This is a genomic window from Achromobacter sp. KK8 (assembly GCF_054188005.1).
This window is the reverse complement of record NZ_CM135178.1, coordinates 5,840,241-5,894,742: the sequence shown is the minus strand read 5'-3', so window position 1 is coordinate 5,894,742 and position 54,502 is coordinate 5,840,241. Positions and strand designations below refer to the sequence as shown.

The following is a 54,502-nucleotide window of genomic DNA, read 5'->3' as shown; positions in this document are numbered from 1 at the left end:
ACCGGCATGAATCGCTCGCGGTGCTCAATGCGCAGGTGCGGGTTGGTCCCGAGGCGCGGCTGGATCCGGCCTGCGCGGCAATGGCGCGCAGTCCCTTGCCGCCGCTGGCCGGCGTCGGGCCGGAGCTGGTCGGCTTCATGGCTGGCGCCTGCGTCATGCGGGTCGACGCCTTCCGGCGCGCGGGCGGCTACTGGCCGCGTTTCTTCATCGGCGGCGAGGAAGCGCTGCTGGCGCTGGACATCCGTGCCGAGGGTGGGCGCATTGCCTACGCGCCGGCCGTGCAGACCCACCATTGGCCGTCCGCGCAGCGCGATGTGCCGCAACGGCGCCGCCTGCTGGCGCGCAACGCCCTGTGGACGGCATGGCTGCGCCTGCCCATCGGCCTGGCGCTGGCCCGCAGCTGGGCGGTGCTGCGCGCCTTGCCCGGCTGGCGGTCCCGCGCCCGCGCCTGCGCCGACGCGCTGGCGCAATGGCGCTGGGTCCGGCGTCATCGCCGCCCGGTGCCGCCCGAGCTGTGCCACGCGTTGCGGCGCGTCTGGCGCGACGACGCCCGTCATTGAAGGTCCATTCATCGACAAGGAGAACACCATGAAATCCCTGCCCCTGGCCGCTTATTGGGAACGCGATGCGGCCGCCCAGGCCGTGCGGCTGGCCCTGCCCATGCTGGAGGCCGCGCGCGCCGACACCCGCGTCGGCGAAAGCGGCTTTCTGCACGTGGTCGTCATGAATCCGCTGGCCAGGCCGGGCGAATGCGATTTTCCCAGCGCCATCCTGTACGAGGAAAGCGTGGGCGATCCACAGCGCTGGGATGCCGACTATGGCGCGTTCGCCCGCGGCAAGGCGCGCCTGAGCTGGCGCACCGGCCTGTCCAGCCACGAGGTCATCGTGGCGCGCCCGCACCTGCTGCAGGCCAAGGATTCCACGGTATGGGGCAGCGTCTGCATCGACGGCATCGTGGTGGCGGTGAGCGGCGCCAATCCCTGGTTCGACGAGGCCTTCGCGGCCGCGGTGGCGCATCTGTTCAAGGCCGTCGTGCGCGGACGGCGGGAAGCCGCCCTGCGCGGCTGACATCCTGGGCCGCGCGCCGCCCGTCCTGGGCGGCACGCGGACGGGCCAGGTCGGCGCGCGCAGGCCGGGCGCCGCCGGCGCGGAACGCGGGTTGCTGGCCACGCCCGCTCACCGGCGAGGAGGCCTGGCCATGAACGGATCCGACACGAAAAACGCCCGCGAAGCGCGCAACGCGGTGACGCGCACGATTCTGCAAGCCCTGTGGAAGTACCGGGGACGCACGGCCGCCGCGCTGGCGCTGCTGGTCGCCGCCAAGCTGCTGATGGTGCTGGTGCCCGTGCTGCTCAAGCACATCGTCGACACCTTGAGCGCGCCCGGCCTGCTGACGCTGCCGGTATTCCTGCTGCTGGGGTATGCCCTGGTGCGCTTTGGCGGCAGCGTATTCACGGAACTGCGCGACGTGGTGTTCTCCCAGGTCGTGCAGCGGACGGTCGCCGATTTCACCGTGTCGGTCTTTTCCCGGCTGCAAAGGCTGGGGTCGCGCTTTCATGGCGCGCGCCAGACCGGCGCGCTGGCGCGGGACGTCGAGCGCGGCACCACCGGTGTTGGTTTCCTGCTGGGAACCGGCCTGTTCACGCTGTTGCCGACCTTGGTGGAGATCGTGTCGGTGGTGCTGATCCTAGTGATGGGCTACAGCGCCTGGTTCGCGCTCATCGTGCTGGTCACCTTCACGGCCTATTCCGCCTACACCCGCGTGCTGGTGCGCAAGCGCATGGCCTATCAGCGGCGTCTGAACGAACTGGACTCCAAGGCCAGCGGCCGCATGGTCGACAGCCTGCTGAATTACGAGGCGGTCAAGCTCAATGCCAATGAAGGGCTGGAGGCCGAGCGCTTGGGCGGCGTGCTGGGCGACTGGGCCCAGGTGGGCGTGCGCAACCAGCGCTCGCTGTCGCGGCTGCACGTAGGGCAGAGCGGCATCATCGCCTGCGGCGTGGCGGCGGTGATGGTGCTGGCCGGCCAACAGGTGGTGGGCGGCCAGATGACGGTCGGCGACCTGGTGCTGGTCAATGCCTACATCATCCAGATCTGCCTGCCCTTGAACACGCTCGGCCTGGTCTTTCGCCAGGCCAAGGAGGCGTTCGTCAATGCGGAGCGCGTCTGCGACCTGCTGCGCCAGCCGGTCGAGACCGGCGATGATCCGGCCTTGCCGTCCCTGGAACCCGGGGGCGGGGACATTCGTTTCGAAAACGTCGGCTTCGGCTACGAGCCGGGCCGGCAGATCCTGTGGAACATCGATTTCTCGGTGCCCGCCGGCACCACGCTGGCGGTGGTGGGGGGCAGCGGCTCGGGCAAGTCGACCCTGGCGCGCCTGTTGTTCCGCTTCTATGACGTGGACAGCGGCCGCGTGTCGATCAACGGCCAGGACCTGCGCGCGGTCAATGTGCGCAGCATCCGCCGCGCGTTGGGAATCGTGCCGCAGGATACGTTGTTGTTCAACGAAACGATCGCCTACAACATTGCCTACAGCAAGCCCGGCGCCACGTCCGACCAGGTGGTCCAGGCGGCGCGGGGCGCGCGCGTGCACGAATTCATCGAAAGCCTGCCGGCCGGCTACGACACGCCGGTGGGCGAACGCGGCGTCAAGCTGTCGGGCGGCGAACGCCAGCGCATCGCCATCGCGCGGGCCATCCTGAAGAATCCGGCGATCATGGTATTTGACGAAGCCACCTCGGCGCTGGATACGCGCACCGAGCGCGCGATCCAGGCGGAACTGCAGCGCATCTCCACGGGCCGCACCACGCTGATCATCGCGCACCGCCTGTCGACCATCGTGCACGCGCACAACATCCTGGTGCTGGATCACGGCCGCATCGTCGAGCAGGGCAGGCACGAGGAGCTGTTGGCCAGGCAGGGCATGTACGCGCAGATGTGGGCCTTGCAGCGCCAGCAATCGGCCCTGGAGGAAGCGCAGGGGCGTTCGACGCGGCAGCCGGTCAATCTGGTCGCCGTGGTCGCCGGCGTGTTGGACGCCTCGCGCGAGGCCGCGCAGGAAAAAGGCGTCAACCTGTACACGCAGATCGGCGGCGAGGCCGCGCGCATCACCGGCGATCCCAGCGAGCTGCAGCAACTGGTGTGGAGCCTGTGCCTGCACGCCATCGCGGTCACGCCGCCGGGCGGGCGCGTGGGCATCCGCCTGCACCGCGAAGGGCCGCTGACCCGCTTGACGGTGACGGACGGGCGCGGCGAACCGGGCCGCGACCCGGCGCTGTCCGATGCTGACTTTCACCTGAATCCAACCGACGCGCTGCGGGCGGCGGTGGCGATCGATCCGGCGCAGTTGGCGGCGCAGGCGCAACGCCAGGGCGGCGCGTTCCACGGCGCGCCCGCGAACGACGGCGGCCAGGCGTATTCGGTGGATTTCCCGGTGCGCGCGGTGGAGCCGGCCGCGTTGCGCACCGACATGAACCTGCCCGATCTGCACGGCGTGGCGGTGGTGCTTGTCGACGACCAGCCCGAAGCGCGCGAGATGGTCGCCGAGATCCTGCGCGAGCAGGGCGCGCGCGTCGCGCAGTACGCCGACGGCCAGCAGGTGCTGGCCGCGCTCGAAGCCCTGCCGGCGGCGCGCTGGCCACAGGTGCTGATCTGCGACCTGTCGCTCGGCGATATCGATGGCTATGAAGTGATCGACCGCATTCGCGCGCTCGAAGCCGAGCGCGGCGCGGCGCTGGCGCATCGCCTGCCCGCCATCGCGCTGTCCGGCCACGCCAGTCCCGATTACCGGTTGCGCAGCCTGCTGGCGGGATTCCAGGTCCACCTGGCCAAGCCGGTCGATCCCAACGAGCTGCTGGCCACCGTCGGGACCTTGTTGCCGCCGTCGCCCGCCCGCGGCGCTTCCGCGGCCTGAGCGGCCCGGCACTTCTTACACGGCATAGTAAGAAGTACCGGATCGCGTCCGCCCGGCGCCACGGACGCCGCGCCGGTATGGCGTTCGCCGCAGCTCATCATGTCGTCCCCACTCGCCGCGCCCGGCATCGCGGTTCGGCACAGCACTTGCGATATCGGTGCATCCACGCGGGACCCGTACCCGCGGTTTTTCTCGAATCGCAACAGGAGAGCCGACATGAATCGTCGACCCGGACAGCCGCCTCGCCAATACCAGGACGATCCCGACCGCGAGCCATGGCGGGACCCGGCCCCGTCCTATGGCTACCAGGGCCAGGGCACCCGTGCCGCGCCCGGCGCCCGCGGCACGCATGCCGGCGTGCGCAGCCGCAGCGCGGATCCGGGCCAGAGCAGCTACGGCGGCTTCAGCAATGAGGATCCTTCCTATCAGCGCCAGCAGGTGTACGGCCGCGAGCCGTCCCGCCGCGCCGCGCCGTCAGGCCCCGACTCGTACGGCAGCGAGGACGGCGGCTTCTACGGCAACCGGCCGCCGTGGCGCGACGATGCCGAGATGATGTCGTTCGCCACCGCCGAACGCGGCGAACCGCTGGGCGGCATGACCTCATGGCGCGAGCGCCAGGCCGGACGCACCGACCCCAAGGGCTATGTGCGGTCGGACGAGCGCGTGCGCGAGATTGTGTGCGAATACCTGGCGCACAGCGGCCTGGACGTGAGCGACGTGTCGGTGGACGTGGCCGATGGCTGCGTCACCCTGACCGGCACCGTGCCGGACCGCCGCACCAAGCATCGCATCGAAGACTGCACCGACAGTTGCGCTGGCGTGCAGGACGTGGACAACCGCATCCGCATCGCCGGGGCGCCCGTCCGAACCGGAGCGGAACAATGAAAAAGATCGCCATCATCAGTGAACACGCTTCGCCGCTGGCGGTTGCCGGCGGCGTCGACAGTGGCGGACAGAACGTCTACGTCGCGCACGTGGCGCGCGAACTGGCGCGCGCCGGCCTGCAGGTCGACGTCTTCACCCGCAAGGACAATCGGGAACTGGAACCGGAACACGCCTGGATGCCCGGGGTCAAGGTGGTGCACGTGCCGGCCGGGCCGGAAGTCTATCTGCCCAAGGAGCAGATGCTGCCCTACATGGATGATTTCTCGCGCTACCTGCTGCGCCATGCCGCCAGGCAGGACAAGGCCTATGACGTCATCCACGCCAATTTCTTCATGTCGGCCTGGGCCGCGCTGCCGCTCGCGCAGCGCTACGGCATCCCGCTGGCCGTGACGTTCCACGCGCTCGGCAAGGTGCGTCGCCAGCACCAGCAGGAGGCCGACCTGTTCCCGGACAGCCGCTTCGATATCGAAACCGAGATCGTGCGCCGCGCCGACCGCATCATCGCCGAGTGCCCGCAGGACCGGCGCGACCTGATGGCGTTGTACGACGCCGACCCGCGCCGGATCGACATCGTGCCCTGCGGCTACGACGCCGCCGAGATGGCGCCCCGGCCCATGACGCGGGCGCGGCAGGCGCTGGGCTGGGACCATCAGGATTTCACCCTGCTGCAGCTGGGCCGCATGGTGCCGCGCAAGGGCGTGGACAACGTGATCCGCGCGCTCGGGCGCCTGCGCCATCGCCACGGCATCAACGCCAGGCTGTGCGTGGTGGGCGGAAATTCGGACGACGCCGATGCCACCGCCACGCCCGAGATCGCGCGGCTGCGCCAGATTGCGCAGGACGAGGGCGTGGCGCCGTGGGTGGAGTTCACCGGCCGCCGTCATCGGGATGACCTGGCGACCTACTACGGCGCCTGCGATGTGTTCGTGACCACGCCGTGGTACGAGCCCTTCGGCATCACGCCGGTCGAGGCCATGGCCTGCGGCCGGCCGGTGGTGGGTTCGGATACCGGCGGCATCCGCAGCACGGTGGTGCATGGCAAGACCGGCTTCCTGGTGCCGCCGCGCGACCCGGACAGCCTGGCCGAGCGGCTGGCCCAACTGGCCGCCGATCCCGCCCTGCGCGCCCGCATGGGCGAGGCCGGACGCCTGCGGGCGCGCCGACTCTACACCTGGAAGCGCGTCGGGCTGGACTTGCTGGCGGTGTATCGGCAGATGGCGGCGCAGGCGGCCCGGCCGGATCGGCACGCGCCGCGCATGGCGGCTTGAGATCAGGAGCGAAAGATGCAGGAATCCGATAGTTTGAAAGGGCGGGTGGTGCTGGTGACCGGCGGCGGCAGCGGCCTGGGACAGGCGCTTTGCAGCATGCTGGCGGGCGAGGGCGCGCGCGTGGCGGTGGCCGATATCGACGAGCGCCGCGCACGGCAGCTGGCCGAGCGGCTCCAGGCAGAAGGCGGGGACGTCATGGGCTGCGTCATGGATGTGGGCGTGGCGCGTGATGTGCAGGACGGGCTGGATGCCGTGGTGCGCCGCTTTGGCCGGCTCGATGCCGTTGTCAACAGTGCCGGCATCGACGTCACCGCGCCCATCGGCAAGCTCGACGCCGATGTCTGGGAGCGCGTGCTGCGCACCAATCTGACCGGCCCCTTCCTCATGGCCAAGCTGGCCAAGGACCTTCTCAGCCCGGGCGGCCACATCGTCAACGTGGCCTCGACGGCGGCGCGGCGCGCCTGGCCCAATGCCAGCGCCTACCATGCCAGCAAGTGGGGCCTGATGGGGCTATCACATGCCCTGCATGCCGAACTGCGGGCTGAAGGCCTGAAAGTGAGCGCGGTGATCGCCGGCGGCATGCGCACCCCGTTTCTGCTGGACCGCTTTCCCGACATCGACGTGGATACGCTGCAGGACCCGGCCAATGTCGCCCGCGCCGTGCGCTTCGTGCTGACGCAACCGGCCGAGACGGTGGTGCCCGAGATCATGGTGCTGCCCATGCGGGAAACGTCATGGCCTTGAGGCCGGCGGTGTTCCTCGACAAGGACGGCACCGTGCTGGTCGACGTCCCGTTCAATGTCGACCCGGGGCGGATGGCGTATGCGCCCATGGCCCATGCCGGCCTGAACCGCCTGGGCGCCGCCGGCGTGGCGCTGGTGGTCATCAGCAATCAATCCGGGGTGGCGCGGGGCCTGTTCCCGCTGGCGGCGCTGGAGGCGGTGCGGACCCGGCTGGCGGCAATGTTCCGCGCCGCCGGGGCGCGCCTGGATGGTTTCTACTGTTGCCCGCACCATCCGCAGGGCCGCGTCGCCGGCTACGCCGTCGAGTGCGCTTGCCGCAAGCCCAGGCCGGGCCTGCTGTTGCAGGCCGCCGCGGAGCTTGGCCTGGACCTGTCCGCGTCCTGGTTCATCGGCGACATCCTCGACGACGTCGAGGCCGGCCACCGCGCCGGCTGCCGCAGCCTGTTGCTGGACGTGGGCAACGAGACCGAATGGCGCGAGGGGCCGCTGCGGATTCCGGATGCGCGCGCGCCCGACCTGGATGCCGCGGCGCGCCGGGTGCTGGCGGCGAGCGGGCGCGCAGACAAGACGCAAGCGCTGGCGCCGTCCGGGCAGGCGGGAGGCGGATGATGGCGCCGCGGTGGCAGGATTGCGCCCATGTGCTCGGCGTGCGCCTGGACAACATGGGCGACGTGCTGATGTGCACGCCCGCGTTGCGGGCGTTGCGCCAGTCCGGCGCCACCCGCCTGTCCTTGCTGACTTCGACCTCCGGGGCGCGGCTGGCGCCGTTCGTGCCGGAGCTGGACACCGTCCTGGCCTACGACGCCGCGTGGATCAAGAATGAGTCGCGGGGAAACGCCGATGACGTGGACGCCATCGGGCGGCTGCGCGCCTTGCGGCCGGACGCGGCGGTGGTGTTCACCGCCTACAGCCAGAGCGCGCTGCCCGCGGCACTGCTGTGCCACCTGGCCGGCATTCCGCGCGTGTTGGCTTACTGCCGGGAGAATCCCTACCGCCTCATCACCGACTGGGTGCGCGAGACGGAGCCCGCCGACGGCATCCGCCACGAGGTGCAACGGCAACTGGACTTGGTGGCCGAAGTGGGGGCGCGCGCCGACCATGCCGGCCTGTCGTTCCAGGTGCGGCAGCAGGACCGGGTGTCGCTGGCCTGGAAGCTGCACCGCCAGGGCGTGACCGAGACGGGCGGCTGGATTTGCGCGCATGCCGGCGCCACCGCCCCTTCGCGGCGCTATCCGGCGGAACTGATGGTGCGGGCGCTGACCGCACTGCGCGGCGACGGTCGCCGCATCCTGCTGCTGGGCGGCCATGAGGACCCGGCGCTGGCGCCGGCCCTGGCCGCCGCGCGGCCGCTGCTGCCGGGCCTGATCGACCTGTCGGGCGAACTCAGCCTGGGCGAGCTGGGCGCGGTGCTGGAGGCGGCCGACGTTCTCATCTGCAACAACAGCGGGCCGGCGCACATCGCCGCCGCGCTCGGGCGGCCGGTGGTGGATCTGTACGCACTGACCAATCCCCAGCACACCCCCTGGATGACCGCCGCGCGCGTGCTGAACCAGGACGTTCCCTGCCGATACTGCTATCGCAGCGTGTGCCCGCAGGGCCATCACGCTTGCCTGGCCGGTGTCGATCCCGAGCGCGTCGCGGCCGCGGCGCGGGAATTGCTTGGCGGCGGGCGGGCCGATGCCCGCGCCGCCAGGAAGGAGATGCCATGTTTACCCTAGGAATCAACGCAGCCTATCATGATTGTTCGGCCACCCTGGTGCGCGACGGCGCCGTGGTCGCGGCGGCCGAGGAGGAGCGCTTCACGCGCGTCAAGCATGGCAAGCGGCCGGTGCCGTTCACCACCTGGCAGCTGCCCTACCATGCGATCGATTACTGCCTGTCGGCGGGCGACATCCGCCTGCGCGATGTCGACCACATCGTCTACTCGTATGACCCGGCGCTGCTGGCAGGCAGCCGGCCGCTGGCCGGCGACATCACGCTGCCGCTGGAGCCTTCGCGCGCCGCCCTCGGCGCGGCGGGCGAGTCGCCCTGGGACCCGCTGTTCCTGTCGTACCTGGTGAACGCGCCGCGCCAGCTGCTGGACGGCGTGCCGCACCACCTCAAGTCGCCGCGTTTCGACGCCCTGACGCTGGATCACATCATGGAGCGCTGGGTGTTCCTGGATCACCACCTGTGCCACGAGGCCAGCGCGTTCCTGGCGGCGCCCTGTGCGGATTCGGCCGTGCTCACCATGGACGGGCGCGGTGAACGCACCACCACCAGCTATGGCCATTTCTCCGATGGAGAGTACGCCCGGCTCAAGCAGATCGACCTGCCGCATTCCCTGGGGCTGCTGTACGAGGAAGTCACCCGCTACCTGGGGTTCCTGCATTCTTCCGACGAGTACAAGGTGATGGCGCTGGCCTCGTTCGGCAAGCCCGAATTCCGCAAGGAGTTCCGCGAGATCCTGCGGCTGGAGGAAGAGGGCGGCTATTCGGTGCAGCCGGCGCGGCTGGCCGAACGCTTCGGTCCGCCGCGCCAGCGCGGCGCGCCGTTCGAGGACAGGCACAAGCATATCGCCAGTTCGCTGCAGTACGTGCTGGAGGAAACGGCGCTGCACATGGCGCAGTGGCTGCACGAGAGAACCGGCGCGCGCAATCTCAGCATGGCGGGCGGCGTGGCGCTGAACTGCGTGATGAACGCCCGCATCGCGCGCGATGGTCCGTTCGATAGCGTCTGGGTGCAGCCGGCCGCGGGCGATGCCGGCACCTCGCTGGGCGCGGCGCTGTACGTGGACTATCACCGGCGCGGCGGCAAGCGCGCATGGGCCATGGAGCACGCGTATCTGGGGCCTTCCTATGGCGACGAGGAGATCGAGCGCTTCCTGTACGGCGCCAAGCTGGATTTCCGTCGGCTCGACGACGTGGCCGGCGAGACCGCCGCGCTGCTGGCGCAGGAAAAGATCATCGGCTGGTTCCAGGGGCGCATGGAGTTCGGGCCGCGCGCGCTGGGGGCCCGTTCCATCCTGGCCTCGCCACTGGACAGCGCCATGCAGGCGCGCCTGAACGGGCTGAAGGACCGCGAGGACTTCCGGCCGGTGGCGCCGGTCGTCATGGAGGAGCGCGCCACGCAATGGTTCGACGGCCGCGGCGCGGACGCCATCTGCGCGCCCTTCATGCTGTTCGTCTACGACGTGCTGCCGCACCGGGCCAGCCGCATTCCCGCGGTGCGCCATATCGACGGCACCGCGCGCGTGCAGACCGTGCGGCGCGACCAGAACTCGCGCTACTACGACCTGCTGGCCGCCTTCGAGCGCCTGACCGGCGTGCCGGTGCTGGTCAATACCTCGTTCAACACCCGCGGCGAGCCGGTGGTATGCACGCCGCGCGATGCGGTGGAGTGCTTCTGGACGTCGCCGCTGGACGCGCTGGTCATCGGTTCCTATCTGGTGGAGAAGCCGCGATGAACGCGCCCGCGACGCCTTCCGTTTCGGTGGTGGTGCCGACCTACAAGCGGCCGGCGCTGCTGGCGCGCTGCCTGGCCGCCTTGTCCCGCCAGGATTTTCCGCGCGACGCCTACGAGGTGCTGGTGTGCGACGACGCCGCCAGTGCCGCCACCCGGCGCCAGGTGGAAGGGCTGCGGCGCGAATGGGGCGGCATGCCGGCCTTGCGGTACCTGCCGGTGTCCGGCACCCGGGGGCCGGCCGGCGCTCGCAATCTCGGCTGGCGCGGCGCCAAGGCCGAAATCATCGCGTTCACGGATGACGACACCATCGCCCACCCGGATTGGCTGCGCCACGGCGTGCGCGCGCTGGACGCGGATGTCGCCGCGGTGACCGGGGAGACCGACATGCCGCTGCCGGATCCGCCCAACGATTATGAGCGGGACGCGGCCGGCCTGACCCGGGCCGAGTTCATCACGGCCAACTGCTTCGTGAAACGTTCGGCGCTGGTGGCGGTGGGCGGCTTCGACCCGCGCTACACCATGGCGTGGCGCGAGGATTCCGACCTGCATTTTGCCCTGCTCGACCATGGCATGGCGGTGCGGCGCGCGCGCCACGCGCGGGTGACGCACCCGCTGCGGCCGGCAGGTTTCGCGGCCGGGCTGGGCATGCAGAAAAAGGTGATGTTCGACATGCTGCTGCGCAGGAAGTACCCGCTGCTGTATCGCAGCCGCATCCGCGCGCGGGCGCCGCGCTTCTACTTGGCGGTCACCGCGTCCCTGGTGTGCGCGCTCGCCCTGGCGGCGCTGGGATGGCGCGCCGGCGCCATGGCCGCGCTGGCGGTGTGGCTGGGGCTCACTGCCCTCTTTTTTTGGCGGCGCCTGCGCGGCACCCGCCAGACCGTGCGCGACGTCGCCGACCTGGCAATCACGTCCGCCTGCATTCCGCTGTTGTCGATCGGCTGGCGCGCCATCGGCCTGTTGCGATTCGCCAGGGCCAGGCCATGACGGCCGCGCTGCTCGCCACGCCCCCCGCGAACCGGATCGCCGTATTCCGGGCGCTGCAGCTGGGCGACATGTTGTGCGCCGTGCCGGCGCTGCGCGCCCTGCGCCAGGCCTTTCCGCAGGCCAGGATTTCGTTGATCGGGCTGGCCGGCGCGCGCGAATTCGTGGCCCGCTTCCACGCCTACGTCGACGAGTTGATCGAATTCCCTGGCATTGCGGAGTTCCCCGAGCAGCCCTGCCGGCCGGATGAATTGCCGGCCTTCTTTCGCCGGGTGCGGGCGGCCCGGCCCGACGTGGCTTTGCAGATGCACGGTAGCGGCGTCCATTCGAACCGGATCGTGAGCCGGCTGGGCGCGGCCCGCTGGGGCGGATTCGTGGCCGACGCCGGCGCGCAGATCGAGGGGCGGCGCCTGTGCTGGCCCGACGACCTGCCCGAGCCGCAGCGCTATCTGGCGCTGCTGCGCTTTCTGGGCCTGCCCGCCACCGACGACCGCCTGGAATTCCCGTGCGGCGACGAAGATGCCGCCGCCGCGCGGGCCTTGTTGCGCCGCCACGGGCTCGATCCGGCGCGCCTGGTGCTGATGCACCCGGGCGCGCGGCTGCGTTCGCGGCGCTGGCCGCTGGCGCGCTATGCCGAGGTGGCGCGCGCCTTGCGCGGCGCGGGTTGGCAGGTCGCCTTGACTGGCTCGGACGCCGAGCGGGCATTGACGCGCGAGTTGCGCCAGCGCGCGGGCCTGGCGCTGCCCGACCTGTGCGGCGCCACCACGCTGGGCAGCCTGGCGGCGCTGTTGAGCGCCAGCCGCCTGCTGGTATGCAATGACACCGGCGTCTCGCACCTGGCCGCGGCCATGGGCGCGCGCAGCGTGGTCGTCGCCTGCGGCAGCGATGCGCGCCGCTGGGCGCCGCGCGACAGCCGGCGCCACGTGGTGCTGGCCGCGCCCGTGCCGTGCCGGCCGTGCGCGTACGAAAGCTGCCCGATCGGCCACCCCTGCGCGCTGCGGGTCACGGTGGCCGACGTGCTGGCGCGGGCGCAGGAGCAATTGGCGCGGGGGCTGCCATGACCCAGTCCCGCATGCCGCGCGGCCGGCGCCTGCGCATCCTGACCTGGCACGTCCACGGCAACTATCTCTATGCCCTGGGACAGGTGCCGCACGACTTCGTGATACCGGTGCTGCCGGGCAATCCGGCCGGATACGGCGCGCTGGGCAGCCGCATCCCCTGGGGGGACAACCTCGTCCAGGTGCCGGCGGCCGCGCTGCGCGACCAGCGCCTGGACTGCGTTCTGTACCAGTCGCGCCAGAACCTGGAGGATGCCCGCTTGCTGCTGGACGACGCGCAGCGCGCGCTGCCCAGCGCCTACCTGGAGCACAATCCGCCGGAACCGCATCCCACCGACACCCGCCATCCGTTTCACCACCCGCGCGGCCTGCTGGTCCACGTGACGCCGTTCAACGCGCACATGTGGGACAACGGCGACATGCCGGTGCGGGTCATCGAACATGGCGTGCCGCCGCCCCGAGTGGCCTATGACGGCAGCGTGGCGCGCGGCATCGTGGTGGTCAACCACCTGGCGCGCCGCGGCCGTCGCATCGGCCTGGACCTGTTCGAGCGCATGCGCGCCCAGACCCCGCTGGACCTGATCGGCATGGACTCGCAGGCCCTCGGCGGGTTGGGAGAAGTGCCCAATATGGAAGTGGCGGCCTGCCTGGCGCGCTACCGCTATTTCTTCAGCCCGATCCGCTACGCCAGCCTCGGGCTGTCGCTGGTGGAGGCCATGCTCTGCGGCGTGCCGGTGGTGGGCTTCGGCGCCACCGAATTGCCCACCGTCATCAGCAACGGGGTGAACGGCTACGTGGACACGCGCATCGAACGCCTGGCGCAGGTGGCGCGGCAACTGCTGGCCGAACCCGAACTGGCCCGGGCGTGGGGGGCGGCGGGGCGTGAAACCGCCCTGCGCCGCTTCGGCATGGAACGCTTCGTGGCCGACTGGCTGAACGCATTCGACTCGCTTATGGAGGCGGCATGAACATGATGAATTTGCCCAAGGGGCGCGCCCTGGTGGCGGGCGGCGCGGGATTCCTGGGCTCCAACCTGTGCGCGCGCCTGCTTGCCGACGGCTGGGAGGTGATGTGCGTCGACAACTTCCAGACCGGGCGGTCGCGCAATGTGGCGATGCTGGCGGCCCATCCGCGCTTTGCCGTGGTGCGCCACGACATCGTCGAGCCGCTCGCCGATGTGCAGGTCGACCGCATCTACAACCTGGCATGCCCCGCTTCGCCGGTGCACTATCAGGCCGATCCCTTGAAGACGTTGCGCACCTGCGTGCTGGGCGCCATGCAATTGCTGGAGCTGGCGCGGCGCTGCGGCGCGCGCGTGCTGCAGGCGTCCACCAGCGAAGTCTATGGCGATCCGCTGGAGCATCCGCAGCGCGAAGGTTATTGGGGCCACGTGAACCCGGTGGGGCCGCGCTCCTGCTACGACGAGGGCAAGCGTTGCGCCGAGACCATCTTCATGGAGTACGCCGCGCATGAAGGCGTGGACGTGCGCATCGCGCGCATCTTCAATACCTATGGACCGCACATGTCGCCCGACGACGGCCGCGTCGTGTCGAACTTCATCGTCCAGGCGCTGGCCGGCAAGCCGCTGACCATCTATGGCGATGGCACGCAGACCCGTTCGTTCTGCTACGTGGACGACTTGATCGACGGCCTGGTGCGCCTGATGGAAAGCGTGCCGCCGGACGTGCGGCCGGTGAACCTGGGCAATCCCGCGGAGCTGACGATGCTGGAAATGGCGGACATGGTCCGCACCCTGACGGGCGCCAACGTGCCGCTGGTGCATCGCGACCTGCCGGTCGACGACCCGACGCACCGCTGCCCGGATATCTCGCTGGCGCGGGAGCGGCTCGGGTGGACGCCGCGCATCGCGCCGGTCGAAGGCATGGCGCGCACGGTGGCGTATTTTTCCAGCGAGGCCGGCGCCGTCCGGGGGGCCGCGGGGTTGCTGCGAACAGCCGCGGACGCGGCGGCGGGCGTGGCCTGAGGCTGGCGCCGGCCAGCCGCGCCATGACGCCCGCCGGGCATGGCGTTTGCTGCCGATGGGAGACCCCCCGGATGGATTCCTCCCCCGGGGCGGACACACTCCGCAAAGACGAGGCACACCATGAAAGCCAAAGACAGCCACACCCATTCTTCCCTGGACGATACCCCGCGCGAGAGCCAGGCCAGCCACAGGGATACCCAGAACCGTTCGAAGAAGGCGGGCCATACCTCGCAGATCGGCACCGGCCAGGATCAGCAAAGCCAGCGCAATCGCGGCGCCGGCGCGCGCAGCAAGCCCTGAATCGCGGCGGGATCGGCGCGCGGCATCGCCTTGCGTGCCGCCCTCGCGCCAGCCTGCCGCGCGCGGCCAGGAGAAAATCATGAGACATCATTCGTATCGTGGCCAGCGCCTGCAGGCGCTGGCGCTGGCCTTGGGCATGGCGGTCGGCCTGCCGGTCGCGACCCGCGTCGCCGCCGAGCCGGCCAGCGGCGGCGCGGGACAGGGGACGCAGGAATCCGGCAAACCCGCCCCGGCGCCCGCGCCCATGCCGCCCAACGCCGCGCCCGGGCCGTCCAAGGGCGACCCGTCCGCGCCGCCGCCCACCATACCGAAGGGCGCGCCGGCCGATGGCGCCACCCAGCCCACGCCGGGGCAGGGCACGGTCAAGGGGTCCACGGCCAACCCGGCGCCTGACGGCCGGCTGCCCGGCGGCAGGGCGGGCTCGGGAGGCAGCAAGAGCAACGAATTCGGGCGGTAGGCGGCGGCCGGGGGCGGACGAATGCCGGCCCTGGCGCGCATGCCGCGAGGCTGGCCGCGCCAGGTCGCGGCGCCGCCAGCACGGTTCAGGCCGGCAGGCGCGACAGCAGGGTCAGCGTGGCCAGCAGGGCCGCGCCCAGCGCCCACAGCATCAGCGCCAGCCGCAGGCTCAAGGACAGTCGGGCGCGGCGCCGGGGCGGGTCGACGGCAAGGGGCAGTGGTGCGGCGGCGGGCGCCTGGTCGGCATTGGCCGCGGCAACCCGGGCGGCGCCTGAACTCGCCCGCGGCGGCGTCAGCGACACCACCGCGTTGCCGATCAGCACCGAAGACGAAGCCGTCTTGGGGTGGCTCATGGCGGGCTGCTCCATACCGACGCCTGCCGGTACTGTTCGGCCCGCGCCAGCGTTCTGTAGAAGTCGGCGCCGGCGCGGACCAGGGCCTCGATTTCCCGTGGCGACAGCTTTTCCTTCAGTGCCGCCAGGCTTTGCGCGTAGTCGGACAGGACCTCCGGCCAATCGGCCAGGGGCCGGTCGGAAACGGAGGTCGCCAACATGCGCGCCAGCAACTCATCACGGTCCATGGCACGATCCCCCGGGCAGCCATACCCGTCGCGGTCATTACTTGTCGGTGGCCTGTTTCAAGGTCTTGGCCATCTGCAAGTGCTGTTGCAGGGTGGGCAGCGTCTGGATGGCGAACTGCTTGACGTCGGGGTCCTTGACGTCGTTCGACGCCTTTTCGAACAGCTCGACGGCATCTTCATGCGCGCCCACGCCGATTTCGTCGGCATAGGCCTTGTCGAAGCCCTCGTCGCGCAGGCCCAGCGCCTGCAGGCGTGCCTTCTGCACCAGCGAAGGCTCGGTCGGCACCTCGTATCCCTTGCTCTTGGCCAGCGCGGCCAGTTGCTGCCCGGCCTTGCCATGGTCATCGATCATCTTCTGCGCGAAGGTCTTCACCTCGCCGCTGCGCGCCTTTTCCAGGGCCAGCTTGCTGCCCTCGACTTCCAAGTGGCCGGCCTGGGCGGCGTTTTCCATAAAGTCGCGATCGCCGCTGTCCAGCTTGGTCGGGGCCGGCGCGGATGGGACGGCCTGCTGCGCCATGCCGGCTTGCGGGCCGCCGAGAGTGAACAGCGCGAACAGCGAAACCGTGGTCAGGGTGCGGAGGGTCATGGAATTCTCCTGGAGTTGGATAGGGCATCGTGAAAGGAGTGGCGAGCATCGATGACGGCCAGCCGATCGGGCCGCCTTGGGCAGCAGCAAGCCGCGTTCCCGGCGGCGGGGGCCGGACCACAATGCGGACCACAACGCGGACCACAACGGGGCAGCGGTATTTTTTACCGCCGCGACGCCATGCCCCGGCATCGCTTGACGGCGCATGGCTCAAGGGCCCGCCTCAGGCCGCGTCGTCGCCGGGCGCCGGGCCGGGACGGCCGCCGTTGCGCGCCGCGTCCGGCGGCGCATGCGACACGCCGGCGCCGGTTTCGTCGACCACGCCGTCGGGGGCGATATCGCTGCCGCCATCCTCCGGCGTCAAGGGGTCGGCGGTAGGCCGGTCGCCAGTGCCTTGGGCGTCGCTGTCGCTGTCGCTTTGAGGGGACGACGCCGGCAGGTCGCTGGGAGAATCCGACGAGTCGCTGGGGCCGGCGGGGGGCGAGCCAACGGGGTCGGGAATACGGGAGGGGACGGACATGACTGACTCCTTGCGGGATAGCCTCGGGCTTGCCGGCACAGCATCTGGCGTTCCCGGGAGCGGCGTGGCCTATGCCCGCCTCACTGCGGCTTGCGGACCTGGATGTTGTTGCGCACTTCGTTCACGCCGGGCACCTGGCGCGCGGCCGCGATGGCGTTCGCGGCGCTGTCTTCGTCGTCGGCGAAGCCGCTCAGCTGCACCGTGCCGCGGTAGGTTTCGACCTGGATGGTGTTGGATCGCAGGCCGGGTGCGCGGATCAGGGCTTCGCGGACCCGCGCCGTCACCGCCACGTCGTCGGTGTATTGGCCGGTGCTGCGGCGGCCGCCTTCCGCGGCGCAGCCGGGCAGCACGATCACGCAGGCGATGCCGAGCAGGGCTGCGCGCAAGATCTGGATGGGAACCATGTGAATCTCCTGTTTGCGGAACGCGGCAGTGCGCTCCGCAAAGCGGCGCAGCAATCGCTATGCCCGTGGCGGCCGCGGGCCGTGGTTCAGCCCAGCCGCCGCAGCACGCGCGCCACCCGCGCGATGCCGCCCGTGCCGCTGGCGGCGCGGCCGACCAGCGTGGTGCCGGCCAGGGTCAGCAGCATGCGGCGCAGCGGCGTGCCGCCGCGCATGCCGCGCCGCATGAGCCATACGCCCAGGCCCAGCACCGCCAGGTGCTCGCCGGGGAAGCCGGGGCGGGCGGCGTCGATCTCGCGCATCCGGCGCAGCCAGGGAGCGTTGGCGGCGCGTCCGGCCTGCGCGGGATGCGGATCGTCGGCGGTGGCATCGGCCGGTTCGATGTCCTCTTCCGGCACGGCGTTGCCCGGCGCCTGGCCGCGGGCGTCCTCCGAATCGGCGGGAGCGCGCGGCGCGGGCGCGGCGGGGGAAGGGGGCGCCGCGCGTGGCAGGCGCGGCGTCGAGTCGGGATGGGGCATGGCGGGCTCCTGGTAACGGGAAGGCGCGGATGGCCAGGCCCCGTTGCCAGCAAGCGCCGCTCCCGCGTCCGGCGGGGCGCCGGCTCAGAAGCGCGTATGCCTGCCGAACGGCTGCTCGGCGGCGGTCGGCTTGTCGAAGGTCGCGGTGTCGCCGTTCAGGTCCGCCACGTGGATCTGCGCCAGGCGGGTCGCTTCGTCGATGGCGGATTGGGCGGACGCAAAGCGTTCATCGATGGCGATGCGTTCCCTGCCCGGACCGGCGGCGGGGGAGATCAAGGTGTACCCGATGCGCCAGGCGCCGTCGTCGTGGACCGGGCGTTCGATCTGGAAATCCCATTTGGTGTTTTCCATGGTGCCTCCTGTGGTGCTTGCTGTCAGGTGCTTCCATGCTAACGCGATCGATCCGGCCCTCCCAACCGCTCAAACGGCCTGCAGCGTGCCGCTCACATGGATGCGGGTGTCGCCGCCGACCCAGACCTGGCCGCTGTCGTCACGCGATAGATGGACGCGGCCGCGCCGGCCCAGGCGCGTGCCCTGGGCGGCGACATAGTCGTGGTCGATCCATCCCTGCGCGAAGAACCACTGCGCCAGCGCGGCGTTCAGGCTGCCGGTGACCGGGTCCTCGACGATGGCGCCGGCCGGGTCGGAAAAGAACGCGCGCACTTCGAATGCGGCTTCGCCGCCCGGCGCGTGAGGGCCGATCACGCCGATGTCGACCGGCGTCGGCCAGCGTCCGGCCGGTTCGAGCGAGAGCACCTTCTCCGCCGACGCCAGCCGGATCCCCAGCCATCCCGGGCCGTTGTCGACCCAGGCCGCGGCCAGGATGTCGCGGGCCTCGATGCCCAGCAGCCGCCGCGCCTGCTCCAGTTCGTCCGCGTCCGGCGCGCCCGCGCGGATCAGCGGCGGGGCGGCGAAGGCCAGCCGCCGCGGGTCGCGCCGGATGCGCACCAGTCCGGCGCCGCACTCCTGCATGACGTGGATATCGTGGCGCGGCGCATGTGCCGCCAGCCACGCGTGGCTGGTGCCCAGCGTCGGATGGCCGGCAAAGGGCATTTCGCGGTCCAGCGTGAAGATCCTGACGCGGTAGTCGGCCTGCGGATGGGTCGGCGCGACCAGGAACGTGGTCTCCGACAGGTTGAACCAGCGCGTCAGGCGTTGCATGTCGGACGTCGACAGCGCGTCGGCGCCGCTGACGACCGCGACCGGATTGCCGGCAAGCGGGCCGGCGCCGAAGACGTCGACCATATGGACAGTGAGAGGCATCATGTCAGTGCGCAGTTCGATGAAAGGGAAGCCGCGCCGCGCGGCGCGGGCAGGGAAGGGCGATCCATGCGGGCTCAGCCGCGCCAGAACAGCAGCTTCAGCCCCGCGGCGGCGAACACCGCGGCGAGCGCGCCTTCGATGGCGCGCCGCGCTCGCGCGTACAGGGCCGCCATCGACGCGGTCGAGAACAGCAGGGCGTAGCCGCCGAACACGCCCACGCCCAGGGCCACGCAGCCGCCCACGATGGCCGGCAGTTCGTGGGCGGCGCCGTCCGGACCCATCCCGAGCGAGATGATGGCGGTCCAGGCCATGATGGCCTTGGGATTGCCGACGTGCATGAACACGCCCTGGCGGTAACGGGCGCCGAGTCGCCCAGTGCTGCCCGCCGCGCGCGGCGCCGCGCAGGCCGCGGCCGGCCGCAAGGCGGACCGGCCCGTGCGCGCGGCCAGGTACAACAGGTAAAGGCCGCCCGCGATCTTGAGAAGTGCCAGGGCCTGCGCATAGGCGTTGAGCACGGCGGCGATGCCGGTGGCGGCCAGCAGCGCCCAGAACAGCGAACCCGTGACGACGCCGGCCGCCAGCGCCAGGGCCGGACCGCGGCCGTCGCGCATTGCCGTGGCCATGATGGCCATGGTGCTGGGCCCCGGGCTGGCGGTGGCGATCAGATAGGTGCCATAGACCATGGCGAGGTGGCTGGCATTCATGCCGGCTTGCTCCGGGTGAGACACCGCCTTGCGCCCTCAGGGCAGCAGGTCGGCGCGGTGGACGATGTGGATCTTGTTGCCGTCGGGATCGCGCAGGTAGGCGCCGTAATAGCCGTTGCCGTAGCGCGGGCGGGGCCCGGGGGCGCCTGCGTCGGCGCCGCCGTGCGCCAGGCCGGCGGCGTGCGCCGCGTCGACCGCGCCCGCCGAAGGCGCCAGAAAGGCCGTCATGGCGCCGTTGCCCGCGCTCGCGGGTTCGCCGTCATAAGGGGTGTAGACGTAAAAGCGCGGCAGCGCGGCGTGCGCCGCGACCCAGCACAGCGCCGCCGGGCCGCCATCGGGCGAGACGGGGCGGCGGCGCAGTCCCAGCGGGGACAGCACTGCATCATAGAAGCGGCCTGCGCGTTCGAGATCGCGCGTGCCGACGGTAACGTGGCTGAACATGGGTTCCTCCAGGCCGGCCGACATCGCGGCCGGAGCATCCGGCAGCGAACGGGCGGGAGACTGCGGGATCAACGTTACACTATTGAAGACAGCAAAAAGTGTCATGTGACGCTTATTTTTGGAGGCCGCCCGGATGCTGCTGCAATCGCCCTGGATTCCCCGCCTGGCGAACATCGAGGCCAGCCCGGCCGAGCGCCTGGCGCTGGCGCTGGCCGACGATATCGTCGAAGGGCGGCTGGCCGGCGGCGACCGCCTGCCGGCGCACCGCGACCTGGCCAAGCGGCTGCGCATCGGCCTGGGTTCGGTGACCCAGGCCTATGTGTCGCTGGAGCGGCGCGGCCTGACGCGCAGCGTGCAGGGGCGCGGCACGTTCGTCGCAAGCCGGCAGGCGCCGGGCGACGCGGTAATCGACCTGTCTTCCAACGCCCCGCCGGCCGCCCTCGATGCGCGCGTGCTGGCGCGCACCCTGGCCGGCATCGCGCGCAGCATCGACGCCGACCATTTCAATCTCTACGCGCCGCCGGGCGGCCACCTGGAACACCGCCGCGCGCTGGCCCGTTGGCTCGAAACCGTCGGCCTGCCCGTGGAGGCCTCGCACCTGGTGTTGACCAGCGGCGCGCGCCAGGCGCTGTCATTGGCCATCGAACTGGCCTGCGGCCCGCGGGGGGTGCTGCTGACCGAGAGGCTCACGTATCCCGGCGCCCTGGCCCTGGCGCGGAGGCAGGGCTGCCGTGTGCGGGGCGTCGAGATCGATGGCGAGGGCATGGTGCCGCAATCGCTCGCCGCCGCGCTCGAGGCGACCCCGGCAACGGCGGGCCGGGCGGTCTACCTGACCCCGACCCTGCACAATCCGACGACCGCGACGATGGGCGCGGCGCGCCGGCGGGCCATTGTTGACCTTTGCCGCCGCGCGGGAGCATGGATCATCGAAGACGGCGTCTATTCGGTGGCGGCGCCCCATCTGCCGCCGTTGGCGGCCCTGGCGCCGGACCTCTGCCTGCACGTCAATGGCATGTCCAAGGCGCTCGGCCCGGGTTTGCAGATCGGCGCGCTGGCGCTGCCCGCCGCCTTGCGCGACGCGGCGCGGGAACGGTTGCGCGACCTGCCAGCGGGGCCGTCCGCGCTTGCCTGTGCCGTGGTGCAGGAATGGCAGGCCAGTGGCATGATCGCCGCATTGCAGCGCGACTTGCTGCATGAGGCGCGGCGGCGCGCCGGCCTGGCCGCGTCGATCCTCGGGACGCATGCCCTGGCGTTGTCTGCCGACGCCTATCATGCCTGGCTGCCGATGGCGAGCGCGGCGGCCCGGCGCTTCGTGGCCGCCGCCGCCGACAGGGGCGTGCGCCTGACGCCGCCGGAAAGCATGATGGTCGATGCCGCGGACCGCCGGGCGGGCGTGCGGCTCTGCCTGGGCGGCCCCGCTTTCGCGGACCTGGAGGCGGCCCTGACGCGGCTGGCGGGCCTGCCAGGCCGGGCGGGATGAGCCGGGGGGGCGTGCGCCTGCCCGCTCAGACCCCCACGGCGTCCGCGGATGCGGCCCCGGCAGGTCCGGGGCTGGCGCCGGGCTGTCCACGCAGGGCCGCGATGTCGCGCTTGGGCGGCACGCCATACAGACGGCTGTACTCGCGGCTGAATTGCGAGGGGCTTTCGTACCCCACCTTGAACGCGGCGCTGGCCACGTCCAGGTATTCGTTCAGCATCAGCCGCCGCGCCTCGTTCAGCCGCAGCCACTTCTGGTACTGCAGCGGGCTCATGGCGGTCAGCTGGCGGAAATGGTGGTGGAACGTCGGCGGGCTCATCTGCACGCGCGCGGCCAGGTCCTCCACCCGCAACGGCAGCGCGTAGTGCCGCTTCAGCCAAGAGATCGCCCGCGCGATGCGCTGGCCCTGGCCATCCACGGCGGTGATCTGCCGCAGCCTGGCGGCCTGGTCGCTCATCAACAGGCGGTAGTGGATTTCACGCAGCACCAGCGGCGCCAGCACGGGGATGGCGTCGGGCTCATCGAGCAGGGCCAGCAGGCGCGTGAACGGCGCCAGGATGGTCGGGGTTGCCGTGCCGATGCCGACACCGATTCCCTGGGCGCGTTCGCGCGGCGCCAGCGTGTCGCCCTGGGCGATGAGCTCGGCCAGGATGCGCAGGTCCAGCTTCAGCGCCAGGCCCAGGCAGGGATGCTCGGGCGTCGCCGCCGTGACTTCCGAATCGCCGGGCAGGTCCAGTGACGTGATCAGGAAGCGTGAGGTATCGTAGGGAAATGCCTGCCCGCCGATCCACATCTGCTTGGCGCCCTGCACGACCAGGACGATGCTGGGTTCGACCAGGCAGGCGCAGGCCGGCGCCACCGCGTCGCGTCGGAACAGGCCCAGCCCCGCAATGGCGGTGTCGAAGTCGCCCGGCCCCGGGGTCCGTCCGCCGATGACGCGCGCCAGCGCCTGGCAGGAAATGTCATGATGCGCCGCCGCATCGGGTGTCAGTGTCATGGTTGGCCGCAACCTCCTGGACGCACTGTACCCGCCCGGGAACGGCTTGCACACAAAGTCATCAATCCCTCATAGGATCAGGCAAGAAATTCAGCGAAATGCGCTACCAGCGATGGGCGCGATTGCGGAAAATGCTTGTGGGCAGGCACGCTGGACCGTCCTTGCCCGCTCCCCCACGCCACACCCCATGAGGATCCCGCCATGACACGATTGCAAGTCAACGGTCAGCCCAAGGAAGTCTCCGTTCCCGACGATATGCCCCTCTTGTGGGTGCTGCGCGACGAGCTCGGCATGACCGGCACCAAGTTCGGCTGCGGCATGGCGCTGTGCGGCGCCTGTACCACGCACCTGGACGGGCAGCCGACCCGCGCCTGTGTGACGCCCGTGTCCGCCGCGGCGGGCCGGGCCATCAGCACCATCGAAGGCATGGCGGCCGACCCGGTCGGGCGCACCGTGCAGCGCGCCTGGGTGGAAAACAACGTGGCGCAGTGCGGCTACTGCCAGGCCGGCCAGATCATGACGGCGGTGGGGCTGCTCAAGACCACGCCGGCGCCGACCGAACAGCAGATCGACGAGGCCATGAGCGGCAACATCTGCCGCTGCGGCACCTATCCGCGCATCCGCGCCGCCATCCAGCAGGCGGCCGCGCAACTGGCCCAGGGAGGCAAATGATGACGACCACGATGCAGGTTTCGCGGCGCGGTTTCCTCAAGGGCGGCCTGGGCGCGTTGACCCTGGCGGTGACCGGCAATGGCCTGGTGAGCGCGGTGTGGGCGGCCGACGAGCCCAAAAAGTATGGCGCCGATTCCATGCCGGGCGGCACGGTGGACGACCCGCTGGCGTTTGTCTCGATCGCGGCAGACGGCACCGTGACCATCGTGGCGCACCGCGCCGAGATGGGCACCGGGGTGCGCACCAGCCTGCCGATGGTGGTGGCCGACGAGATGGAAGCGGCCTGGGACCGGGTGCGGGTGGTGCAGGCCGACGCCGACGAAGCGCGCTATGGCAACCAGAACGTGGACGGCTCGCGCAGCGTGCGCCACTTCCTGATGCCGATGCGGCGCGTGGGCGCCGCGGCCCGGCAGATGCTGGAAGCGGCGGCCGCCGCGCGCTGGTCGGTGCCGCTGGCCGAGGTGCGCGCCACGCAGCACGAGGTCGTCCATGCGCCCTCCGGCCGGCGGCTGGGCTATGGCGAGCTGGCGGCCGACGCCGCCAAGCTGCCGGTGCCGGCGGGCGACGCGGTCAAGCTCAAGACCCGCGCCGAATTTCGCTATATCGGCAAGGACGAGGTGCGCCTGGTCGACCTGGAGGCCATCGGCAAGGGCGAGGCCATGTACGGCATGGACATGCGCCTGCCCGGCATGGTCTATGCCGTGGTGGCGCGCCCGCCGGTGGTGGGCGGCAAGCTGCGCCGCGTGGACAGCGCCAAGGCGCTGGCGGTGCCCGGCGTGCTGAAGGTGGTGGAAATTCCCGCCATGGCCGGCGCGCCGGCCTTCCAGCCGCTGGGGGGCGTGGCGGTGGTGGCCAGCAATACCTGGGCCGCGATGCAGGGCCGCGCCGCGCTCGCCATCGAATGGGACGATGGCCCCAACGCGGCCTACGACTCGGTCGCCTACCGCGAGACGCTGACCGAGGCCAGCCGCAAGCCGGGCAAGGTGGTGCGCGACCAGGGCGACGCGCCGCAGGCCTGGGCCAAGGCCGGCGAGGCCGAGCGCTTCATGGCGGAATACCACGTGCCGCACCTGGCGCATGCGTCGATGGAGACGCCGGTGGCGACGGTGCGGATCCAGGACGGCGCGGCCGAGGTCTGGACCTCGGTGCAGAATCCGGCGGCCGCGCAGGAGGCGGTGGCCAAGCGCCTCAAGCTCAAGCCCGAAAACGTCAAGGTCCATGTGCTGCTGCTGGGCGGCGGCTTTGGCCGCAAGTCCAAGCCGGACTATGTCGACGAGGCCGCCATCGTGGCCCAGGCCATGCCCGCCGGCACGCCGGTCAAGCTGGTGTGGACGCGCGAAGACGACATCCACCACGACTACCTGCATACCGTGTCGGCCGAGCACCTGGAGGCCGTTGTCGGCAAGGACGGCAAGGTGCAGTCCTGGCTGCACCGCAGCGCCGCGCCGACCATCGCGTCGCTGTTCACCGAGGGGGCCAAGGGCGAGCAGTTGTTCGAGTCGGCCATGTCGGCCATCAACATGCCCTACGTGATTCCGAACGTGCGGGTCGAAACGGCCGAGGTCGCCGCCCACGCCCGCATCGGCTGGTTCCGTTCGGTGGCCAACATTCCGCACGCGTTCGCGGCGCAATGCTTCATCGCCGAGCTGGCGCACCGCGCCGGCCAGGACCACAAGCAGTATGCGCTGGACCTGATCGGCCCGGCCCGCCGCATCGATCCGGGCACGCTGGCGGACACCTGGAACTACAGCGAATCGCCCGAACGCTATCCCTACGACACCGGCCGCCTGCGCGGGGTGATCGAGGCGGCGGCCAGCGGCGCCAAGTGGGGGCGCGAGCTGCCGAAGGGGCATGGCCTGGGCCTGGCGTTCTGCTACAGCTTCATGAGCTACACGGCCACGGTGGTCGAGGTGGCGGTGGACGAGAAGGGCGAAGTGCGGGTGGTGGCCGTGGACATGGCGCTGGACTGCGGCCCGCAGATCAAGCCCGAACGCATCCGCGCGCAGATGGAAGGCGGCGCCATCATGGGCCTGAGCCTGGCGCTGCTGGGCGAGATCACCTTCGAGAAGGGGCGCGTCAAGCAGAACAACTTCTACGACTATGAAGTCCTGCGCCATAATGCATCGCCGCGCGTGATCCGCACGCACCTGGTCAACGACGACCATGCCCTGCCGCCAGGCGGCGTGGGCGAGCCGCCGGTGCCGCCGGTGGCGCCGGCGCTGTGCAACGCCATCTTCGCCGCCACCGGCAAGCGGGTGCGCAGCCTGCCGGTGCGCAGCGTCGCTTAGGACCACCGGGGCAGACCGCACCGCGAAAAGAGCCGATTCCGCCATGCCGCCAATGGATACACCTGTCGTCATCGTGCTGGCCGCCGGCCGGGGCGAGCGCTTTGCGCGCTCCGGCGGCGCCCGGCACAAGCTCGATACGCCCCTGGCCGGCATCGCGGTGTTGCAGCGGGTGCGGGATACGGTGGCGCGGTCGGGCCTGCCCTGCCATGTGGTGCTGCCCGGCGACGATCCGGCGGCCGGCATGGGCGATTCCATCGCCCGCGGCGTGCGCGCCACGCCGCGGGCGGCGGGCTGGCTGATCCTGCCGGGCGACCTGCCGCTGGTCGGCGCCGACAGCCTGCGCCGGGTGGCGCGGGCCCTGGCGGCCGCCACGGTGGTGCAGCCGTTCTGGAATGGCCGGCAGGGCCACCCGGTCGGCTTTGGCCGGCCCTGCTACGAGGCCCTGGCGCGGCTCTCCGGAGACAAGGGCGCCGCCGCGGTGGTGGCGGCGCGCCGGCAGGCCGGCGAGGTGTTGGCGCTGGCCCTGGACGATCCGGGCATCGTGGCCGATATCGATACATTGGAAGACCTGGCGCGGGCCGAGTCGCTGCTTGCCGCCCGCCAGTCCCTGCAAGGAGCGGACTGAATGGAAAGTGTGGATGTACGCGTGTTGCGCGCCGCGCGCGACTGGGCCATGGCGGGAGAGCGGGTGTTGCTGGCCACGGTGGCGCGCACCTGGGGATCGTCGCCGCGCCCGACGGGTTCGATGATGGCGCTGCGCGAGGACGGCCGCTGCGTCGGCTCGGTTTCGGGCGGCTGCATCGAGGACGATCTGGTGCTGCGCTATACCCGCGCCCACGGCGGCGCGGGCATGCCGCGCGCGACGCCGGAACTGGTGCGCTATGGCGTCCACGCCGACGATGCGCACCGCTTCGGCCTGCCTTGCGGCGGCACCCTGGAACTGCTGCTGGAGTTCGATCCCGACGTCGCCGCGCTGGACACGCTGGTGCGGCAGCTGGAATCCGGGCAGCTGGTAAGGCGCAGCGTCGACTGCGCGACGGGCGCGGTGACGCAGGCGCCGGCTTCGGCGCCGCAGGCCCTGCATTTCGATGGCGCCACCCTGTCCAGCACGCTGGGGCCGCAGTACCGCATGCTGCTCATCGGCGCCGGGGCGCTGGCCGAGTACGTCGCGACCATGGCGCTGTTCAACGATTTCGCGGTCACGCTTTGCGATCCGCGCGTCGAGCACCTGGGCGCCTGGTCGGTGCAGGGCGTGCGCCTGACCACCGAGATGCCCGATGATGCCGTGCGCGCCATGCGTCCGGACACGCGCACCTGCATCGTGGCGCTGAGCCACGATCCCAAGCTGGACGACCTGGCGTTGCTGGAGGCGCTGCACAGCCCGGCCTTCTATGTCGGCGCGATCGGCTCGCGGCGCAACACCGACCTGCGCCGCCAGCGGCTGATCGAGCATTTCGACGAGACCGAGGAATCGCTCAAGCGCCTGCGGGCGCCGGTGGGCCTTTACATCGGCAGCCGCACGCCGGCGGAGATCGCCGTCAGCGTCATGGCCGAGATCCTGGCCGTCAAGAATGGCGTGGCCTTGCCCGCCACGCTCTCGGTGGCCGTCGCCAAGACGCGCGAACCGCGCGCCGCCTAGCGGCCCCGCCGCTGCCGCGCGCGGCCCCCAATGGCCTGGAGGCGCGGGCTGGAATCGAACCAACCTGGACGGATTTGCAATCCGTCGCATGACCACTCTGCCGCCGCGTTGCCCGACGATGGCGGCAAGCCGTGCTGCTACGTGGATTGCGTCGCGTAGCGGGCCGTGGGGCGCGCTTTCGCCGGCGAGGCAATCATGTCAAACTGGCGCATTGACTTCATGGCGCCATCGTTATGTCAGCGCCCTTGCCGGTATTGACCCAGGCCCATATGAAAATACAAGGAAAGACCGCCGCGGAGATCTTCGAGAGCGTGCGCGGCCTGCTGCAATCCGGATCGTTGCGGGCGGGGCAGGCGCTGCCGCCAGTGCGCGACCTGGCGATCGAGCTGGACGTCAACCGCAACACGGTCGCCGCCGCCTATAAGCGGCTGGCGACGGCGGGGATCGCCTTGACCCAGGGGCGCCTGGGGACGATCATCCGCGACCCGTCCGGTCCCCGGGAACAGGAGGGCGCGCAGGCGGATACGCCGCTGGCGGACCTGGCCAGCGGCAATCCGGATCCGGCCTGGCTGCCCGACCTGACCGCGGCATTCGCCGCGCGTCCGTACGTGCCCCGGCTGTACGGCGAAGCCACCGTCAACCCGGGCCTGGAAGACTACGCCCGGGGCTGGTTCACGCCGGACTGCCCGGCCGCGTTCGAGATCAACCTGACGCATGGCGCGGTCGACGCCATCGAGCGCCTGCTGGGTTCCTACCTGGTGTCCGGCGACCGGGTGGCGGTCGAGGACCCGTGTTTCCTCAGCAGCATCAACATGTTGCGGGTTGCGGGCCTGCAGCCGGTCGGGGTGCCGGTCGACGCGGAAGGCATGCAGGCGCAGGCGCTGGAAGCGGCGCTGGAAAAGGGCGCACGGGCCGTCATCCTGACGCCGCGGGCGCACAATCCGACCGGGTGCGGGCTGAGCGCGAAGCGCGCGCGCGCCCTGGCGCGCGTGCTGGCCCGGCACCCGCAAGTGATGGTCATCCTGGATGACCATTTCGCCTTGCTGTCCGAGGCCGCTTACCACAGCGCGCTGGCGCCGCAGACGCAGCGCTGGGCACTGATCCGGTCCTTCTCGAAGGCGCTGGGCCCGGACGTGCGGGTGGCGCTGGTCGCCAGCGATGCCGCCACCTCGCGCCAATTGCGCACGCGGCTGGCCTCGGGCACCGGCTGGGTCAGCCATCTGCTGCAGGACATGGTGGAAGTGACCCTGGGCCAGCCCCAGGTGGCCAGCCAGATGGCGCGGGCGCGCCAGGACTATGCCGCGCGCAGGCGGCAGCTGGAAGATGCATTGCGCGAGCAGGGGCTGCCCTGCCTGGAGAACGGCGACGGCCTCAATCTCTGGGTGCCGCTGGATACCGACGACCAGGCGGTCGCCCTGGCGCTGGCGCGCAAGGGCTGGCTGGTGCGGCATGGCGGCGCCTTCGGGGTCCAGGGCGGCATCAATGGACTGCGGATCACGCTTTCCGGCATGACGCCCGCCCAGTGCCGCAAGTTGGCGCAGGATATCGGGCACAGCCTGCGCTGAGCCACGGCGCGGCGCGCCATATCGGGTTGTCATTCAATGCTCGCGCGTCCGTGGCGGCCGCGCGTCGCTTGGTCGCGTCACGCTTTCTTATTTGTCCTGGATCTTGATAATATTTTGGCATAGGACAATAATAGCAAGCAGCCCCGCAGGCACATTACCGCTATTGCCCATCCGGAAGCCGACCACCATGACCCTGAACGCCATTGCCTTGCGCCACGTCCACTTCGAAGACCTTGGCGTGCTGGAGCCGCTGTTGCAGGCGCGCGGCTACACCGTGCGCTATGTCGACGCGGCAGTGGAGGACCTGCCGGTGGCGGACGCGCTGGCGGCGGATCTGCTGGTGGTGCTGGGCGGGCCGATCGGAGCCTTCGATGAACCGCGCTATCCGTTCCTGGCGCGGGAGCTGGAACTGGTGCGCGCGCGCGTGGCGAATCGGGCGCCGACGCTGGGGATCTGCCTGGGCGCGCAGCTCATCGCGCGGGCCCTGGACGCCAACGTCTACCCGATGGCGGCCGGGCCGGAGATCGGCTTCGGCGCCCTGACGCTGACCGACCAGGGCCAACGCTCGGCGCTGGCCGGCCTGCGCGATACGCCGGTGCTGCATTGGCACGGGGACCAGTTCGACATTCCGGCGGGCGCCATCCGGCTTGCGGGCACGGCGGCGGGACCGAACCAGGCGTTCGAGTACGGCGACAGCGTGCTCGGGCTGCAATTCCACCTCGAGGCCGATCTGCGCAACTTCGAGCACTGGCTGGTCGGGCATGCCTGCGAACTGGCCCGCGCCGGCATCGACCCGGCGACGCTGCGGGCCCAGGCGCCGGCAGTGCAGGCCGACCTGCGCGGCGCCGCTCGCGCCGTCTTCAACGACTGGCTGGACCGCATCGTATGCTCAAACACCGAATCGTGATTCACCGCCACGGCGAACTGCTGGGTCATTTCGACGCCAGCGCGCGCATGACGCGCCAGGCCGTGATGGAAATTCAAGGCCTGTTCAAGGCGGCCGACGGGTTCCGCTGCGAACTCTGGGTCGAGGCTGGCGAACGGCGCATCCTGGAAAGCGGGCCCGAGGGGATCCGCGTGCTGGGCAGCGATACGTTGTTCACCCCCGTCGCGACAGGCTGATTGCCGCTCGGGCGCCGCCGTGCCGCGCCAGTCGCCGCGCTGGCTCAGCGGCCCGTCACCAGATCGTCGAACAACGTATCGCCGCCCATCTGCCCGCCTTTGAGCATCAGCTGCAAGCCGTTGGTGAGCGGATCGTCGCTGTGCGCGACGCTGACGGTGACGCCGGGCGCGAGCGTGCTGTGAAAGCCCAGGCCCCATAGCCCCAGCGCCAGCGTGGCGTGGCTGGAGGTGTCGCCACCGGCGATCCCCAGGCGCGTGAGCTTGCGCCCCGCGGCCGCGCTGGCGCGCACGATGCCCGCCACCAGTCGGCCGGTGGCGCGGGCGGTGGCGGCGGTGCGCTGCGGCGACAGGGCCTGGCCCGGTTCATCGGTGTGCACCAGCACATTGCGGCCCTGGGCCAGGGCGCCGGCCGCCTCCTGGATGCTGGCGCTGGCGTAGGCGGCCTCTCCCAGCAGGCGCTCCACATCCAGCGGCTGCCGCGCATAGCGCCGACTGGCGCCGATCTGGCGCGCCGTGACTGGCGACAGGCTGCCGGCCACCACCAACACAGGGCCTTGGGCGGGCGGCAGCGCGGGCGCCGAGGACGCCGGGCCGGGGCCGGCGGCGCGCGCCAGCGCCTGCTGCACGCTGCTGGGACCGACCACCAGCAGCGGCAGCGCCGAGGCGGCGCGCCACAGCAGCCGGCCGATCAGCGGCAGTTGCTCGTCGTCGACCAGGTCCAGCAGCAAGGGGCCGTCGGTCGTGTTCACGATGGCGTCGATCCATGGGTCCACGGCGCGCAGGTCGGCGGCGGCGCGCAGCGGCGGATAGGCGGTGTGCGGCAGCGAGGCGATGCCGGCCAGCCCCTGCGCCGCCAGGTGGCGGCGCAGGTCGGCCTCGTGCATGGGGGTGACGGGATGCGCGCGCATCACCGGGTGCCGGTCGATCCGGTGGACGTCGGCGGCGGCGCCGGCGCGCGCGAACAGGTTGGCGAAGCTGCAATAGCGCCCGATGCCGGGTTGGCCGCCGACGATGGGCACCAGCGGATTGAGCATGTGGCGCCGCAGCTCGGCCACGGCCGCGCCGATGCTGCCCACGTGCGGCGCGCTGTCGAAGGTGGAGCAGCACTTGTAGTGCAGGATGCGGGTGCCGGTAGCGGCCAGGAAGCGGCCGGCGCCGCGCAGCTCGGCCGTCATTTCGTCGGGCGCCATGCCGCGCGCCGCGCCGGCGATGCCGATGGCGTCCAGCGGGCCGGCGCGTTCAAGCTGTTGCGGCGTCGGCACGCCCAGGAACAGCAGGCTGCGCCAGCCGGCCAGGGCCACGTGTGCCAGGGTGTCGGTGGCGCCGGTGAAGTCGTCGCCATACCAGGTGACGCGCGGCGCGGCGGCGCGGGCGAGGCCGTCCGTCATGCGCGCGATCCGAAGTGCGCCAGCGCGCGCCGCAGCTCCGGGGCCTGGGCGGCGAAGGCAGCCAGGTCCTGGCCGGCGCGCACCGCCTGCCAGGCCTGGCGGATGCTTTGCACGCCGGCCGCCGGGCCGTCCGGATGCGCCAGGATGCCGCCGCCGGACATGAACAGCAGGTCGTCGGTGCGCACCGCGGCCCAGGTGGCGGGCACCGTGCCGGCCCACTGGCCGGACGAGAACGCCGGCATCACCGCGTCGTCGATGCCGGGCGTGAGCGGGGCCAGGCAATCGCGCGCGCTCTCGACCACTTCCGCGTCCGGCTGCGAGAACTTGCCTTGCAGGCCGTGCACGTGCATGTGGTCCACGCCGGCCAGCCGCCACAGCGTCTGGTAGGCCTGGAAACCGATGCCCAGCAGGGGGTGGCGCGACAGCGCGCCGTAACCGTTGCGATGGCCGTGCAGCGCCAGCGGCGTGTGGCGCCGCAGGGTCTGGATGGCGGAATGGCCGCACCAGTTCAGGCTGGCCATCACGCAGCTGCCTTGCTCGCGTTCGATCAGGTCGGCGTGGCGCCGCATGGCGTCGGTTTCGTCGGTGATGTTGAAGGCCACCATCACCTGTCGGCCGGTGCGTTCGCGGTGCGCCCGCACCACCGCCATCACGGCGGCCACGCGCTGCGCCAGCGGCGCATGGGCGGGGTTGGCGCAGACCTCGTCGTCCTTGATGAAATCCACGCCGGCCGCGCACAGCCGCGCCACCAGGTGCGCGGTCTGCTCGGGCGACAGGCCGACATTGGGCTTGATGATGGTGCCCACCAGCGCGCCACTGGCCACGCCGGTCAGCTGGCGCGTGCCGGCCACGCCGACCCGCGGCATCTCGAATTGCGCGCGGTAGTCGGACGGCAGTTCCAGCTGCTCCAGCCGCAGGCCGGTCACTTCGCCCAGGTCGTACAGGTTGCCGCCGACCGTGGCGGCCAGGGTCGGCAGGTTGGGGCCGATGTTGGCCACCGGAAAGGCGATGCGCACGCGGGCGCGGCGCAGCACGGCCGGCATGCCGCCCGGCTGGCGCGCCAGCCAGGCGTTGGGCAGGCTGGCCTGGCGGGCGGATTCGAGTTCCTGCACCGATTCGACCTGGGCGCGGGCGCGCGCCCGCAGCTCGTCGGTCTCGCCCTCGACGCGGGTGAAGGTGCCGCAGGACTGCTCGCCCGCCATCACCTCGGCGACGCGCGCCGGGTCCAGCGGGGTTTCGATCAGGTAGGTGGCGCGGATGACTTGGGTGTTCATGGATGGTTTCCGGCCGGCTTCAAAGCTGCTTCAGGTCGGGGAAGGGGCGCACCGGATCGCGGCCGTCCCAGTCGCGAGCGCTGTCGCGGATCAGGTCGAACAGGCGCCCCTTGGGGCCGGCCACCTCGGACAGCTCGATCACCGTGCCCGGGTGGTATTCGGTGTCGAAGTAGATGAAGCGGCCTTTCTCGCCGACCTCGCCCTGCATCTTCGGCACGAATCCCTGCGCCAGCAGGCGCGCCAGGTCGGCGTCATAGTCCTGGGTCCAGTAGGCCACGTGCTGCAGCCCGCTGCGGCCGGCCTGCTGGAAGTCGCGGTACATCGACGGCACGTCGTTGCGGGTCTGGATCAGCTCGACCTGCACGAAGCCCGAATTGGCCAGCGCCACCGAGTTGTGCGGCTCGTACGGCGCGCCGTCGTAGCGGTAGTTCACGATGGGCACCTTGGGGTTGTAGAACCACGGGCCCACGCCCAGCGTGCTGCTCCAGTACTCCATGGCGGCCTCGATATCGGGCACCACATAACCGAGTTGGCGGATCTCGCCCAGGAAACGACTCATGTTGGATTCTTGTGTAGGAAGTGGCGGGAGGGCGCGGCCCGCGATGGGCCGCGCGGCTTTCAGGACGCGGATTTGAGAAACCCGATGGAAATCCAGGGAAAGGCGGCGACGATGACCAGCCCGACCAGCAGCGCCGCGATGTAGCCCCAGATCGGGCGGATGCCCTCGTCGGGATCGACACGGCTGATGGCGCAGGCGCCGTAATAGCCGACGCCGAAGGGCGGCGCAAACAGGCCGATGCCCATGGCGAAGATGACCACCATGGCGTAATGGACCTCATGCACGCCGGCCTGCGCCGCCACCGGGAACAGCAGCGGCCCGAACAGCACGATGGCGGGAATGCCTTCCAGCACGCTGCCCAGGATGATGAAGGCCACGATCGACACGGCCAGGAAGCCGTAACTGCCGCCGGGCATGCCGGCCATCAGCCGCGCCAGGTCGCCCGAGAAGCCCGATTGCGTCAGGGCCCAGGCCATGGCGGTGGCGCAGCCGACGATCAGCATGATGGCGCCGGACAGCGAGGCGGTCTCGATCAGCATGGGCTTGAGCCGCGCCAGGTCGAAGCGCCGGTAGACCAGCGCGCCCACCACCGCCGAATAGACGATGCCGATGGTCGAGACCTCGGTGGCGGTGGCCACGCCTTCGACCACCGCGGCGCGGATCACGAAGGGCAGCGCCACGGCCGGCAAGGCGATGACGAAGAAACGGCCGATCTCGCGCGGCGCGAAGCGCTGCGCCAGGCTCAGGTCTTCCTTGCGGTAGCGCCACCACACCACCGAGCACAGCGCCAGCCCCAGCACCACGGCCGGCAGCAGGCCGCCGGTGAAGAGGGCGGCGATGGACACGCCGGTGACCGAGCCGATGGTGATCAGCACGATCGACGGCGGAATGGTCTCGGTCTGCGCGCCGGTGGCCGACAGCAGCGCCACCAGGTCGCCCGGCTTGGCGCCGCGCTTGCGCATCTCGGGAAACAGCACCGGCGCGATCGCGGCCATGTCGGCGATCTTCGAGCCGGAGATGCCCGACACCAGGTACATCGCCCCGATCAGCACGTACGACAGGCCGCCGCGCACGTGGCCCAGCAGGCTGGCCAGGAACTGGATCATGGCGCGCGCCATGCCGGTCATCTCGATCAGCGAACCCAGGAAGATGAACAGCGGCACCGCCAGCAGCATCAGGTGCGACATGCCCTCGTCCAGGCGGCCCACCATCACCAGCATCGGCGTGTTGGTGGTCAGCGCCAGGTAGGAGAACGTCGCCAGCGCGAACGAGAACGCGATCGGCACGCCCGCGAACACGGTGGCGGCGACGATGCCGACGAAGAAGATCACCAGGTTGAGCTTGCCCAGCCCCGTGAACAGCGGCTGCGCCAGCCAGAACGCCGCGACCATCGCCGCCGCGCCGGCCAGCGCCAGCAGCAGGTGCGGCACGGTCTGCGTGCGTAGCAGCCGCAGCAGCGCCACCACCGCCATCAGGCCCATGCCGACCGGAATGGCGGCGGCGCGCCAGGCGTTGCTCAGTTCCAGCGCGGGCGTGATGATAAAGTGTTCTTCGTGCGCGTATTCGATGGCGGGCGCCAGGATCAGGAACAGGAAGGCGAGCGAGGCGGCCAGCGCGCCGGCCTCCAGCTGCGCGCGGCGCGCCGGGCCGATGTGGTTGACCAGCGCCGTCATGCGCATGTGCTCGCCGCGGCGCAACGCCACCACGGCGCCCAGCATCGACAGCCACAGGAACAGGATGGACGCCAGCTCATCGGACCACACCAGCGGGCTGTGGAACACGTAGCGCGCCACCACGCCGGCGAACAGCACCAGGATCTCGATCAGCACGATGGCGGCGGCCGCCAGTTCGACCAGGCCGCCCAGCGCCGCGTCCAGCGCCTCGCCGGCGCGCCGCAGCGGATGGGCCGGCAGCGCGGGCGCGGCGGCGTGGGAAGAAGAGAGCGAGGTCATGGACGCGGCCTCAGGCGAGCTTGCCGACGGCCTGCTCCAGCAGTGCCCAGGCTTCCTGGCCGAAGCGCTGCTGCCATTCGCCGTAGAAGCCTGCCTTGCGCAACTGGTCGCGGAAGCTGTCGGCGGCGGGCTGGTTGAACACCAGTCCCTTGCTTTCCAGGTCGGCCTGCACCGAGGCGTTGAGCTTCTTGATGTCTTCTCGCTGCGCCAGGCCGGCCTCGTTGATGCCGCGCGCCACCACCGCCTTCAGGTCCTGCGGCAGGCCCTCCCACATGCGGCCGTTCGCGATGAACCAGTAGCCGTCCCAGATGTGGTTGGTCAGCGAGCAGTACTTCTGCACCTCGTACAGCTTGGCCACCTGGATGATGGGCAGCGGGTTTTCCTGCGCGTCCACCACCTTGGTCTGCAGCGAGGAATAGACCTCGCTGAACTGCAGGCTGGCTGGCGCCGCGCCCAGACCCTTGAACATCGAGATCGGCAGCGGGCTGACCGGCACGCGGATCTTCAGGCCATCCATGTCGGCGGCGCGGGCCACCGGCGCCTTGCTGCTGGTGGTCTGGCGGAAACCGTTGTCCCACATCTTCTCGAAGGCGTACAGGCGGCGCTGGGCGATGGCGGCGCGCACGTGGGCGCCGAGCGCGCCATCCATGGCGCCCCAGACCTGGCCGTAGTCCTTGAAGGCAAAGCCCACGGCGTTGATGGCGGCCACCGGCACCAGCGTGGCGATCACCAGCGCCGACGGCGTGAAGAAGTCGATGCCGCCCGAACGCACCTGGGCCAGCATGTCGGTGTCGCCGCCGAGCTGGTTGTTGGGGAAGATCTTGATGTCGACGCGGCCATTGCTTTCCTTGAGGATGCGGTCGGCGGCTTCCTGGGCGCGGATGTTCAGCGGGTGCGAGACGGGCAGGTTGTTGCCGTACTTGAGGGAATAGTCGGCGGCGCGGGCGATCAACGGAAAACCGCCGCCCAGGGCGGCCGCGGCGGGAAGGGCGCACAGGCGGCGCAAGGCACTGCGGCGGGTGAGCAGCTTCATGGTTGTCTCCAGAATCTTGGTTATGATGTTTTTTGAGGTGCCGCAGAAGTCCATCGCGCTGAGGCATGACGGACAATAGTGAACCGGCGCCCGCATCGTCAAACCCGAACAATGATGGTTTTTGATGTGAAAAAGTCCACTCGCGAACGCAAGCTGGCGACCCTGGCCGAGGTCGCGGCGCTGGCCGGCGTGTCCACCGCCACGGCCGACCGCGTGCTGAACCGGCGTCCGGGCGTGCGCGGCAGCACCGCGCAGCGCGTGCTCAAGGCCGCCGCCGAACTGGACTACCTGCCCGAGGCCGACCTGTACGCGGCCATGGCGCCCGAGCCCATGCGGCTGGTGATCCTGCTGCCGCGCGGCAGCAACCGCTTCCTGCGCATGCTGGGCGACAGCGTGAGCTACGCGCACGAGCATTTCGCGCCGCTCAACGCGCGCTGCCAGGTGGATTACGTCGAGAGCTTCAACCCCGAGGCCCTGGCGCAGGCGCTGCTGCATCACGGCAAGCGCGCCGACGGCATCGCCTTCATGGCGCTGGAGCATCCGGTGGTACGCGAGGCCGTCAACGCGCTGGCGCAGCAGGGCGTGCCCACCGTGACGCTGATCTCCGACCTGGCCAACAGCGCGCGCGTGGCCTACGTGGGCCTGGACAACCGCGCCGCCGGCCGCACCGCCGGCTACCTGATCGCGCGCTTCATCGGCCCGCGCGCCGCGCACGTGGCGTTGATCGCCGGCTCGCGCCACTACCGCGCCCACGAAGAGCGCGAGGGCGGCTTCCTGCAGCTGTACGCCGAGCAGTTCCAGGCCATGCAGGTGGTGGACCTGCGCGAAGGCTACGACGACGCGCAGCGCAACTACGAGCAGACGCGCCAGTTGCTGGAGCAATATCCGCAACTGGCCGGCATCTACAACATCGGCGGCGCCTCCGACGGCGTGGCGCGCGCGCTCAAGGAAGCCGGCCTGCAGCATCGCGTGGTGTTCATCGGCCACGGCCTGACGCCGGACACGCGCGCGCTGCTGATCGACGGCACCATGGACGCCGTCATCACGCAGAGCCCGGTCGAGGCGCTGATGAGCTGCGTGCGCATCTTCTGCAACGTGCGCGACAAGCGCAGCCCGATGAGCGGGGTGGAGATGAACCGCAGCCAGGTGATCCTGCGCGAGAACCTGCCGTAGCGCGGCACATCACTTGCTGCACAGGCTTGCCCGTCACGGCCTCCCGCCGTGGCGGCGAGCACACGCCTGCGAGGACGCCGCCATGAGCACCAAACCCCATTCGCACCAGGACACCCCGGCCGAGGCGCCGCACAAGCCCGTGCCTGAAAACGAACGAACCCTGTCGGACCGTCCGGCGGACCCGAACCGCAGCGGCGCCGGCCGCCAGGTGCCCCCGGGCATGGACCCCGAGGACGTATGGGATCCGGGCCGGGCCACGCCCGGCGCGCCGCCGGTGGACAACCGTTCCTGACTTCGGCCTCGCCTTGAAGGCGCCATTGCGTGCAAGCCCGATCGAGGAGACGGCATGAATGCCCACCCGCGGTCCGCCGATGACGCGGACGACGAGATCGACCCCGACCAGCACCCTCGCAAGCTTGCCGATTGCCGCCGCTGCGGCTTGTGGCGCAACGCCACGCAAGCTGTCGGCGGCGAGGGCAAGCGCCGCGCCACCATCATGCTGGTTGGCGAACAACCCGGCGACAAGGAGGACCTGGCCGGCCATCCCTTCGTGGGCCCGGCCGGCGCGCTGCTGGACAAGGCGCTGGCGCAGGCCGGCGTGAGCCGCGACGCGGTCTACATCACCAATGCCGTCAAGCATTTCAAGTGGCAGCTGCGCGGCAAGCGCCGCATGCACAAATCGCCGGCGCAAGCCGAGATCGCCGCTTGCGGCTATTGGCTGGAACAGGAGCTCGACGACATCCAGCCGCGGGTCATCATCGCGTTGGGCGCCACCGCGCTCGGCGCGCTGGTGCCCGATCGCAAGCTGACCCTGAAGGCCGCGCTGGGCCAGTCGCTGCGGCGCGGCAAGACGCCGGTGCTGGTCGCATACCATCCGTCATTCGCGCTGCGCAGCCCTGACCCCGAAAGCCGGCAAGCGGCGTTCCAGACCATTGTCGAGGCGTTGCGGCGGGCAGGACGCCTGGCCGGCAGGGCGTGAGGGCGCGGCGTCCACATGCCCTAGGGTAAATCCCAGCAAACAGCTGATTGTCAGCTTACGTTCAGGAAGGTTTAATCATCGGACGACGCGGCGGCCGCCCCAGGCCTCGACCCGACGTCGTATCGGCGCCGCGCCTCATGACGCCGCGAGCAGTAACTACAAGCTGGTCATGCATGCCCTTACAGGAGACAGCACACCATGCAACACGTTACGAAACCCCGCCGCAAGTTCATCTCGGGCGCGGCGGCCGCCGGCGCGGCCGCCCTGGCTTTTCCCGCCGTCACCCGCGCGCAGAACGCGCCGATTTCCCTGCGCTTCCAGAGCACCTGGCCGGCCAACGACATCTTCCACGAGTTCGCGCGCGACTACGCCCAGAAGGTCAACGACATGGCCGGCGGCCAGTTGAAGATCGAGGTGCTGCCGGCCGGCGCCGTGGTCAAGGCCTTCGACCTGCTGGACGCGGTGTCCGCCGGCACGCTGGACGGCGGCCATGGCGTGGTGGCCTACTGGTACGGCAAGAACACCGCCGTGGCGCTGTGGGGTTCCGGACCGTCGTTCGGGATGGATGCCAACATGCTGCTGGCCTGGCACGAATATGGCGGCGGCAAGGAGCTGCTGGTCGAGATCCAGAAGGCCATGGGCGTGAACGTGGTGTCGCTGATGTACGGGCCCATGCCGACGCAGCCCTTCGGCTGGTTCAAGCGCCCGATCTCCAAGATCGAGGACGTCAAGGGCGTGAAGTTCCGCACCGTCGGCCTGGCCATCGACATGTACACCGCGATGGGCGCGGCCGTGAACGCGCTGCCGGGCGGCGAGATCGTGCCGGCGCTGGACCGCGGCCTGCTCGACGGCGCGGAATTCAACAACGCTTCTTCCGACCTGGCGCTGGGCTTCCAGGACGTGTCCAAGATCTGCATGCTGCAGAGCTTTCACCAGAGCGCCGAGCAATTCGAGGTGCTGTTCAACAAGGCCAAGTACGACGCCCTGCCTGAACACCTCAAGCACATCCTCAGCTACGCCGCGCAGGCCTCCAGCGCCGACATGTCGTGGAAGGCGTCCAACCGCTATTCCCAGGACTACGTCAAACTGCAGAAGGACCACAACGTCAAGTTCTACAAGACGCCTGACGCCATCCTGCAGCAGCAGCTCAAGATCTGGGACGAGATGATCGCCAAGCGTTCGGCCGAGAATCCGCTGTTCAAGAAGGTGCTCGACTCCCAGCGCGCCTTCGCCGAACGGGTCGGTCGCTGGCATGGCGACACCACGGTCAATTACCGGATGGCCTTCAACCACTACTTCTCGCGCGGCGGCAAGACCGGCTGACGCCTTTGCCGCCGCCCGTCCCTGCCGGGGCGGGGCGGCGGCGTCCGCGTCGCCATGGCGGGTGCGCGCTCGCGCCGCCTGCGCCTGCCCGCCCACGGCGCCGCGCCGCGCGTGCGACGGGGCGGCGCACGTCTTCACCAGGACGTCCGATGATCCGATTCATCCGTTTCATAGACCGCATCTCCACCTTCGTCGGCAAGACCTTCGCCTGGCTCATCGTCATCCTGACCCTGCACGTATGCTGGGAGGTCGGCGCGCGCTACCTGCTGAACCAGCCGAGCGCCTGGGCCTTCGACCTGCAGATGATGTACTACGGCATCCTGTTCATGATGGCGGGCGCCTACACCCTGGCCAAGAACGGCCACGTGCGCGGCGACATCCTCTACGGATTCCTGCCGCCGCGGGTGCAGGCCGGGCTCGACCTGATCCTGTTCATCGTCTTTTTCATCCCGGGCGTCATCGCGCTGGTGTGGGCCGGCTGGCACTACGCCGGCTATTCCATCGCCATCCGCGAGCATTCCTCGCTGATGGCCAACGGGCCGCCCATTTACCCGTTCAAGGCTTTCATCCCGGTGGCCGGGGCATTCCTGCTGCTGCAGGGCGTGGCCGAGATCCTGCGCTGCGTGCTGTGCCTGCGGCGCGGGGCGTGGCCCTCGCGCGAAGAGGACGTCGAGGAGGTCGACGTCGACAAGCTCAAGGAAATGGTGCACGTCAAGGACGAGGACATCGCCAGGCTCGACCGCTACGTCAAATCCGGAGGGCCGGCGCAATGAAGATCAACAAGGCTCTGTGGTTCGGCCTGTCGTGCATCGGCCTGGTGCTGCTGATGATCGCCTTTCTCACGCCGTGGGACAACCTGGGCACCGGACACATGGGCCTGCTGATGCTGGCGCTGATCGTGGTGGCGATCATGCTGGGGTTTCCCACCGCGTTCACGCTGATGGGCATGGGGGTGCTGTTCACCTTCCTGGCCTACTACATGCAGAGCCATGACCCGGCGCGCTCGATGGGGCAGACGCTGGACCTGATGGTGCAGCGCACCTACGCCACCATGACCAACGACTCGCTGATCTCGATTCCGCTGTTCGTGTTCATGGGCTATCTGGTCGAACGCGCCAACCTGATCGAAAAGCTGTTCCGCAGCATGCACCTGGCGCTGGCGCGGGTGCCGGGCGCGCTGGCGGTGGCTACGCTGGCCACCTGCGCCATTTTCGCCACCGCCACCGGCATCGTCGGCGCGGTGGTGACGCTGATGGGCCTGCTGGCCATGCCGGCCATGCTCAAGGCCGGCTACAGCGTGCGCCTGACGGCCGGCGCCATCACGGCCGGCGGCTGCCTGGGCATCCTGCTGCCGCCTTCCGTGATGCTGATCGTGTACGGCGCCACCACCGGCGTGTCCGTGGTGCAGCTCTACGCCGGCGCGCTGTTTCCCGGCATCATGCTGGCGGCGCTCTACATGGTTTACGTCATCATCGTCGCCAAACTGCGGCCCGACATGGCGCCGCCGCTGGCCGAGGCCGAACGCGGCGTGGCACTGCCCGCGGCCTCGGCGACCCTGGCCAGGCAGGGGTATACGCGCGCGCTGTCGGGCATGCTGGCGGCCCTGTTCAAAGGCCGGCGCAACCGCGACGTGCCGCTCTCCTACCTGGCGCGCAACATGACACTGGCGCTGGCGCCGCTGGCCGCGGCCGGGCTGCTGGTGGGCGCGGTCCACTACGCGGTGACGCAGCCCGAGGTCGTGTACGACATACCCTCCGAGCTGCGGCTGGGCTCGGATGAATTCCAGTCGGGGTTGAGCGAGCCGCCGCTTGGCGGGCTGGCGGAGCCGCCCGCCGATGGGCTGGCCGAGCCGCCGGCGGACGGATTGGCGGAACCTCCCGCCAGCGGCGTGACCGAGCCTGCCGCCAGCGGGTTGGCCGAACCGCCCGGAACGGATGGCGGCGGCCAGGCCGCCACGGCGCCGGGCGCGCCGCAGCGGGCGGGGGCGGACGCCGCGAGTGGGAGCGGCGCGCCCGCCGATACCGCGTCGACGTCCCCGACGGGCGGCGAGAAGCCCGCCCCGCGCGGCTTCTGGATCTTCCTTGGCGTCTGCGTGGCCGCGCTGGCCCTGTTCTACGGGCTGCTGACCTGGGCGCGGCTGGAGATCTTCAAGATGCTGCTGGGATCGTTCTTTCCGCTGGCGGTGATGATCGCCGCGGTGCTCGGTTCGATCGCCTTCGGCCTGGCCACGCCCAGCGAGGCCGCGGCCATGGGCGCGATGGGCGGCGCGCTGCTGGCCCTGGCCTATCGGCGCCTGAACCTGCCGGTGCTGAAGGAGTCGGTGTTCCTGACCGCCAAGACCAGCGCGATGGTGTGCTGGCTGTTCGTCGGCTCGTCGATCTTTTCGGCCGCGTTCGCGCTGCTGGGCGGTCAGCGCATCATCGAGGAATGGGTGCTGTCGCTGGGGCTGACGCCGATCCAGTTCCTGCTGCTGGCCCAGGTCATCATCTTCCTGCTGGGCTGGCCGCTGGAGTGGACCGAGATCATCGTCATCTTCATGCCGATCTTCGTGCCGCTGCTCAACGCCTTCGGCATCGATCCGCTGTTCTTCGGCCTGCTGGTGGCGCTGAACCTGCAGACGGCCTTCCTGTCGCCGCCGGTGGCCATGTCCGCCTTCTACCTGAAGGGCGTGTCGCCGCCGCACGTGACGCTGAACCAGATCTTCCTGGGCATGATGCCGTTCATGGGCATCCAGGTGGTGGCGATCTTCCTGCTGTACATGTTTCCGGGCATCGGCATGTGGCTACCGACGGTGCTGTATCGGTGAGGAAGGGCCGCCGTGCCGACGCGCCTCCAGGCCCTGGCATACCGCGTCCAGTTCGCGCGTCACCTCGCGCCACGCCCAGGCGATAAGTGCCACCGTTTCGCGTTCGGCCGGCGAGAAGGCGCCGTGCTCGATGGCCTGCGCCAGCCGCGCCAGCGGCTCCGTGGCCGGGCAGGCCAAGCCCTGGCCGTTTTTCTCGCGTATCGCCCGTGCCAGGGCGTCGATCTGGCGGCGGGCCGCCCGCGCGACCTCGTCCAGCGATGCGCCCAGCCGGTTGCAGACGTTGTCCGTCAGCGTCAAGCGGCCGACCCGTTCGAGCAGGGGAACGGTCAGCCAGAGCTGCTCGATCCGCTCGTGCAGCCAGTCGGCCTCCCGGTCGCCGCGCGGGTAGCGCAGCCTCAGAGGACGCGCCTGGCAAGCCATGCTGGCGGCACGCCAGCGCGCCCGCGCCAGGGCCGGCTTGTCCTGCTCGCGTGGTCGCGGGCGGCCCTGGCCCAGCGCCCCCGCCCAGTCCACCAGCAGTTCGCCATAGCTTTCCAGCGAGGCTGCCATGTTGTAGCGCATGCTCGCGCGGGCCCACAGGGGCAGCACCGTGAAGGCCGCCAGGATGCCGGAGGTGGAGCCGACGCAGATCGCCAGCGTTTTGCTGGCCGCGCCCGCCAGAATGTCGTCATCGGGCGCGACGGTGAGAATGGTGGCCGTGACGAGGCTGTACCCCAGCCACGGCCAGCGTATTGACATGAACGCGGCCGCGCCGACGCTCGCCACGATGCTCCAGGCGATCGACAGGTTCATGGCCGCCGCGAGCAGGACGACGCCGACGCCCAGCGCCACGCCGGCCATCGCCCCAACGATCCGCGCGATTGCCTCGGTCACCGTGCCTTCGATGGTGGCCCGCACCACGAACAAGGCCGAAAACGCGCCCCAGGCCACGTCCGGCATGCGCTGCCAGGTCATCCACGCGTAGGCGAGCAGCACGGCGCCCACCGTCTGCAACGGCAGGCGCACGCCATCGCGCCCCAGCAGCATGCGCGAGCGCGACGCGCGCTTGAATAGATTCACCAGGATCCGGACGTGGCGCATGTCGCCGCTGTGCATTTCGCATGTCTCCCTGCCGGCCCTTCATTGGCGGACCGCCGGCGTTTCCAAGCAAATGGCGTGCCCGCGGCGGGGGCGAGATCATGCGCCCGGCCCTTGACCTTCCCATGCCGGCATCGTCCACACTGCCGGTGCCCTGGGCCGTGCCGCAAGCGCCCGGCCGCGGGACGGGCGGATGACCGCCGTGACCGGAGTGGATGGCTGGATGACACTGCTTACCCCGAAACAGGCGCTCCTGCGCACCCTGCACGCCAGCCACGGCAGATTCCAGGCGGCGATGATGGCGATTCCTCCAAGCCGCTACCGCCATGCGGTTGCGATCCCGGGGCCGTCGCGCTCGCACCTCAGCGCCGCCACGGTGCTGGTGGACATGATCGTCTGGAACACGATGATCCTGCAGCTGGCGAACGATGGAACGACCGGACCGACGGCGTCCTTCTACGGCGCGGCGGCGATGTCGAACCGCGTGGCGCGCCTGTCGCCGGCGTTCCAGCGGCGATTCGCCGCCGACGGCCTGGCCGACCTGATTGCGCTGGTCCAGGCTGGCCAGCAACGCATCATCGACAGCGTCGGGCAGCGTTGCGATGCGGCGCTATCCCGCCAGGTGCCGGCCGCGGCGCGTACGCTCGGCGGGCTGATCGAGTTCCACACCGCAACCGCCTGCAGCCGCGCCTTGTCGCTGCTGCGGCGCTGGCAGCGCGCCCCGTAGCGGGAGGCATTGCCAGCGGTCCGGCGCGTCATCCCGGCGTACCGCGCCGCCGCGTCACCGCGACGCGATGGCCGCGTCCGCGCGCGGTGGTACGGTGGTCGCCGTCCAGCCGCCACCGAGCGCCTTGTACAGGTCAATCAGGTTGGTCAGGCGCGCCAGCCGCGTGCGCACCAGCGCCTGCTGCGTGCCGTACAGCGTGCGATGGGTCTCGAGCAATGCCAGCGAGTCGTCCATGCCCTCCCGGAAGCGCTGTTCAGCCAGCGCGTAGGCGTGCTGGCTGGCGGCGACCGACAATTGCTCGGCGCGGATCTGTTCGTCCAGCGTGCGCTTGCCCGCCAGCGCGTCGGCCACTTCGCGAAAGGCGGCCTGGATGGATTGCTCGTAGCTGGCGATCTCGATGCGCTTCTGGACGTGCGCCAGGTCCAGGTTCGCGCGCAAGGCGCCGCCGCGGAAAATGGGCAGCGTGATCTGCGGCAGGAAACGCCAGGCGCCGGAGCCGGCGTCGAACAGCCCATCGAGCGAGGCGCTGGCGGTGCCGGCCGCGCCGGTCAGGCTGATGGCCGGCAGAAACGCGGCGCGGGCGGCGCCGATGTTGGCGTTGGCGGCGCGCAGGCGCTGTTCGGCGGCGCGCAGGTCGGGACGCCGCGCCAGCAATTGCGCCGGCAGCCCGCTCGGCAACGTGGCCGGCACGATGCCGTCGGGAAGCGTGTTGGCCTGGTCCAGTTGCCGCGCCAGCGCCGGCGTCAGGGGCTGACCCAGCAGCAACACCAGGGCATTGCGATCCCTGGCGGCCTGGCGTGTGTAGGCGGCGCGGTCTGCCTCGGCCGCCCGCAGGGTGATTTCCGCCAGGCGCAGGTCCAGTTGCGTCGCGTTGCCGACCCGCGCCAGCTGGGCCGTCAGGTCATAGGAACGCTGCTGGGTGGCCAGGGTGTCGGTCGTCAGGCGCAGCAGTTCCTGGTCGGCGCGCAAGGTCAGGTAGGCGGCGGCCACTTCGGCCACCAGGCTCATGCGCGTGGCGATACGGGTTTCATCCAGCGCCAGGTAGGCGGCCAGTTGCCTGTCGCCGAGACTGCGTAATCTGCCCCAGAGATCCAGCTCCCAGGCGGTGGTGATGCCGCCCGCATCGTAGCGACGGGCGATGTCGGCGGACCCTGTGGCGCTCAGGTCGGCGGGCAGGCGTTCCACCGCGCCGCTGGCCGCGACGTCCAGGTTCGGCATCAGTGCGGCGCGCTGGATGCGGTAGAGCGCGCGGGCCGCTTCGACGTCGAGCGCGGCCTTGCGGGCGTCGCGGTTGTTGGCCAGCGCGATTTCGATCAGCTGCTGCAGCAGCGGGTCCTGGAAAAAATCGCGCCAGCCTAGGTCGGCGGCCAGGCGTTCGCCGGGCGTCGGCGGCGGGTCGGCCGCGTAGGCGTCGCCGCTGGGGTAGCTTGCGCTGATGGGCGGCGCCGGACGTTCATAGGGCGGCGCCAGCGTGCATCCGGCCAAGGCGGCGAGCGCGATGGGGGCAAGCAGCCGGGCGGCGCGCAGGGGCAAGGGAAAGTTTTTCATATCGACATTCGTCCAGGCGATCACGCGTGCAGGTCGCCGGCGCCGGCGCGCGCCCGCGAAGGCGCGCGCCGCAGCGCCAGCTTGCGCACGACGACATAGAAAACGGGCGTCAGCAGCAGGCCGAACAGCGTCACGCCCAGCATGCCGGCGAACACCGCGATGCCCATGGCATGACGCATTTCGGCGCCGGCGCCGCTGGCGAGCACCAGCGGCACCACGCCGGCAATGAAGGCGAACGAGGTCATCAGGATCGGCCGCAGCCGCAACCGCGCGGCTTCCAGCACCGCGGCCAGCGGATCGGCACCTTCGTCTTCCTGGGCGCGGGCGAACTCGACGATCAGGATGGCATTCTTGGCCGCCAGGCCGACCAGCACCACGAAGCCGATCTGCGTGAAGATATTGTTGTCGCCGCCCGACAGCCAGACGCCGCCGATGGCCGAGAGCAGGGCCATCGGCGCGATCAGCAGCACTGCGAACGGCAGCGACCAGCTGTTGTACTGGGCCGCCAGGATCAGGAAGGCCAGCAGCACCGCCAGCGGAAAGATGTACAGCGCCGAATTGCCCGCCTGCTTTTCCTGATAGACCAGATCGGTCCATTCGTACACCATGCCGTCGGGCAGTGTCTCGCGCACGATCTGCTCGATCGCATCGGTGGCCTGGCCCGAGGAATAGCCCGGCGCCGGCCCGCCGCTGATATCCGCCGACGGGAAGCCGTTGTAGTGGATGACCCGGTCCGGACCGGAACCGCGCGTCAGCGTGACGAAGGCGCTCAGCGGAATCATGTGACCGTCGGCGTTGCGCACCTTGAGCAGGCCGATGTCCTCGGCCTGCATGCGAAATGGCGCATCGGCCTGCGCCATGACGCGATAGGTGCGGCCGAAACGGTTGAAGTCATTGACGTAGAGCGATCCCAGGTTGATCTGCAGGGTTTCGAACACGTCGGTCAGCGATACTCCCAGGGATTTGGCCTTGACCCGGTCTACGTCCACCTGCAGCTGCGGCGCGTTGGTCTGGAAGCTGGCGAGCATGTTCGCCAGCTCGGGCGCCTGCATGGCGCGGGCCATGATCTGGCCCTGTGCCTGGGCCAGCGCCTCGAACCCGAGCGCGGCCCGGTCCTCGATCTGCAGCTTGAATCCGCCCATGGCGCCAAGCCCCGGCACCGGCGGTGGCGGGAATATGCCGACAAAGCCGTCCGGGATCTGGCTGAACTTGCCCATCAGCTTGCCGGCGATGGCGTTGGCCGACAGCGCGGTGTCCTGGCGTTCGTCGAACGGCTTGAGCATGGCGAACATCAGCGCCGAGTTCGGCACGTTCACCGGGCCATTGACGGACAGGCCGGGAAAGGCCACCACGCTTTCCACGCCCGGCTCCGCCAGCGCGATCTCCGACATCTGCTTGACCACCGCTTCGGTCCGGTCGAGCGAGGCGCCGCTGGGCAATTGCGCGATGCCGACCAGGAAATACTTGTCCTGGGCCGGCACGAAGCCGTTGGGAACCTGGTTAAAGCCCAGCCAGGTCAGCCCGGTGAAGCCGGCATACAGCAGCAGCACGATGGCACTGCCGCGCACCGCGCGGCGCACCGCCACCACGTAGGCCTGCGAGGCCTGGTCGAAGAAGCGGTTGAAGCGGCGGAAGAAGCCGCCGAGCGCGCGGTCGATGACGCGGGTCAGCCAATCGGCCCGCGCCGCCTCATGGTGCGGGCGCAGCAGCATGGCGGCAAGCGCTGGCGACAACGTCAGCGAGTTGATGGCGGACAGGACCGTCGAGATGGCGATGGTCAGGGCGAACTGCCTGTAGAACTCGCCCTGCAGGCCCGACAGGAATGCCGACGGAATGAAGACCGCGGCGAGCACGGAGGTGATGGCCAGGATCGGCCCGGTCACCTCGTCCATGGCCTTGCGCGCGGCGTCGATGGGCCGTTCGCCCAGCGCCATGTGGCGTTCCACGTTCTCGACCACCACGATCGCGTCGTCCACCACGATGCCTATGGAAAGCACCAGCCCGAACAACGACAGGGTGTTCAGCGAGAAACCGAACATGTGCATCACGGCAAAGGTGCCCACCAGGGACACGGGCACCGCCACCAGGGGAATGATGGAGGCGCGCCAGGTCTGCAGGAACAGCACCACCACGATCACCACCAGGATGACGGCCTCCAACAGCGTGACCGCCACCGACTGCAGTGAGGCCCGCACGAACACCGTCGGGTCGTAGGCGATCCGGTACGAGATGTCTTGCGGGAAACCTTGCTGCAGCGTTTCCATCTTGGCGCGCACGGCGTTGGAAACGTCGATGGCGTTGGCGCCGGGGCTCTGGATGATCTGCAGGGCGGGCGCCGATTCGCCGTCGATCAGGCTGCGCAGCGTGTAGGCGTCGGCGCCCAGCGAGACGCGGGCGATGTCGCGCAGGCGCGTCACCTGGCCATCGGCGCCGGTTTTGACGACGATGTCGCCAAACTGCTCCTCGCTGGCCAACCGTCCCAAAGTGTTGACCGTCACCTGGAAGGCGGCGGACGTATCCGGCTGCTGCCCGACCGAGCCGGCCGCCACCTGCACGTTCTGTTCGCGCAGCGCGGCGACCACGTCGGTGGCGGTCAGGCCGCGGGTGGCCACCCGCGACGGGTCGAGCCATACGCGCATGGAGTATTCGCCGGCCCCCCACACCAGCACGTCGCCCACGCCGGGCAGCCGCGCCAGTTCGTCGCGTACCTGGCGGATGGCGAAGTTGGACAGGTAGAGCGAGTCATATCGCTTTTGCGGCGAGACGATGTGCACCACCATCAGCACGTCAGGCGAGGTCTTCTGCGTGACGACGCCGATCCGCTGGACTTCCTCGGGCAGCCGCGGCAGCGCGCGCGATACCCGGTTCTGCACCTGGATCTGCGCCATGTCGGGGTCCGTGCCCTGCTTGAACGCGATGGTCAGCACCATGCGGCCGTCCGTGGCCATCTGGGAGTTCATGTACAGCATGCCCTCGACCCCGTTGATCACCTGTTCCAGCGGCGCGGCCACGGTATCGGCGATGACCTCGGGATTGGCGCCGGGATAGCTGGCGGTGACCTGGACCGTGGGCGGCGTGACGGCCGGATATTCGCTCAGCGGCAACTGCCAGAACGCAATGGCGCCGGCCAGCAGCATCAGCAAGGACAGCACGATCGCGAAGATGGGCCGCGCGATGAAGAAATGAGGGAACTTCATTGGCCTTTCTCCGTCGCGGCGGCCGCATCACCGGCGGCCGCGGCTGCCTGGCGCCTGGCCTCGGGCGCCGCCGCGGCGGCGGGTTCCATGGGGACCAGGCGCGGCGTGACGGCCATGCCGGGCCGCACCAGCCCCTTGATGATGATCCGTTCGCCAGCCCGCAGTCCGGACTGGATGACCCGCAGTCCGTCCACCATCCGGCCCAGTTCGACGGGACGGTATCCGGCCAGGTTGTCGGCGCCCACGACCAGCACGTAGTTTTTCCCCTGGTCGGTACCCACCGCCTGCTCGTTCACCAGGACGGTCTCGCGCGGTTCGCCGGTGGCCAGCCTGGCGCGGGCGAACAGGCCGGGGGCCAGCTGGCCATCCGGGTTGGGGAGGACAGCGCGGACGCGGATGGTGCCGGTGCCACGGTCCATCTGGTTGCCGACGAAATCGAGGCGGCCCCGATAGGGAAAGCCCCTGTCGGTGACCAGCCCCACGTCGACGGGCAGGGCGCTTGCTTCCCGCGCGTCGGGGCGCGCCTGCCGCACCGCGTTGAGATAGGTCGCTTCGTCAACGTCGAAGTAGACGTGCATGGGATCGATCGACACGATGGTGGTCAGCAGTGTGGCCCCGCCCGCCGTGCCGCCGCTGACCAGGTTGCCCTCGGTCACCATGACCCGGTCGACGCGCCCGGCAATCGGCGCGGTGATGCGCGCGTACGACAGGTCGAGCCGCGCCGCCGCGACCGCTGCCTTGGCGACCTGCACCTGTGCCAGCCGGGCGCGCCGCGTCGATGCAGCCTCGTCGTGGACCTTGCGCGAGACCGCGCCCGTGGACACCAGGCGCTCGGCGCGATCGAAGTCCGTCTGCGCCTGGTCGGCCAGCGCCTGCGCCTGACGCAGCTGCGCCAGCGCGGTATCCAGGGCAACCTGGAACGGGCGCGGATCGATCTGGAACAGCGGTTGCCCCTGGCGCACCAGGCTGCCCTCCGGCACGCTGACCGCGTCCACCGTGCCGCCCACGCGCGAGCGCAGTTCCACCGTCCGGGGCGCGGCCAGGAAACCGGTGAATTCCGCCGAAGGCGCAATCACCCGCGTGATCACCTCGGCCACCGGGACGCTCGGTCCCGCTGGCGCCGGCGCGGACGTGTCCGCCTTGCCTTCCTGTTGTGGCGTTTCGCCGGTGGCGTAGGCCAGGCCCGCTGCCATTGCGATGGCGCTCGCCACCACGGAAATTCTGGATATTCGACGCATGCATCTACCCCTGTCCATACCGCAGGGCTTCGGCCCCTCCGAAACATCTCTGCGGAAATTCCGGGCAAGGCTAGGCGTTGCCATGGCGGGAAGGTCAAGTCGCGCGCGAAAAAACACCGCGGCCGCCGCGGGCACGGCGCTTGCTGGTCCGGGCCGATTGCCCTCGGACTGGCGCCGGCCAGCCGATGCACGCGAACCGATGCAGGCAAACCGATGCCCGTGAACTGATACACCCAAGGAGATTGCCATGCCAGGCAGGAAATCCAGCAAGGCCCGGACGCAGGGCGCCGTCGATACCGCGTTCAACAATACGGACAGCGGACCCGCCGCGCCGCCCGCCCCGGATACCGGCTCTCCCGCCATGAAACGCGCGGCCGCCGTCGCGGCGACGGCGCAGGCGCAGCCGCAGCATGCCAACAAGGCGGACGAGTACGGCGAGGCGGGCGCGCGCTGTCCTTACCGGGGCGCCCAGGTTGCGCCGCCGGATGAATCGGTGGGGGCCAGCTCCCTGTCCGAACGCGAACGCAACGCCAAGACCGGCGAGCCGGCCGAGGCGGGCGTGAATGCGGTCGATGGGCAGCTTGGCCGGGTGCGGGCCGATGGGCAGGGCCAGGCGCTGACGACGAACCAGGGCGTGGCCGTGAGCGACAACCAGCATTCGCTCAAGGCCGGGTTGCGCGGCCCGGCGCTGCTCAAGGATTTCATCCTGCGTGAAAAGATTACGCACTTCGACCACGAGCGCATTCCGGAACGCATCGTCCACGCGCGCGGCTCGGCGGCCCACGGCTACTTCGAATGCTATGAGCCGCTGACGGACCTGACGCGGGCCTCGCTGTTCGCCGAGCAGGGCAAGCGCACGCCGGTCTTCGTGCGCTTTTCCACCGTCGCCGGCGAACGCGGGTCGAAGGACACCGCGCGCGACGTGCGCGGTTTCGCGGTCAAGTTCTATACGGACGAGGGCAACTGGGACCTGGTGGGCAACAATATGCCGGTTTTCTTCATCCAGGACGCGATGAAGTTCCCCGATCTGGTGCATGCCGTCAAGCCGGAGCCGCATCATGGCATGCCGCAGGCCGCCTCCGCGCACGATACTTTCTGGGATTTCGTGTCGCTGATGCCCGAATCGACCCACATGCTGATGTGGCTGATGTCCGATCGCGCCATCCCGCGCAGCTATCGCATGATGCAGGGCTTTGGCGTGCATACTTTTCGCTTCGTCAACGCCCGGGGCGAGTCGCGGTTGGTGAAATTCCATTGGAATCCTTTGCAGGGCACGCATTCCCAGGTCTGGGACGAAGCCGTGAAAGTGTCCGGCGCCGATCCGGATTTCCACCGGCGCGATCTGTGGGAAGCGATCGACGCGGGCCATGAGCCGCAATGGGAATTGGGCGTGCAGGTATTCACGGAAGAAGAGGCCGAGCGCTTCAGCTTCGACGTGCTCGACGCGACCAAGATCGTGCCCGAGGAACTGGTGCCGGTGCGGCCCATCGGCCGCATGGTGCTGGACCGCAATCCCGACAATTTCTTCGCGGAGACCGAGCAGGTGGCGTTCTGCGCCGCGCACGTGGTGCCGGGCGTCGATTTCACCAACGATCCCCTGCTGGCCGGACGCATCCATTCCTACGTCGATACGCAGATCTCGCGGCTGGGCGGACCCAACTTCCACGAGATCCCGATCAACGCGCCGCTGGCGCCGGTGCACAACAATCAGCGCGACGGCATGCACCGGCAGGCAGTCCACCGCGGCCGGGTGGCCTATGAACCCAATTCCCTGGCCGGCGGCTGTCCGTTCCAGGCCGGGATGGAAGGGTATGTGTCGTTTCCCGAGCCGGTTGGCGGCGACGAACTGCGCGGCCATCCCGAAAAGTTCGCCGAACACTACAACCAGGCCAGCCTGTTCTACCACAGCCAGGTGGATTGGGAGCGCCGGCATCTGGCCAGCGCCTTCGCCTTCGAATTGAGCAAGGTGACCGTGGCCGCGGTGCGGCAACGCATGGTGGCCTCGCTGCGCAATGTGTCCGATGAGCTGGCGCAGTCGGTCGCGGACAGGCTGGGCATGGCGCTGCCCGAGCCGATGCCCCGGGCCGTGCGGCAGGTGCCGCGTCCGGAGGTGGAGCAGTCGCCGTCATTGTCGCTGACGGCCCGCCCGGGCCATGCAGGCGTGGCGACGCGCAAGATCGCGATCCTGGTCGCCGAGGGCGTGGACGGCGCCGCGGTCTCGGCGGTGGCGCAAGCCTTGATCCAGGCCGGCACGGTGGTGCGCCTGGTGGGGCAGCGCATCGGCCCCGTGGCCACGGCCGAAGGCGATGCGCTCGACGCGGATGCCTCGCTGGACAACCAGCCCTCCGCCGTGTTCGATGGGGCCGTGGTGCCGGGCGGCGGCATGGCCGTCGACCGTTGGCGGCAGGATGGACGCGCATTGGAATTCGTCCGCGACACCTATCGCCATGGCAAGACGTTGCTGGCGATGGGCGAGGGCGCCGACTTGCTGGAGGCTGCCGGCATCGATCCGGCCTGGCGGGACGACGGGCTGGTCGTGGACCCGGCGCCGGCCCAGGCCGCGACGCTGTTCATCGATTCGCTGGCGCGGCACCGGCATCCGGAGCGCGAGACTTCTCCTCCGCGCGTGTGACGGCAGGCATGGCGGCACGGCGCCCCCGCCGTGCGCCGTTTCAGAAGCTGGCGGCCAGGCGCAGCGCCGCCGTGTAGCCCTCGGCCCGGTTGCGCGCGCCGAATTCCTTGTAGATATGGAACCACACGGGCGGCAGGCCCGGCTGGTAGAAGCTCACCGCGGGGCCGAGCGCCATCACCCGCGAGCGATTGCCGCCTTGCAGGCCCGGCGCGTCGTCATCGCTGAATTGTCGGCTGTAGTAACCGCCGACGCCGAGAGTCCAGGGGCCGGCGTGCTGGCCCAGTGCGAACTCATGCCGGTATTCGATGCCGTTGCGGTAGCGGGTCGCGCGGTTGCGGGTGCTGATGTCGACCTCGAAGCTGGACGACACCTCGAATCCGCCTTCCGTGAGATAAGTGAAGTTGAATATGGGGGAAAAGGCCCAGTGGTTCAGGCCGGGGTTCACCAGCCGCTTGCGGTCGTAGTCGCCGGTGGGGGCGAGCACCTGGAACTGCGCATTGAAATGCAGCCGGGGCGAGGCGTCCCATTGCAGGATCAGGGGCAGCAGCAGCGTGTCGGCGATGCGGAACGTTTCGCCCTTGAGCCGCAGCGGGCCGCCCGGCGTGGGCACGTCGAAGGCCGCGCTCATGTGGAAGAAGGGCTGCACCATGCCGAAACCGTAGCTGGCGCCGAACAGCCTGGTCTGCGTCATGCGCAGGTAGGCGGCGCTGACGGTATGCACGCGCAGCGAGAAATCGTTGTCCAGCTTCGTGCCGTATTGGTCCTTCTGCACCGACGCCGTGTTGTACGAAGTGCGGAACGACAGTGTGCCGAACGGTGTGGCGGGCGGCGACATGCCGGCGCCGAAATCATAGAAGCCGTTGACGGTGGTGGGTATGCCGTTTTCGGTGGCGCCGGCGACGCCGGGCGCCGTCATGCAAAGCAGCGCGCAGGCGGCCGCCCGCCAGGCATGGCGATGTCTCATGTTCTTCCCCTTGGATATTGGCATCGTCCGACGCGCGTGGCGCCGGCTTTGTGTTGTCGGCCGGCCTGCGTGGCCGCGCGTCTAGCGCGCGCTGGCCGGGCGCCAGTCGGTGGCGGCGATCGGCGACGAACCGGATGCCGCCGTGATCCTGGACAGCACCCAGGGTTCGCTGAACGCGCCCCGGACGATGCGCGCGCGCGCCTCGTTCGGGATGTTCGCCAGCTCGCCCCACAGACAGGCCCAGCGCTGGCATTCGTCCGTCAGCGGCCGGGTCGCGGCTTCCCAGGCGCCGAGCGCTTCGGGAACGTCGCGCGGATCGCGCACGTTGGCCATGTGGGCCGCCAACGCGAGACCGTTCTGCATGGCCATGCCGCCGCCCTGGCCCAGGTTGGGTGGTTGCGCATGGGCGGCATCGCCGAGGATGCAGGCGCGGCCGGCGGACCAGCGCTTGCTGTGCACGATCGTGTAGACGTTCCACAGCACTTGGGAGCGGTCGATGCGGTCCAGCAGGAACGACCATTCCGGGAAGCTCTCGCTCCAGCACGGCTGCACGCGGGTGTCGCGCGCCTGGTCGTCGTCCTCCCGGCAGGTCAGCGCCAGGTAGATTTCCTCCGTGTTGATCGGCGTGATGAGCAGTCGGCGCGTGCCGTTCCAGATCTCGATACAGCGTCCGCGCGCCGATGGCGGCAGCTCCTGCTGGGTGGCGCCGACGATGCTGCGCAAGGCGCCTTCCTGCGCGCGCTGACGGTGCAGTTCGAGTCCCAGCGCGCGCCGCACTGGCGAGGCGATGCCGTCGCAACCGATGACCAGGTCGGCGTGGGCGCGGT

53 protein-coding genes and 1 tRNA gene (2 of these 54 only partly in view) are annotated in these 54,502 nt (G+C 70.2%); 31 read left to right on the top strand and 23 right to left on the bottom strand.

Features of this window, described 5'->3' with window-relative positions:
• The 15 genes from ACVN9Z_RS27055 to ACVN9Z_RS26985 all read left to right on the top strand — a co-directional run.
• Positions 1 to 560: the 3' portion of a glycosyltransferase family 2 protein gene (locus tag ACVN9Z_RS27055; RefSeq protein WP_269877397.1), read on the top strand. The gene continues 328 nt to the left of window position 1, outside the view; the window shows 560 of its 888 coding nt (coding positions 329-888); its start codon lies off the left edge, out of view; its stop codon occupies positions 558 to 560.
• A 28-nt stretch (positions 561 to 588) separates the two neighbouring features.
• Positions 589 to 1,068 (top strand): hypothetical protein, encoded by a 480-nt coding sequence (locus ACVN9Z_RS27050; protein WP_026382858.1) that lies wholly within the window; start codon positions 589 to 591, stop codon positions 1,066 to 1,068.
• Positions 1,069 to 1,198: 130 nt separating this feature from the next.
• Positions 1,199 to 3,913: an ATP-binding cassette domain-containing protein gene (locus tag ACVN9Z_RS27045; RefSeq protein ID WP_026382857.1), complete on the top strand. Its 2,715-nt coding sequence runs from the start codon at positions 1,199 to 1,201 to the stop codon at positions 3,911 to 3,913.
• Between the two features lie 216 nt (positions 3,914 to 4,129).
• Complete coding sequence (locus ACVN9Z_RS27040; protein WP_020928714.1) at positions 4,130 to 4,798, top strand: BON domain-containing protein; 669 nt, start codon at positions 4,130 to 4,132, stop codon at positions 4,796 to 4,798.
• The gene (locus tag ACVN9Z_RS27035) at positions 4,795 to 6,066 is read left to right on the top strand and encodes a glycosyltransferase family 4 protein (protein WP_458212850.1); all 1,272 of its coding nucleotides are present in this window, start codon (positions 4,795 to 4,797) and stop codon (positions 6,064 to 6,066) included. The genes ACVN9Z_RS27040 and ACVN9Z_RS27035 overlap by 4 nt, the downstream gene beginning before the upstream one ends.
• 15 nt (positions 6,067 to 6,081) lie before the next feature.
• Positions 6,082 to 6,810, top strand: coding sequence for an SDR family oxidoreductase (locus tag ACVN9Z_RS27030; RefSeq protein WP_054505819.1), 729 nt, complete (start codon positions 6,082 to 6,084; stop codon positions 6,808 to 6,810).
• The gene (locus ACVN9Z_RS27025) at positions 6,801 to 7,418 is read left to right on the top strand and encodes a D-glycero-alpha-D-manno-heptose-1,7-bisphosphate 7-phosphatase (protein ID WP_150100795.1); all 618 of its coding nucleotides are present in this window, start codon (positions 6,801 to 6,803) and stop codon (positions 7,416 to 7,418) included. The genes ACVN9Z_RS27030 and ACVN9Z_RS27025 overlap by 10 nt, the downstream gene beginning before the upstream one ends.
• Positions 7,415 to 8,527, top strand: a complete 1,113-nt coding sequence (locus ACVN9Z_RS27020) for a glycosyltransferase family 9 protein (protein WP_035199726.1) — start codon at positions 7,415 to 7,417, stop codon at positions 8,525 to 8,527. Before ACVN9Z_RS27025 ends, ACVN9Z_RS27020 begins: the two co-directional genes overlap by 4 nt.
• Entirely contained in the window at positions 8,515 to 10,254 is a 1,740-nt protein-coding gene (locus tag ACVN9Z_RS27015; protein ID WP_047991348.1) for a carbamoyltransferase family protein, read from the top strand. The genes ACVN9Z_RS27020 and ACVN9Z_RS27015 overlap by 13 nt, the downstream gene beginning before the upstream one ends.
• Positions 10,251 to 11,237: a glycosyltransferase family 2 protein gene (locus ACVN9Z_RS27010; protein WP_020928708.1), complete on the top strand. Its 987-nt coding sequence runs from the start codon at positions 10,251 to 10,253 to the stop codon at positions 11,235 to 11,237. The genes ACVN9Z_RS27015 and ACVN9Z_RS27010 overlap by 4 nt, the downstream gene beginning before the upstream one ends.
• Positions 11,234 to 12,295 (top strand): glycosyltransferase family 9 protein, encoded by a 1,062-nt coding sequence (locus ACVN9Z_RS27005; RefSeq protein ID WP_458212849.1) that lies wholly within the window; start codon positions 11,234 to 11,236, stop codon positions 12,293 to 12,295. The genes ACVN9Z_RS27010 and ACVN9Z_RS27005 overlap by 4 nt, the downstream gene beginning before the upstream one ends.
• Entirely contained in the window at positions 12,292 to 13,260 is a 969-nt protein-coding gene (locus tag ACVN9Z_RS27000; RefSeq protein WP_390624453.1) for a glycosyltransferase, read from the top strand. The genes ACVN9Z_RS27005 and ACVN9Z_RS27000 overlap by 4 nt, the downstream gene beginning before the upstream one ends.
• A 2-nt stretch (positions 13,261 to 13,262) precedes the next feature.
• The gene (locus ACVN9Z_RS26995; RefSeq protein ID WP_054445678.1) at positions 13,263 to 14,276 is read left to right on the top strand and encodes a UDP-glucuronic acid decarboxylase family protein; all 1,014 of its coding nucleotides are present in this window, start codon (positions 13,263 to 13,265) and stop codon (positions 14,274 to 14,276) included.
• A 120-nt stretch (positions 14,277 to 14,396) separates the two neighbouring features.
• Positions 14,397 to 14,576: a hypothetical protein gene (locus tag ACVN9Z_RS26990; RefSeq protein WP_020928704.1), complete on the top strand. Its 180-nt coding sequence runs from the start codon at positions 14,397 to 14,399 to the stop codon at positions 14,574 to 14,576.
• Between the two features lie 79 nt (positions 14,577 to 14,655).
• On the top strand, positions 14,656 to 15,033 hold the full coding sequence (locus ACVN9Z_RS26985; RefSeq protein WP_395500728.1) for a hypothetical protein: 378 nt from the start codon (positions 14,656 to 14,658) through the stop codon (positions 15,031 to 15,033).
• Positions 15,034 to 15,118: 85 nt separating this feature from the next.
• Here ACVN9Z_RS26985 and ACVN9Z_RS26980 read toward each other — a convergent pair whose 3' ends face one another.
• From ACVN9Z_RS26980 to ACVN9Z_RS26935, 10 genes are all read right to left on the bottom strand, one after another.
• Positions 15,119 to 15,385 (bottom strand): hypothetical protein, encoded by a 267-nt coding sequence (locus ACVN9Z_RS26980; RefSeq protein WP_024069713.1) that lies wholly within the window; start codon positions 15,383 to 15,385, stop codon positions 15,119 to 15,121.
• A complete protein-coding gene (locus ACVN9Z_RS26975) occupies positions 15,382 to 15,612 on the bottom strand; it encodes a hypothetical protein (protein WP_006384560.1) in 231 nt (76 codons plus the stop codon). Before ACVN9Z_RS26975 ends, ACVN9Z_RS26980 begins: the two co-directional genes overlap by 4 nt.
• A gap of 37 nt (positions 15,613 to 15,649) precedes the next feature.
• Complete coding sequence (locus ACVN9Z_RS26970; RefSeq protein WP_395500729.1) at positions 15,650 to 16,198, bottom strand: DUF4142 domain-containing protein; 549 nt, start codon at positions 16,196 to 16,198, stop codon at positions 15,650 to 15,652.
• A 223-nt stretch (positions 16,199 to 16,421) separates the two neighbouring features.
• Positions 16,422 to 16,718 carry a hypothetical protein gene (locus tag ACVN9Z_RS26965; protein ID WP_045953268.1) on the bottom strand — a complete coding sequence of 99 codons (297 nt, stop codon included), beginning with the start codon at positions 16,716 to 16,718 and terminating at the stop codon, positions 16,422 to 16,424.
• Between the two features lie 80 nt (positions 16,719 to 16,798).
• Positions 16,799 to 17,122, bottom strand: coding sequence for a BON domain-containing protein (locus ACVN9Z_RS26960; protein WP_024069710.1), 324 nt, complete (start codon positions 17,120 to 17,122; stop codon positions 16,799 to 16,801).
• Between the two features lie 86 nt (positions 17,123 to 17,208).
• The gene (locus ACVN9Z_RS26955; RefSeq protein WP_020928698.1) at positions 17,209 to 17,637 is read right to left on the bottom strand and encodes a hypothetical protein; all 429 of its coding nucleotides are present in this window, start codon (positions 17,635 to 17,637) and stop codon (positions 17,209 to 17,211) included.
• Between the two features lie 84 nt (positions 17,638 to 17,721).
• Complete coding sequence (locus ACVN9Z_RS26950; protein WP_006384599.1) at positions 17,722 to 17,988, bottom strand: hypothetical protein; 267 nt, start codon at positions 17,986 to 17,988, stop codon at positions 17,722 to 17,724.
• A 69-nt stretch (positions 17,989 to 18,057) separates the two neighbouring features.
• Positions 18,058 to 18,900, bottom strand: coding sequence for a PhzF family phenazine biosynthesis protein (locus ACVN9Z_RS26945; protein ID WP_458213525.1), 843 nt, complete (start codon positions 18,898 to 18,900; stop codon positions 18,058 to 18,060).
• A 74-nt stretch (positions 18,901 to 18,974) separates the two neighbouring features.
• Entirely contained in the window at positions 18,975 to 19,604 is a 630-nt protein-coding gene (locus ACVN9Z_RS26940; protein WP_024069708.1) for a LysE family translocator, read from the bottom strand.
• A 36-nt stretch (positions 19,605 to 19,640) separates the two neighbouring features.
• Positions 19,641 to 20,045 (bottom strand): VOC family protein, encoded by a 405-nt coding sequence (locus tag ACVN9Z_RS26935; RefSeq protein WP_054470616.1) that lies wholly within the window; start codon positions 20,043 to 20,045, stop codon positions 19,641 to 19,643.
• Positions 20,046 to 20,178: 133 nt separating this feature from the next.
• Between ACVN9Z_RS26935 and ACVN9Z_RS26930 the strand changes: the two genes are divergently transcribed.
• Positions 20,179 to 21,525: an aminotransferase-like domain-containing protein gene (locus ACVN9Z_RS26930; protein WP_458212848.1), complete on the top strand. Its 1,347-nt coding sequence runs from the start codon at positions 20,179 to 20,181 to the stop codon at positions 21,523 to 21,525.
• Positions 21,526 to 21,550: 25 nt separating this feature from the next.
• Here the strand turns inward: ACVN9Z_RS26930 and ACVN9Z_RS26925 are convergent, their stop codons facing one another.
• Positions 21,551 to 22,519 carry an AraC family transcriptional regulator gene (locus tag ACVN9Z_RS26925; protein WP_047991341.1) on the bottom strand — a complete coding sequence of 323 codons (969 nt, stop codon included), beginning with the start codon at positions 22,517 to 22,519 and terminating at the stop codon, positions 21,551 to 21,553.
• Positions 22,520 to 22,720: 201 nt separating this feature from the next.
• Here ACVN9Z_RS26925 and ACVN9Z_RS26920 point away from each other — a divergent pair, with 201 nt between their 5' ends.
• The 4 genes from ACVN9Z_RS26920 to ACVN9Z_RS26905 are packed head-to-tail and all read left to right on the top strand — an operon-like array spanning position 22,721 to position 27,118.
• The gene (locus ACVN9Z_RS26920; RefSeq protein ID WP_006385128.1) at positions 22,721 to 23,191 is read left to right on the top strand and encodes a (2Fe-2S)-binding protein; all 471 of its coding nucleotides are present in this window, start codon (positions 22,721 to 22,723) and stop codon (positions 23,189 to 23,191) included.
• On the top strand, positions 23,191 to 25,479 hold the full coding sequence (locus ACVN9Z_RS26915; RefSeq protein ID WP_049053984.1) for a xanthine dehydrogenase family protein molybdopterin-binding subunit: 2,289 nt from the start codon (positions 23,191 to 23,193) through the stop codon (positions 25,477 to 25,479). The genes ACVN9Z_RS26920 and ACVN9Z_RS26915 overlap by 1 nt, the downstream gene beginning before the upstream one ends.
• Before the next feature lie 52 nt (positions 25,480 to 25,531).
• Positions 25,532 to 26,104 (top strand): nucleotidyltransferase family protein, encoded by a 573-nt coding sequence (locus ACVN9Z_RS26910; RefSeq protein WP_197602764.1) that lies wholly within the window; start codon positions 25,532 to 25,534, stop codon positions 26,102 to 26,104.
• Positions 26,105 to 27,118, top strand: coding sequence for an XdhC family protein (locus ACVN9Z_RS26905; protein WP_006385130.1), 1,014 nt, complete (start codon positions 26,105 to 26,107; stop codon positions 27,116 to 27,118). It abuts the gene before it with no gap.
• Between the two features lie 36 nt (positions 27,119 to 27,154).
• Here the strand turns inward: ACVN9Z_RS26905 and ACVN9Z_RS26900 are convergent.
• Positions 27,155 to 27,223 (bottom strand) — tRNA-Cys (locus tag ACVN9Z_RS26900).
• 164 nt (positions 27,224 to 27,387) lie between these two features.
• Here ACVN9Z_RS26900 and ptsJ point away from each other — a divergent pair.
• From ptsJ to ACVN9Z_RS26885, 3 genes are all read left to right on the top strand, one after another.
• On the top strand, positions 27,388 to 28,683 hold the full coding sequence (ptsJ, locus tag ACVN9Z_RS26895; protein WP_047991338.1) for a MocR-like B6 salvage transcription factor PtsJ: 1,296 nt from the start codon (positions 27,388 to 27,390) through the stop codon (positions 28,681 to 28,683).
• Positions 28,684 to 28,870: 187 nt separating this feature from the next.
• Positions 28,871 to 29,590: a glutamine amidotransferase gene (locus tag ACVN9Z_RS26890; RefSeq protein ID WP_200221611.1), complete on the top strand. Its 720-nt coding sequence runs from the start codon at positions 28,871 to 28,873 to the stop codon at positions 29,588 to 29,590.
• The gene (locus ACVN9Z_RS26885; RefSeq protein WP_458212847.1) at positions 29,569 to 29,805 is read left to right on the top strand and encodes a cytoplasmic protein; all 237 of its coding nucleotides are present in this window, start codon (positions 29,569 to 29,571) and stop codon (positions 29,803 to 29,805) included. Before ACVN9Z_RS26890 ends, ACVN9Z_RS26885 begins: the two co-directional genes overlap by 22 nt.
• A 44-nt stretch (positions 29,806 to 29,849) precedes the next feature.
• Here the strand turns inward: ACVN9Z_RS26885 and ACVN9Z_RS26880 are convergent, their stop codons facing one another.
• The 5 genes from ACVN9Z_RS26880 to ACVN9Z_RS26860 are packed head-to-tail and all read right to left on the bottom strand — an operon-like array spanning position 29,850 to position 36,011.
• Complete coding sequence (locus ACVN9Z_RS26880) at positions 29,850 to 31,193, bottom strand: four-carbon acid sugar kinase family protein (RefSeq protein ID WP_458212846.1); 1,344 nt, start codon at positions 31,191 to 31,193, stop codon at positions 29,850 to 29,852.
• Entirely contained in the window at positions 31,190 to 32,467 is a 1,278-nt protein-coding gene (locus ACVN9Z_RS26875) for a ribulose-bisphosphate carboxylase large subunit family protein (RefSeq protein WP_024069695.1), read from the bottom strand. Before ACVN9Z_RS26875 ends, ACVN9Z_RS26880 begins: the two co-directional genes overlap by 4 nt.
• Before the next feature lie 19 nt (positions 32,468 to 32,486).
• Positions 32,487 to 33,026 (bottom strand): VOC family protein, encoded by a 540-nt coding sequence (locus tag ACVN9Z_RS26870; RefSeq protein ID WP_458212845.1) that lies wholly within the window; start codon positions 33,024 to 33,026, stop codon positions 32,487 to 32,489.
• A 59-nt stretch (positions 33,027 to 33,085) separates the two neighbouring features.
• Positions 33,086 to 34,978, bottom strand: coding sequence for a TRAP transporter large permease (locus ACVN9Z_RS26865; RefSeq protein ID WP_458212844.1), 1,893 nt, complete (start codon positions 34,976 to 34,978; stop codon positions 33,086 to 33,088).
• A 10-nt stretch (positions 34,979 to 34,988) separates the two neighbouring features.
• A complete protein-coding gene (locus tag ACVN9Z_RS26860) occupies positions 34,989 to 36,011 on the bottom strand; it encodes a TRAP transporter substrate-binding protein (protein WP_006384195.1) in 1,023 nt (340 codons plus the stop codon).
• A gap of 111 nt (positions 36,012 to 36,122) precedes the next feature.
• Between ACVN9Z_RS26860 and ACVN9Z_RS26855 the strand changes: the two genes are divergently transcribed.
• The 6 genes from ACVN9Z_RS26855 to ACVN9Z_RS26830 all read left to right on the top strand — a co-directional run bounded on the left by ACVN9Z_RS26855 (position 36,123) and on the right by ACVN9Z_RS26830 (position 42,292).
• Entirely contained in the window at positions 36,123 to 37,184 is a 1,062-nt protein-coding gene (locus ACVN9Z_RS26855; protein ID WP_047991333.1) for a LacI family DNA-binding transcriptional regulator, read from the top strand.
• Between the two features lie 82 nt (positions 37,185 to 37,266).
• On the top strand, positions 37,267 to 37,476 hold the full coding sequence (locus ACVN9Z_RS26850; protein ID WP_076412360.1) for a hypothetical protein: 210 nt from the start codon (positions 37,267 to 37,269) through the stop codon (positions 37,474 to 37,476).
• A gap of 54 nt (positions 37,477 to 37,530) precedes the next feature.
• Positions 37,531 to 38,163: a UdgX family uracil-DNA binding protein gene (locus ACVN9Z_RS26845; RefSeq protein ID WP_054471655.1), complete on the top strand. Its 633-nt coding sequence runs from the start codon at positions 37,531 to 37,533 to the stop codon at positions 38,161 to 38,163.
• Positions 38,164 to 38,361: 198 nt separating this feature from the next.
• Positions 38,362 to 39,486 carry a TRAP transporter substrate-binding protein gene (locus tag ACVN9Z_RS26840; protein ID WP_020928681.1) on the top strand — a complete coding sequence of 375 codons (1,125 nt, stop codon included), beginning with the start codon at positions 38,362 to 38,364 and terminating at the stop codon, positions 39,484 to 39,486.
• A 149-nt stretch (positions 39,487 to 39,635) separates the two neighbouring features.
• Positions 39,636 to 40,259 (top strand): TRAP transporter small permease subunit, encoded by a 624-nt coding sequence (locus ACVN9Z_RS26835; protein ID WP_006384200.1) that lies wholly within the window; start codon positions 39,636 to 39,638, stop codon positions 40,257 to 40,259.
• Complete coding sequence (locus tag ACVN9Z_RS26830; RefSeq protein ID WP_458212843.1) at positions 40,256 to 42,292, top strand: TRAP transporter large permease subunit; 2,037 nt, start codon at positions 40,256 to 40,258, stop codon at positions 42,290 to 42,292. The genes ACVN9Z_RS26835 and ACVN9Z_RS26830 overlap by 4 nt, the downstream gene beginning before the upstream one ends.
• Here the strand turns inward: ACVN9Z_RS26830 and ACVN9Z_RS26825 are convergent.
• Positions 42,269 to 43,387: an FUSC family protein gene (locus tag ACVN9Z_RS26825; RefSeq protein WP_070543107.1), complete on the bottom strand. Its 1,119-nt coding sequence runs from the start codon at positions 43,385 to 43,387 to the stop codon at positions 42,269 to 42,271. The genes ACVN9Z_RS26830 and ACVN9Z_RS26825 overlap by 24 nt on opposite strands.
• Before the next feature lie 205 nt (positions 43,388 to 43,592).
• Here ACVN9Z_RS26825 and ACVN9Z_RS26820 point away from each other — a divergent pair, with 205 nt between their 5' ends.
• Complete coding sequence (locus tag ACVN9Z_RS26820; RefSeq protein ID WP_026382836.1) at positions 43,593 to 44,096, top strand: ClbS/DfsB family four-helix bundle protein; 504 nt, start codon at positions 43,593 to 43,595, stop codon at positions 44,094 to 44,096.
• Positions 44,097 to 44,150: 54 nt separating this feature from the next.
• Here the strand turns inward: ACVN9Z_RS26820 and ACVN9Z_RS26815 are convergent, their stop codons facing one another.
• The 3 genes from ACVN9Z_RS26815 to ACVN9Z_RS26805 are packed head-to-tail and all read right to left on the bottom strand — an operon-like array spanning position 44,151 to position 50,079.
• The gene (locus tag ACVN9Z_RS26815; protein WP_060720557.1) at positions 44,151 to 45,644 is read right to left on the bottom strand and encodes an efflux transporter outer membrane subunit; all 1,494 of its coding nucleotides are present in this window, start codon (positions 45,642 to 45,644) and stop codon (positions 44,151 to 44,153) included.
• Between the two features lie 20 nt (positions 45,645 to 45,664).
• On the bottom strand, positions 45,665 to 48,841 hold the full coding sequence (locus ACVN9Z_RS26810) for an efflux RND transporter permease subunit (protein ID WP_458212842.1): 3,177 nt from the start codon (positions 48,839 to 48,841) through the stop codon (positions 45,665 to 45,667).
• Positions 48,838 to 50,079, bottom strand: a complete 1,242-nt coding sequence (locus ACVN9Z_RS26805; protein ID WP_179840222.1) for an efflux RND transporter periplasmic adaptor subunit — start codon at positions 50,077 to 50,079, stop codon at positions 48,838 to 48,840. The genes ACVN9Z_RS26810 and ACVN9Z_RS26805 overlap by 4 nt, the downstream gene beginning before the upstream one ends.
• Before the next feature lie 247 nt (positions 50,080 to 50,326).
• On the opposite strand from ACVN9Z_RS26805, the gene ACVN9Z_RS26800 reads away from it, so the two are divergent.
• On the top strand, positions 50,327 to 52,711 hold the full coding sequence (locus ACVN9Z_RS26800; RefSeq protein ID WP_054448428.1) for a catalase: 2,385 nt from the start codon (positions 50,327 to 50,329) through the stop codon (positions 52,709 to 52,711).
• Between the two features lie 40 nt (positions 52,712 to 52,751).
• On the opposite strand, the gene ACVN9Z_RS26795 is transcribed toward ACVN9Z_RS26800, so the two are convergent.
• Positions 52,752 to 53,675, bottom strand: a complete 924-nt coding sequence (locus ACVN9Z_RS26795; protein ID WP_173010316.1) for a SphA family protein — start codon at positions 53,673 to 53,675, stop codon at positions 52,752 to 52,754.
• Between the two features lie 81 nt (positions 53,676 to 53,756).
• A protein-coding gene (locus ACVN9Z_RS26790) for an FAD-dependent oxidoreductase (RefSeq protein ID WP_070781176.1) crosses the window boundary here: on the bottom strand, positions 53,757 to 54,502 show its 3' portion. 412 nt of this gene lie beyond the right edge of the window; 746 of the gene's 1,158 nt are visible here — the last part of the coding sequence; its start codon lies beyond the right edge, outside the window — the gene reads right to left on this strand; it ends in the stop codon at positions 53,757 to 53,759.

Excerpts from the sequence above, each read along its gene's own strand:
- ACVN9Z_RS26970 (WP_395500729.1), bottom strand. The coding sequence starts at position 16,198 with ATGACCCTCCGCACCCTGACCACGGTTTCGCTGTTCGCGCTGTTCACT.
- ACVN9Z_RS26805 (WP_179840222.1), bottom strand. The coding sequence starts at position 50,079 with ATGCGTCGAATATCCAGAATTTCCGTGGTGGCGAGCGCCATCGCAATG.
- ACVN9Z_RS26985 (WP_395500728.1), top strand. The coding sequence starts at position 14,656 with ATGAGACATCATTCGTATCGTGGCCAGCGCCTGCAGGCGCTGGCGCTG.
- ACVN9Z_RS26850 (WP_076412360.1), top strand. The coding sequence starts at position 37,267 with ATGAGCACCAAACCCCATTCGCACCAGGACACCCCGGCCGAGGCGCCG.
- ACVN9Z_RS26905 (WP_006385130.1), top strand. The coding sequence starts at position 26,105 with ATGGAAAGTGTGGATGTACGCGTGTTGCGCGCCGCGCGCGACTGGGCC.
- ACVN9Z_RS27005 (WP_458212849.1), top strand. The coding sequence starts at position 11,234 with ATGACGGCCGCGCTGCTCGCCACGCCCCCCGCGAACCGGATCGCCGTA.
- ACVN9Z_RS26795 (WP_173010316.1), bottom strand. The coding sequence starts at position 53,675 with ATGAGACATCGCCATGCCTGGCGGGCGGCCGCCTGCGCGCTGCTTTGC.
- ACVN9Z_RS26935 (WP_054470616.1), bottom strand. The coding sequence starts at position 20,045 with ATGTTCAGCCACGTTACCGTCGGCACGCGCGATCTCGAACGCGCAGGC.
- ACVN9Z_RS27010 (WP_020928708.1), top strand. The coding sequence starts at position 10,251 with ATGAACGCGCCCGCGACGCCTTCCGTTTCGGTGGTGGTGCCGACCTAC.
- ACVN9Z_RS26950 (WP_006384599.1), bottom strand. The coding sequence starts at position 17,988 with ATGGAAAACACCAAATGGGATTTCCAGATCGAACGCCCGGTCCACGAC.
- ACVN9Z_RS26920 (WP_006385128.1), top strand. The coding sequence starts at position 22,721 with ATGACACGATTGCAAGTCAACGGTCAGCCCAAGGAAGTCTCCGTTCCC.
- ACVN9Z_RS26860 (WP_006384195.1), bottom strand. The coding sequence starts at position 36,011 with ATGAAGCTGCTCACCCGCCGCAGTGCCTTGCGCCGCCTGTGCGCCCTT.
- ACVN9Z_RS26885 (WP_458212847.1), top strand. The coding sequence starts at position 29,569 with ATGCTCAAACACCGAATCGTGATTCACCGCCACGGCGAACTGCTGGGT.
- ACVN9Z_RS26870 (WP_458212845.1), bottom strand. The coding sequence starts at position 33,026 with ATGAGTCGTTTCCTGGGCGAGATCCGCCAACTCGGTTATGTGGTGCCC.
- ACVN9Z_RS27025 (WP_150100795.1), top strand. The coding sequence starts at position 6,801 with ATGGCCTTGAGGCCGGCGGTGTTCCTCGACAAGGACGGCACCGTGCTG.
- ACVN9Z_RS26930 (WP_458212848.1), top strand. The coding sequence starts at position 20,179 with ATGCTGCTGCAATCGCCCTGGATTCCCCGCCTGGCGAACATCGAGGCC.
- ACVN9Z_RS26840 (WP_020928681.1), top strand. The coding sequence starts at position 38,362 with ATGCAACACGTTACGAAACCCCGCCGCAAGTTCATCTCGGGCGCGGCG.
- ACVN9Z_RS27040 (WP_020928714.1), top strand. The coding sequence starts at position 4,130 with ATGAATCGTCGACCCGGACAGCCGCCTCGCCAATACCAGGACGATCCC.
- ACVN9Z_RS26830 (WP_458212843.1), top strand. The coding sequence starts at position 40,256 with ATGAAGATCAACAAGGCTCTGTGGTTCGGCCTGTCGTGCATCGGCCTG.
- ACVN9Z_RS27015 (WP_047991348.1), top strand. The coding sequence starts at position 8,515 with ATGTTTACCCTAGGAATCAACGCAGCCTATCATGATTGTTCGGCCACC.
- ACVN9Z_RS26960 (WP_024069710.1), bottom strand. The coding sequence starts at position 17,122 with ATGGTTCCCATCCAGATCTTGCGCGCAGCCCTGCTCGGCATCGCCTGC.
- ACVN9Z_RS26845 (WP_054471655.1), top strand. The coding sequence starts at position 37,531 with ATGAATGCCCACCCGCGGTCCGCCGATGACGCGGACGACGAGATCGAC.
- ACVN9Z_RS26890 (WP_200221611.1), top strand. The coding sequence starts at position 28,871 with ATGACCCTGAACGCCATTGCCTTGCGCCACGTCCACTTCGAAGACCTT.
- ACVN9Z_RS26875 (WP_024069695.1), bottom strand. The coding sequence starts at position 32,467 with ATGAACACCCAAGTCATCCGCGCCACCTACCTGATCGAAACCCCGCTG.
- ACVN9Z_RS26995 (WP_054445678.1), top strand. The coding sequence starts at position 13,263 with ATGATGAATTTGCCCAAGGGGCGCGCCCTGGTGGCGGGCGGCGCGGGA.
- ACVN9Z_RS26810 (WP_458212842.1), bottom strand. The coding sequence starts at position 48,841 with ATGAAGTTCCCTCATTTCTTCATCGCGCGGCCCATCTTCGCGATCGTG.
- ACVN9Z_RS27045 (WP_026382857.1), top strand. The coding sequence starts at position 1,199 with ATGAACGGATCCGACACGAAAAACGCCCGCGAAGCGCGCAACGCGGTG.
- ACVN9Z_RS26820 (WP_026382836.1), top strand. The coding sequence starts at position 43,593 with ATGACACTGCTTACCCCGAAACAGGCGCTCCTGCGCACCCTGCACGCC.
- ACVN9Z_RS26855 (WP_047991333.1), top strand. The coding sequence starts at position 36,123 with ATGATGGTTTTTGATGTGAAAAAGTCCACTCGCGAACGCAAGCTGGCG.
- ACVN9Z_RS27035 (WP_458212850.1), top strand. The coding sequence starts at position 4,795 with ATGAAAAAGATCGCCATCATCAGTGAACACGCTTCGCCGCTGGCGGTT.
- ACVN9Z_RS27030 (WP_054505819.1), top strand. The coding sequence starts at position 6,082 with ATGCAGGAATCCGATAGTTTGAAAGGGCGGGTGGTGCTGGTGACCGGC.
- ACVN9Z_RS26825 (WP_070543107.1), bottom strand. The coding sequence starts at position 43,387 with ATGCACAGCGGCGACATGCGCCACGTCCGGATCCTGGTGAATCTATTC.
- ACVN9Z_RS26815 (WP_060720557.1), bottom strand. The coding sequence starts at position 45,644 with ATGAAAAACTTTCCCTTGCCCCTGCGCGCCGCCCGGCTGCTTGCCCCC.
- ACVN9Z_RS26835 (WP_006384200.1), top strand. The coding sequence starts at position 39,636 with ATGATCCGATTCATCCGTTTCATAGACCGCATCTCCACCTTCGTCGGC.
- ACVN9Z_RS26990 (WP_020928704.1), top strand. The coding sequence starts at position 14,397 with ATGAAAGCCAAAGACAGCCACACCCATTCTTCCCTGGACGATACCCCG.
- ACVN9Z_RS26800 (WP_054448428.1), top strand. The coding sequence starts at position 50,327 with ATGCCAGGCAGGAAATCCAGCAAGGCCCGGACGCAGGGCGCCGTCGAT.
- ACVN9Z_RS26965 (WP_045953268.1), bottom strand. The coding sequence starts at position 16,718 with ATGTCCGTCCCCTCCCGTATTCCCGACCCCGTTGGCTCGCCCCCCGCC.
- ACVN9Z_RS26940 (WP_024069708.1), bottom strand. The coding sequence starts at position 19,604 with ATGAATGCCAGCCACCTCGCCATGGTCTATGGCACCTATCTGATCGCC.
- ptsJ (WP_047991338.1), top strand. The coding sequence starts at position 27,388 with ATGAAAATACAAGGAAAGACCGCCGCGGAGATCTTCGAGAGCGTGCGC.
- ACVN9Z_RS26955 (WP_020928698.1), bottom strand. The coding sequence starts at position 17,637 with ATGCCCCATCCCGACTCGACGCCGCGCCTGCCACGCGCGGCGCCCCCT.
- ACVN9Z_RS27000 (WP_390624453.1), top strand. The coding sequence starts at position 12,292 with ATGACCCAGTCCCGCATGCCGCGCGGCCGGCGCCTGCGCATCCTGACC.
- ACVN9Z_RS26915 (WP_049053984.1), top strand. The coding sequence starts at position 23,191 with ATGACGACCACGATGCAGGTTTCGCGGCGCGGTTTCCTCAAGGGCGGC.
- ACVN9Z_RS26880 (WP_458212846.1), bottom strand. The coding sequence starts at position 31,193 with ATGACGGACGGCCTCGCCCGCGCCGCCGCGCCGCGCGTCACCTGGTAT.
- ACVN9Z_RS26865 (WP_458212844.1), bottom strand. The coding sequence starts at position 34,978 with ATGACCTCGCTCTCTTCTTCCCACGCCGCCGCGCCCGCGCTGCCGGCC.
- ACVN9Z_RS26910 (WP_197602764.1), top strand. The coding sequence starts at position 25,532 with ATGGATACACCTGTCGTCATCGTGCTGGCCGCCGGCCGGGGCGAGCGC.
- ACVN9Z_RS26980 (WP_024069713.1), bottom strand. The coding sequence starts at position 15,385 with ATGAGCCACCCCAAGACGGCTTCGTCTTCGGTGCTGATCGGCAACGCG.
- ACVN9Z_RS26975 (WP_006384560.1), bottom strand. The coding sequence starts at position 15,612 with ATGGACCGTGATGAGTTGCTGGCGCGCATGTTGGCGACCTCCGTTTCC.
- ACVN9Z_RS26925 (WP_047991341.1), bottom strand. The coding sequence starts at position 22,519 with ATGACACTGACACCCGATGCGGCGGCGCATCATGACATTTCCTGCCAG.
- ACVN9Z_RS27020 (WP_035199726.1), top strand. The coding sequence starts at position 7,415 with ATGATGGCGCCGCGGTGGCAGGATTGCGCCCATGTGCTCGGCGTGCGC.
- ACVN9Z_RS26945 (WP_458213525.1), bottom strand. The coding sequence starts at position 18,900 with ATGCCTCTCACTGTCCATATGGTCGACGTCTTCGGCGCCGGCCCGCTT.
- ACVN9Z_RS27050 (WP_026382858.1), top strand. The coding sequence starts at position 589 with ATGAAATCCCTGCCCCTGGCCGCTTATTGGGAACGCGATGCGGCCGCC.